Annotated in this window: 42 protein-coding genes; 3 read left to right on the forward strand and 39 right to left on the reverse strand. The window is 50.9% G+C overall.

The window, feature by feature from the left end; translation table 11 throughout:
• Positions 1-177 precede the first annotated feature (177 nt).
• The 3 genes from radC to QZQ29_RS01005 all read right to left on the reverse strand — a co-directional run bounded on the left by radC (position 178) and on the right by QZQ29_RS01005 (position 2248).
• On the reverse strand, positions 178-861 hold the full coding sequence (radC, locus tag QZQ29_RS00995; RefSeq protein ID WP_296958600.1) for a DNA repair protein RadC: 684 nt from the start codon (positions 859-861) through the stop codon (positions 178-180).
• A 59-nt stretch (positions 862-920) separates the two neighbouring features.
• On the reverse strand, positions 921-1184 hold the full coding sequence (locus tag QZQ29_RS01000; protein WP_296958602.1) for a DUF4321 domain-containing protein: 264 nt from the start codon (positions 1182-1184) through the stop codon (positions 921-923).
• Positions 1185-1672: 488 nt separating this feature from the next.
• Positions 1673-2248, reverse strand: coding sequence for a hypothetical protein (locus QZQ29_RS01005; RefSeq protein ID WP_296958605.1), 576 nt, complete (start codon positions 2246-2248; stop codon positions 1673-1675).
• Between the two features lie 439 nt (positions 2249-2687).
• Here QZQ29_RS01005 and QZQ29_RS01010 point away from each other — a divergent pair, with 439 nt between their 5' ends.
• From QZQ29_RS01010 to QZQ29_RS01020, 3 genes are read left to right on the forward strand one after another with little or no spacing between them, the layout of a single operon-like run.
• A complete protein-coding gene (locus tag QZQ29_RS01010) occupies positions 2688-3152 on the forward strand; it encodes a hypothetical protein (RefSeq protein WP_296958607.1) in 465 nt (154 codons plus the stop codon).
• On the forward strand, positions 3149-3301 hold the full coding sequence (locus QZQ29_RS01015) for a hypothetical protein (RefSeq protein ID WP_296958609.1): 153 nt from the start codon (positions 3149-3151) through the stop codon (positions 3299-3301). Before QZQ29_RS01010 ends, QZQ29_RS01015 begins: the two co-directional genes overlap by 4 nt.
• A 5-nt stretch (positions 3302-3306) precedes the next feature.
• The gene (locus tag QZQ29_RS01020) at positions 3307-4434 is read left to right on the forward strand and encodes a sodium ion-translocating decarboxylase subunit beta (RefSeq protein WP_296958611.1); all 1128 of its coding nucleotides are present in this window, start codon (positions 3307-3309) and stop codon (positions 4432-4434) included.
• Positions 4435-5404: 970 nt separating this feature from the next.
• On the opposite strand, the gene QZQ29_RS01025 is transcribed toward QZQ29_RS01020, so the two are convergent.
• From QZQ29_RS01025 to QZQ29_RS01200, 36 genes are all read right to left on the reverse strand, one after another.
• On the reverse strand, positions 5405-6502 hold the full coding sequence (locus QZQ29_RS01025) for a glycosyltransferase (RefSeq protein WP_296958614.1): 1098 nt from the start codon (positions 6500-6502) through the stop codon (positions 5405-5407).
• 190 nt (positions 6503-6692) lie between these two features.
• The gene (locus QZQ29_RS01030; protein WP_296958616.1) at positions 6693-7181 is read right to left on the reverse strand and encodes a ferritin; all 489 of its coding nucleotides are present in this window, start codon (positions 7179-7181) and stop codon (positions 6693-6695) included.
• 234 nt (positions 7182-7415) lie between these two features.
• Complete coding sequence (gene glyA / locus QZQ29_RS01035; RefSeq protein WP_296958618.1) at positions 7416-8654, reverse strand: serine hydroxymethyltransferase; 1239 nt, start codon at positions 8652-8654, stop codon at positions 7416-7418.
• Between the two features lie 201 nt (positions 8655-8855).
• Positions 8856-9419, reverse strand: a complete 564-nt coding sequence (locus QZQ29_RS01040) for a TIGR01440 family protein (RefSeq protein ID WP_296958621.1) — start codon at positions 9417-9419, stop codon at positions 8856-8858.
• The gene (gene rpiB / locus QZQ29_RS01045) at positions 9412-9864 is read right to left on the reverse strand and encodes a ribose 5-phosphate isomerase B (RefSeq protein WP_296958623.1); all 453 of its coding nucleotides are present in this window, start codon (positions 9862-9864) and stop codon (positions 9412-9414) included. The genes QZQ29_RS01040 and rpiB overlap by 8 nt, the downstream gene beginning before the upstream one ends.
• Before the next feature lie 421 nt (positions 9865-10285).
• Complete coding sequence (locus QZQ29_RS01050; protein WP_296958625.1) at positions 10286-11083, reverse strand: undecaprenyl-diphosphate phosphatase; 798 nt, start codon at positions 11081-11083, stop codon at positions 10286-10288.
• 18 nt (positions 11084-11101) lie between these two features.
• The gene (locus QZQ29_RS01055) at positions 11102-12211 is read right to left on the reverse strand and encodes a hypothetical protein (protein WP_296958627.1); all 1110 of its coding nucleotides are present in this window, start codon (positions 12209-12211) and stop codon (positions 11102-11104) included.
• Between the two features lie 983 nt (positions 12212-13194).
• Complete coding sequence (locus QZQ29_RS01060; protein WP_296958681.1) at positions 13195-14367, reverse strand: aminotransferase class I/II-fold pyridoxal phosphate-dependent enzyme; 1173 nt, start codon at positions 14365-14367, stop codon at positions 13195-13197.
• A 48-nt stretch (positions 14368-14415) separates the two neighbouring features.
• Positions 14416-14853, reverse strand: coding sequence for a flavodoxin domain-containing protein (locus QZQ29_RS01065; RefSeq protein WP_296958629.1), 438 nt, complete (start codon positions 14851-14853; stop codon positions 14416-14418).
• 647 nt (positions 14854-15500) lie between these two features.
• Positions 15501-15929, reverse strand: a complete 429-nt coding sequence (locus QZQ29_RS01070) for a flavodoxin (RefSeq protein ID WP_296958630.1) — start codon at positions 15927-15929, stop codon at positions 15501-15503.
• 91 nt (positions 15930-16020) lie between these two features.
• Positions 16021-16710: a hypothetical protein gene (locus tag QZQ29_RS01075; RefSeq protein ID WP_296958632.1), complete on the reverse strand. Its 690-nt coding sequence runs from the start codon at positions 16708-16710 to the stop codon at positions 16021-16023.
• 3 nt (positions 16711-16713) lie between these two features.
• A complete protein-coding gene (locus tag QZQ29_RS01080; RefSeq protein WP_296958634.1) occupies positions 16714-18396 on the reverse strand; it encodes a glutamine--tRNA ligase/YqeY domain fusion protein in 1683 nt (560 codons plus the stop codon).
• A 150-nt stretch (positions 18397-18546) separates the two neighbouring features.
• A complete protein-coding gene (locus QZQ29_RS01085) occupies positions 18547-19437 on the reverse strand; it encodes a fumarylacetoacetate hydrolase family protein (RefSeq protein WP_296958636.1) in 891 nt (296 codons plus the stop codon).
• Between the two features lie 821 nt (positions 19438-20258).
• A complete protein-coding gene (locus QZQ29_RS01090; protein WP_296958638.1) occupies positions 20259-21407 on the reverse strand; it encodes an MFS transporter in 1149 nt (382 codons plus the stop codon).
• 1053 nt (positions 21408-22460) lie between these two features.
• The gene (locus tag QZQ29_RS01095; RefSeq protein WP_296958640.1) at positions 22461-23198 is read right to left on the reverse strand and encodes a prolyl oligopeptidase family serine peptidase; all 738 of its coding nucleotides are present in this window, start codon (positions 23196-23198) and stop codon (positions 22461-22463) included.
• Entirely contained in the window at positions 23179-24093 is a 915-nt protein-coding gene (locus QZQ29_RS01100) for a lysophospholipid acyltransferase family protein (protein WP_296958642.1), read from the reverse strand. Before QZQ29_RS01100 ends, QZQ29_RS01095 begins: the two co-directional genes overlap by 20 nt.
• Before the next feature lie 109 nt (positions 24094-24202).
• Positions 24203-25225, reverse strand: a complete 1023-nt coding sequence (gene lpxD, locus QZQ29_RS01105) for a UDP-3-O-(3-hydroxymyristoyl)glucosamine N-acyltransferase (protein WP_296958644.1) — start codon at positions 25223-25225, stop codon at positions 24203-24205.
• An 8-nt stretch (positions 25226-25233) separates the two neighbouring features.
• On the reverse strand, positions 25234-25692 hold the full coding sequence (locus tag QZQ29_RS01110; protein ID WP_296958645.1) for an OmpH family outer membrane protein: 459 nt from the start codon (positions 25690-25692) through the stop codon (positions 25234-25236).
• A 14-nt stretch (positions 25693-25706) separates the two neighbouring features.
• Positions 25707-26657: a hypothetical protein gene (locus QZQ29_RS01115; RefSeq protein WP_296958646.1), complete on the reverse strand. Its 951-nt coding sequence runs from the start codon at positions 26655-26657 to the stop codon at positions 25707-25709.
• 12 nt (positions 26658-26669) lie between these two features.
• On the reverse strand, positions 26670-27185 hold the full coding sequence (locus QZQ29_RS01120; RefSeq protein WP_296958648.1) for an OmpH family outer membrane protein: 516 nt from the start codon (positions 27183-27185) through the stop codon (positions 26670-26672).
• Between the two features lie 15 nt (positions 27186-27200).
• Positions 27201-28499, reverse strand: coding sequence for a Tat pathway signal sequence (locus QZQ29_RS01125; RefSeq protein WP_296958651.1), 1299 nt, complete (start codon positions 28497-28499; stop codon positions 27201-27203).
• A 17-nt stretch (positions 28500-28516) separates the two neighbouring features.
• The gene (locus QZQ29_RS01130) at positions 28517-30532 is read right to left on the reverse strand and encodes a BamA/TamA family outer membrane protein (protein ID WP_296958653.1); all 2016 of its coding nucleotides are present in this window, start codon (positions 30530-30532) and stop codon (positions 28517-28519) included.
• A 94-nt stretch (positions 30533-30626) separates the two neighbouring features.
• Positions 30627-31193 (reverse strand): hypothetical protein, encoded by a 567-nt coding sequence (locus QZQ29_RS01135; RefSeq protein ID WP_296958655.1) that lies wholly within the window; start codon positions 31191-31193, stop codon positions 30627-30629.
• Positions 31194-31344: 151 nt separating this feature from the next.
• Positions 31345-31962: a sigma-70 family RNA polymerase sigma factor gene (locus tag QZQ29_RS01140; protein WP_296958656.1), complete on the reverse strand. Its 618-nt coding sequence runs from the start codon at positions 31960-31962 to the stop codon at positions 31345-31347.
• Between the two features lie 9 nt (positions 31963-31971).
• Positions 31972-36366 (reverse strand): translocation/assembly module TamB domain-containing protein, encoded by a 4395-nt coding sequence (locus tag QZQ29_RS01145; protein ID WP_296958657.1) that lies wholly within the window; start codon positions 36364-36366, stop codon positions 31972-31974.
• A gap of 524 nt (positions 36367-36890) precedes the next feature.
• Positions 36891-38450, reverse strand: a complete 1560-nt coding sequence (locus tag QZQ29_RS01150; RefSeq protein WP_296958659.1) for a TolC family protein — start codon at positions 38448-38450, stop codon at positions 36891-36893.
• Between the two features lie 29 nt (positions 38451-38479).
• Positions 38480-39637 carry an MlaD family protein gene (locus QZQ29_RS01155; RefSeq protein WP_296958661.1) on the reverse strand — a complete coding sequence of 386 codons (1158 nt, stop codon included), beginning with the start codon at positions 39635-39637 and terminating at the stop codon, positions 38480-38482.
• Complete coding sequence (locus QZQ29_RS01160) at positions 39634-40395, reverse strand: ABC transporter ATP-binding protein (protein WP_296958663.1); 762 nt, start codon at positions 40393-40395, stop codon at positions 39634-39636. The genes QZQ29_RS01155 and QZQ29_RS01160 overlap by 4 nt, the downstream gene beginning before the upstream one ends.
• Positions 40396-40403: 8 nt before the next feature.
• Positions 40404-41165: an ABC transporter permease gene (locus QZQ29_RS01165; RefSeq protein WP_296958665.1), complete on the reverse strand. Its 762-nt coding sequence runs from the start codon at positions 41163-41165 to the stop codon at positions 40404-40406.
• 30 nt (positions 41166-41195) lie between these two features.
• A complete protein-coding gene (locus tag QZQ29_RS01170; protein WP_296958667.1) occupies positions 41196-43187 on the reverse strand; it encodes a SpoIVB peptidase S55 domain-containing protein in 1992 nt (663 codons plus the stop codon).
• 17 nt (positions 43188-43204) lie between these two features.
• On the reverse strand, positions 43205-43495 hold the full coding sequence (locus QZQ29_RS01175) for a hypothetical protein (protein WP_296958668.1): 291 nt from the start codon (positions 43493-43495) through the stop codon (positions 43205-43207).
• 192 nt (positions 43496-43687) lie between these two features.
• Positions 43688-44785, reverse strand: coding sequence for a rod shape-determining protein (locus QZQ29_RS01180; protein WP_296958670.1), 1098 nt, complete (start codon positions 44783-44785; stop codon positions 43688-43690).
• A complete protein-coding gene (gene murA, locus QZQ29_RS01185; RefSeq protein WP_296958673.1) occupies positions 44763-46022 on the reverse strand; it encodes a UDP-N-acetylglucosamine 1-carboxyvinyltransferase in 1260 nt (419 codons plus the stop codon). The genes QZQ29_RS01180 and murA overlap by 23 nt, the downstream gene beginning before the upstream one ends.
• 358 nt (positions 46023-46380) lie before the next feature.
• Positions 46381-47043: a TrkA family potassium uptake protein gene (locus QZQ29_RS01190; RefSeq protein ID WP_296958675.1), complete on the reverse strand. Its 663-nt coding sequence runs from the start codon at positions 47041-47043 to the stop codon at positions 46381-46383.
• A 172-nt stretch (positions 47044-47215) separates the two neighbouring features.
• The gene (locus QZQ29_RS01195) at positions 47216-48568 is read right to left on the reverse strand and encodes a potassium transporter TrkG (RefSeq protein ID WP_296958677.1); all 1353 of its coding nucleotides are present in this window, start codon (positions 48566-48568) and stop codon (positions 47216-47218) included.
• Positions 48569-48689: 121 nt separating this feature from the next.
• Positions 48690-49229 (reverse strand): CBS domain-containing protein, encoded by a 540-nt coding sequence (locus QZQ29_RS01200; RefSeq protein ID WP_296958679.1) that lies wholly within the window; start codon positions 49227-49229, stop codon positions 48690-48692.
• Between the last annotated feature and the right edge of the window lie 163 nt (positions 49230-49392).

The raw sequence follows: 49392 nt of genomic DNA on the forward strand, positions 1-49392 counted from the left end.
AGGCTCCTTAAATAGCTCGCTATTCGCGTCGCCTCATTCCTTGCATTGCATAAAAATTCAAGAATAAAAGCAAACAACGATTTAATCAGCGCTTCCCTAACCCACTAGCCCACTAAGGAATCCCAGTCGGCTGGAAGGCACCGCTAGGCAGTCATCCCAGAATCTTTTCGGTGTTCCTCACAAGCATCCCCGCTCGTGGAGACTTACGAAGGTGCCGTCTCCTATGATTACATGGTCAAGCACTTCCATATCCAAAAGTCTGGCGGCAGCGGCAAAGGCTTTGGTAATGTCCAGGTCCTCTTCCGACGGTTCCGGATAGCCGGAGGGATGGTTATGGACCAGGATGAGGCCGTAGGCTTTATACCGTATGCCCCACTTCAATGCCTCCTTGATATCCACCGGCGCTGCGTTCAGATTTCCTTTCGTAATGATACGATACCCCAGGAGACGGTTTTTCACGTTGACATAGGCCGTAACAAAGTGCTCCTGGTTTTCATGGCGCAGTTTTTCCATGAAAAAAGCTGCCACCTTATCCGGCGCGCTGAAACTGACCAGCTTTCTCTTATCACAGATAAGTGAAAGCCGGCGTCCCAGTTCCACAGCAGCGCAGATGGTGACAGCCTTATCAGGCCCGATGCCCTTGATATCGGTGAGGTCCCGCCAGTTGAGGTCTTCATATCCGTTGATTCCTGTCTCCCGCTCCAGAAGGTCCACCACTTCCTTGGCGATTTCCATCACCGAATGGCCCTGCCTTCCGGTTCGCAGAAGAATGGCCACCAGGTCCGTGTTACTGGCAAGCCTTGGAGAAATCTGGAATCTTTCCCTTGGTTTGTCTTCGCTTCGCATTTCCCGTATCAACATAGTCTTCACCTCATTGCCGGACAATCATCGATATGTGTATGAAATTATAAAGTGAAATATTAAAATTTCTTATACAGCCACGCCGCAATTAAAATCCCGGCGATGCTGATGAGATTTGGCGCAAACCGGAGTCCGAAATGAAACTGGATAATTCCCAGATTCAGGAAAATATCCTTCAAATCGAAGATTTCAAAGGTTTTCGTCAGATAAGGCATGAGCCCTACGAAATTGACCCCTTCCATCACCTGCCCCAGAATGCCGCCAATCAGCGCTCCGGCTGCCAGGAATAGAAGAAGCGGGAGAAATCCCTTGGTAAAATGCATGGTAACAGCTCCTATATTGTAAAGGTTCTCAGGTTTGACAGCGCCTTCGGCCCGAAGGTTCTTAAGGTTCTTAGGTTTGACGCAGCCTACGGCTGCGAGGGTTGTGGTATCGCCGCTTTGCGGCGATGTGTATAAAGTCAGCGTTACGTGCTAGGGAAGCACTGATTAATTCGCAGAATCGAATTTCATATGTATTTTTATCCAATGCTTCGTCATAAGCCTCCTTAAATAGCTCGCTATTCGCGTTGACTTATTCCTCGCACTGAATAAAAATACAAGAATGAAATCCGATAACGATTTAATCAGCGCTTCCCTAGCCTTCCCGCCGGACATGTCATTCTGCCCCCGGGCGAAGAATCTCGGTACGCCGCAAGAATGACACATATGCCAATAACTGCCAGTCGGCGGGAAACGCTAAAGATATATACCGTAAATGAATCCCACCAGTTCACCAGCTCACTAGTCCACCAGCTGACCAGCCCACTATTTCAGAACTCACTGCCAAGAACGATTTTTCCGGATACCCTTTCAGCCAGGGCCTGTCCGGTGGTGTCAGCGCTCCTGCACTGATAAATAACCCGCCAAACCGTATCTTTCTGGGTGAAGATATATTCATCCACCGTAAGATCCGTGCTCTTTCCCCTGCCTGTTTCGGTGAAGGTAAAAGTGAGCTTCTTTCCATCCAGATTTCCAATCTTTACGTCCTTCACATCAGACTTCACATTGGAAAGGGCGGGATTCCCCTTCAGCATATTCTGGGCCTCGGAGACCAGGATTTTTTCATTCATATCGGCCGTCACTTTTTCGCCGGTCACAAGAATCTGCAGATGATTGTTATGCCCTTCTGCCTTCACCACAGAAGCCGCCCGGTCCCCCAGGTCCACCTGCTTCCCATTGGAAACAAGCTCGAAGGGCGTTGAAATGGTAATGGTCTGGTTATCACAGTGAATCCGGTTTCTGCCGAATACGAACTGATCATCCAGACTGCTGCCGCAGCCGGCAAAGAGAAGGGACGTCCCCAAAAGACCGGCGGTCAGTATAATTTTTGATTTTTTGAGATTCATGGTTCAACACTTTCCTCGTAATTTGAGTTATCGATTTTATTATACCATACCACGTAAGGGTTCAGAAGGTTCACCGGGTCCAAGGAGGGTATCGCCCTTCGGACTCATCGAAATGTTTCCCCTCAAAAAAATGTCTCAAATGAATCCAAAAACCAGAAATTAGAAGCCAGTCCCCATCTATCATTTCTTGAGAATTCATATATTACGCTTTATACATTACTGTTCCTCATTTTTTCAGTCTTCATCACGCTTTACTCCAGATTTCCTATGCCATTTCATAAATTAAAAATTATAATTAAATGTCTATATTATAGTGCATATGCTATCAATCATCATTATTTTTGTATTATTCATCTATCAATTCAGCGGCTATAATCATGTCAAATCAAGGCGCTCTCCGGGGCTGGTACCACCCCATTTTCCTTGAAAGGAATCTTTTATGGATACAACAGCTATCAACCTTTCCGATTATCTGTCCCTTGGCCAGAATGCCATGGCCACACGGGTCATCCAGCACGAGGATGCAGCAGATAATTACTCCAACGATTTCAAAAATCTTCTGGCCACACCCCGGCTGATTCACTGGGCCATTGATGCTTCCATCGAAGCCATCGACCCCTATCTGCCGGAGGAGTATGCCAGCATCGGTCTCTCCATCAATTTCGTCCATACTGCCCCCTCCAGTCTGGGCATGACAGTCACCGTCCATGCTTCCATCATTGCCATCACCGACAGGGACGTGACCCTTTCCATCAAGGCCTGGGACGAGCAGGGTGAAATCGGGCACGGCCTTTTGAAACGATCCATCGTTCTGAAGAAGACAGTTCTGGAAAAAGCAGAAGAAAGGACAAGACTTCTCCTCATCCGCCAGGCGAATGAGCAGGTCAGGAACATGAACATATGATGACATTACCGGATAATCTCACAGGCGCACTGATTCTTTCAGTGATTGATTTCTTCTTAAGTTTCATCTTTATTTCCTTTATCGGCGTGGTACTCCATTTCTTCCCCCTCCTGAACAGGCTGGGAACCATTCCGGAGCGAAAGGACTGATAACCATGGATTCCCTTATGAGCACCCTTTTGACGGAACTTTTCCACCAGACCGGCCTTTCTGCCCTGTCCTTTGGAAATCTTATCATGATTGCCGCAGGCCTGGTGCTGCTGTACCTGGGCATTGTGAAGAAATATGAGCCCTTCCTGCTGGTGGGCATCGGATTTTCCTGCATCGTGGCCAATGTGCCGGGCTCTACTTTGACTTCCAATGGTGGCCTTTTCTGGTACGCCTACCAGGGCGTGGAGAAGCTCATCCTTCCGCCCCTCATTTTCCTGGGCGTAGGTGCCATGACCGACTTCGGCCCCATGATTGCCAACCCCAGCCTGGTCATTCTGGGCGCCGCCGCCCACCTGGGCATCTTCGTGGCTTTAATTGGCGCCAATGCCTGGGGCTTCAATCTGGGAGAAGCAGCGTCCATCGGTATCATCGGCGGTGCCGACGGCCCCATGGCCATTTACACCACCATGAAACTGGCGCCTCACCTGCTGCCCCAGATTTCCGTGGCCGCCTACTCCTACATGGCCCTCATGCCCCTCATCCAGCCGCCTATTATGAAACTTCTCACGACAAAGGAAGAAAGAAATATTATGATGAAACAGCCCCGCTACGTTTCGAGGCTGGAAAAAATCGCCTTTCCCATTGTCATGGCTTTCATCGTAAACCTCTTCCTTCCCCCTGTGGCACCCCTCATTACCATGCTCATGCTGGGCAATCTCCTCCGCGAATGTTTGGCGGTGACGAAACTGGCGGAAACAGCCTCCAACGCCCTCCTAAACGTGGTCACCCTGGTGCTCACCGTAGCCATCGGTTCCACCATGGCCGCCGACACCTTCCTCACAGGAAGCACCCTCCTCATCATCCTCCTGGGCCTTGTGGCCTTCGCCTTCGGCACCGGTTCCGGCGTCATCTGCGCAAGAATCATGAACCGCCTCTCCGGTGGACGGATTAATCCCCTCATCGGCTCCGCCGGCATCGCCTCCGTCCCCATCGCCGCCAGGGTATCCCACCTGGTGGGACAGCAGGAAAACAGAAGGATTTTCCTCCTTATGCATGCCATGGGTCCCAACCTGGCCGGCGTCTTCGGCACCGCCATCTCCGGCGGCATCATGCTGGCCCTCCTGGCAAAGTAAATTTCACTCAAAAAAGACTCCCCTGCCATGGGAGTCTTTTTTATGATTTGGAAATAAAGTTTCAAATGACAGCGCCTTTGGCGCTGAGGGTTCTTAAGTCTGACGGGCCTGCGGACTGAAGGTTCTTAAGGTTCTTAAGGTTGGACGGGCCCCTGGCCCGAGGGTTGTGGTTGCCGCTGCGCGGCAGTTTATAGCCCCCTTCCTTTGGAGGGCAGAAGCCCTGCAGAGGGCTTCTGAGCCGGGCTAATATGTGAGCATAGCCTGCACATTAAGCGAACACCTTAAAGCCCGGCCAGCAGGTGTCGCCGTTAGGCGACGGAGGATAGCGTGGATTAGACGATAGAAGTCAGAAATCAGACGCCAGTCTGCGTTACGTGCTTTCCTTCCCGCCGGACATCGTCATTCTGAGCCGCAGGCGAAGAATCTCAGTACAAGTCGCTTATGAGACAAATGCTGTTAAATACAAGTCGGCGGGAAGGCTGCTCTATGCTTTTCCTTGGCTTCATATGCGATGAATAGCATTCTGCTGATTGGCTCACTGCGTTCGCCACCCCCTATCCCGCTTCGCGGGACTTCCTCCACAGGAAAGCGTGTCACACGATTCTCAGGTCGCTACGCTCCCCTACGAATCGTGTACCCTTGCCACCCTATTCAGGGGGCAGAATAAACCGCTCTACGCTTATCTTTGGTATCATGTAGCACACCGCTGAGTACCCATAGTGCCCCTGGCCCTGCCGGGGGAAAGGTGGTGGCGCCAGCCACCAAGGGGGGACGCTTTTCCCCGCCTGCAGACGCGGTTTGCCTGTTTTCCCTGGGCGAAGCCTGGTTGTAAAGGTCTTATACAAACTGGCGGCGCAGCCGCCCACCACAACCCTCGCGCCAAAGGCGCGTCAAACTTAAGCCCCTTTAGTACCTTCGGCCCAAAGGGCCGTCAACCCTCACGCCCGCAAGGGCGTGTCCCTACAGCTTGTCACAACAAGCTGTACAGCACATTCACCACGTCTCTTGCACTGTCGGGGTGCACGTCACCGCAGGCAGCGGCCATGGCGCTTCGGATGTTCGGATTTCTTAAAATCTGCCTAGCCGTTTCCGCCAGTTCTCCCCTCTTCACCCATTCGGCGCAGCCGCGGTTTTTCATGTGGAGGGCGTTGGCCCTTTCCTGACCGGGCAGGGTGTTGACCAGCACCATGGGGAGGTGCATTACCATGGCTTCGGTACAGGTAAGGGCTCCCGGCTTGGTGACCAGGATTTCACTTCTGGCCATGATTTCCGCCACTTTATTGGTATAGCTGTGGAGCTCCACGGGATGGTGGAGTTTGTCGGAGAGGGCGGCCACTTTTTCGTAAAGGTCGATATTTTTACCGGTAATAACGATGAATTTGGAGATTTCATCCACCGCATCCAGACGGAGGATATTGTCTACCACATTTCCCAGACCTAATCCGCCGCCCATGACAAGGACCGCTCCTTTTTCAAAGGGCTTTTTCATTTCCGCCTGGTCATAGAAGGAACGGCGCACCGGAATACCGGTGACGTGGATGATATCACCGGGCACGTCGTAGCTTTCCATCAATGTCTTCAGATCCGGCGTGGCCACGCAGAAGCCATCCAGGTGATGGTCCACCCAGAGCTGGTGAATGTCGAAATCGGTGATAACCCCCAGAAGGGGCATCTTAATTTTCCCTTCCGCCTTCAAAAGGTCCGCCGCCCCTGCCGGGAAGGGATGGGTGAAAATCACGGCATCCGGCTTCAGCGTATTCACAAGCTCCTTCATGCGGCGCTTAAAGGTGAGGGAAAGCATGAGCTGGGACATCTGTCCGAACCGGCTGTTCTGGGAGTCGCTGTACAGATGGTCATACATGGAGGGAAATACATCGATCATCTTCAGGTATGTATCTTTGATGATATGGTCCACCGACAGCTTATTATTGGAAACGAAATCAAGAACGCTGACAGAATCAGAGGGATGGGACGCCTGCATGGCCTCCGCAATCGCCCGGGCTGCCTGGCTGTGTCCCGTTCCTATGCTGGCTGTCAAAATAATAAACTTTCGTGGTTTGTCCGACATGGCAGTTCCCCTTTTCTCTACTCTTACCGATAAATTATATCATATGCCGGCAGGGGACGGGCGATTTTTATTTGAAAAGTTCGAAGGAAATAGGAAAGCGGAGCTTTTTTGGGGCCTCTCCATTTCAGAAGTTTATTTTTATAATGCAATAAAAAAGTACCTCCGGAGAGGTACTTTTATTAATCGGTAATTACCGGCCGCCCAGATGTGCGTCGAACATGAAGAGCAGTCCTTCGCAGTCCTTTGCCTTTTCAAAGCCTGTCACGTTGTCGCGGGCATTGACTTCTTCTTCAATCTGTTCAGTAATGAACCACTGGAGGAATACTTCTGTTTCAATGTCCCCTTCTTCCCTTGCCAGTTTGAAGAGGTTTCTAATGGATTCAGAAACTGCTTCTTCGTGGGAAAGAGAATCTTTCGCTGCGTCCAGGGGGTTGTCGTAATGTTTCTTGACACCTTCGATGGAGTCAAAGTCAACTACGCCGTCTCTGTCTTCCACGTAGGAAATGATTTTGAAAGCGTGTTCTCTTTCTTCTTCATACTGCTTGTCCAGCCATTTAGCATAGCCGTTCAGAGACAGGTTCTTCATGTCGTGGGACATGGCGCGATATAAATAACCGGAAGCGAGTTCCATATTAATCTGTTCATTCAGTGCCTTTAAGAGTTTTTTGGATAATTTCATAAGAGTTTCTCCTTTGCTTCGTCTACACATAGGGAGGCCCACTATCGAACCTCTTCGATATTTATATTATAGCATAGACATTTATCGAAGTAAAGGCGGTTAAACATATTTTTTTTGCCCTGTGAAATGGGATGCTAAGAATTCTAGGGAAGCACTGATTCATTCATAAAGTGCTTCCCCAGACGCAATACAAAAAAGCTCCCCTGAAAGGAGAGCTTTTTTGATACCGAAGGATTATAAATCTTCGTAGAGCGGATATTTTTTGCAGAGTGCTGCTACCCTGTCTGCGCAGGATGCTTTGATGGCTGCGTCTTCGGGGTTCTTTACCACGGTGGCAATGATGTCTGCCACTTCCTTGAAGTCCTCTTCCTTGAGGCCTCTGGTGGTGAGGGCCGGGGAGCCGAGCCGGATGCCGCTGGTAACGAAGGGAGAAAGGGTTTCGAAGGGGATGGTGTTCCTGTTGGCGGTAATGCCGATTTCATCCAATACGTTCTGGGCCACTTTACCGGTGATGCCGATGGCTTTCATATCGGCCAGAAGGACGTGGGTATCGGTGCCGCCGGAAACAACGCGGATGCCCTGTTTCTGCAGTTCATCGGAGAGAACTTTTTCATTTTTCTTAATCTGCTTTGCGTACTGTTTGAAGTCGTCGGAGAGGTCTTCGCCGAAGGCTACAGCTTTAGCTGCAATGACGTGCATCAGCGGGCCGCCCTGCATGCCGGGGAATACGGCCTTATCGATGGCTTTGGCATATTTTTCACGGCACATGATAATGCCGCCTCTCGGTCCGCGGAGGGTCTTGTGGGTGGTGGTGGTGACGATGTCTGCATAGGGCACAGGGCTTGGATATTCGCCGCCCGCTACAAGGCCGGCAAAGTGTGCCATATCCACCATGAAGAGGGCTCCCACTTCGTGGGCAATGGCTGCCATTCTTTCAAAGTCGATAATTCTGGAGTAGGCGCTGGTGCCGCCGATGATGAGTTTCGGCTGTACTTCTTTCGCGATTTTTTCCATGGCTTCATAGTCCAGGAGTTCGTCGTCTTTACGGACGCCGTAGGGAACTACGTTGAAGTAGTTGCCGGAAATATTTACCGGGCTGCCGTGGGACAGGTGGCCGCCGTCGGTGAGGTTCATGCCCATCATGGTGTCTCCCGGTTTGAGGAGGCCGTAGTATACAGCAAAGTTCGCCTGGGATCCGGAATGGGGCTGTACGTTGACATGTTCAGCGCCGAAAAGTTCCTTCGCCCTGTCAATGGCCAGCTGTTCTACCTTGTCTACGAATTCACATCCGCCGTAGTATCTCTTACCCGGATAGCCTTCAGCGTATTTATTGGTGAGCACGCTGCCCTGGGCTTCCATGACTGCGTAGCTTACGATATTTTCAGAAGCAATCATTTCCAGCTTGTTTCTCTGTCTGTTCAATTCTTCCTGGATGGCTTCATACACCGGTTTGTCGTCTTTTAAATGATTCATAGAATAAACTCCCTTCCTTGCAACCTGCCGTTTTCAAACGGCGAACTCCCAAATCTATAGATAGCTGAAATTTTTCAGGTATCAACGGTTTTATTGTACCATACCCATGGCACACCATGAAATAAAAAGGGGCTTAAAACAGGGATATGCTCCCCGTTTCAAACCTCTTCATTGAGTCTTCTGCTGTCTTATGAAATTATATCAGAAAGCGCCCTTGTTGTCATCTTTTTCATAACGGGCCCTTTCGCCGCCGATGAGGGGCGGTCTGGTGCGGGCGCCGGTAACAATGGCCTCCCCTACCCGGTTATGGGCAAGATGCACCGGCACGGCCACCCGTTTCAGGTGCATGCCGATCATGGTAAGACCGATGTCCAGTCCCCCGTCGGCTCTGATTTCTTCTACCGCCACCGGATCCTTAAAATGGTAGTAGGCGTTGGTGGCAAAGGCGCCGCCGCCATGGAGCCAGGGCACCACAGTGACAATTTCGTAGCCATACTTTTCCGCCGCCTCCCTTTCCATGATGAGGGCACGATTTAGATGCTCGCAGCACTGGAAAGCCAGAGAAAGCCCATTCTTCTCAGCAATCTCCATCAGCGTTTCCACCACCGCCGTGCCCACTTCATAGGAACTGTCTTTCCCAATGCGGCCGCCACGGATTTCACTGGAGGATCCTCCGATAACGATAAGACTTCCCTTTTTGAAATGGGAAACTTCCAGAAGCTCCTCAAAGGCCTCAGCCGCTTCTTTCTTCAATTCTTCATACATGGGACTCATCTTCTTCTATTTTGGCAATCTTGCCGATTCTTCTGGCATGACGGCCACCCTCAAAGGGGGTCTTCAGGAATTCATCAAGAATAAACTCCGCCAGCCCCGGCCCAATGACCCGGGCACCCATGGTGATGACATTCGCATCATTATGGGCCCTGGTGAAATGGGCAGAGAAAGTGTCGCCGCAGAGAGCCGCGCGGATCCCCTTCATCTTGTTTGCCGCAATGCACATGCCGATACCGGTACCGCAGATGAGGCAGGCATAGGTCACTTCCCCCTTCTGCACCAGTCGGCAGGCCTTCTCCGCAAAATCCGGATAATCGCAGGACTCCGTGGAATCGGTGCCGCAGTCAATATACTCAATCTTCTCTTCGTCCAGATGTTTCTTCAAAGACGCTTTCAGTTCAAATCCGCCATGATCACTGGCAATGGCAATCTTCATTGGACTCATCCTTTCCATAAACAATGGAAACTATCAACAGAATCAGTATACATCATGATAGAAGGGAATGTAAAGGAAAAAGGGCCCCTTGGCGGCCCATGTTCAGAGGTTTCAAAGAAAAAGGGGTGAGGCTTCTCCGCAGGTTGTGTAGAAGGGTTATGTTCGCTGCCGCTCAGGGGGCGACGGCCCGCATGGGCCGAGGGTTGTGGCAGCGGCTCCGCCGCTGTATTCAGCCTCCTTCCTAAGGAAGGAGGTGTCGCCGCAGGCGACGGAGGATAGGGGTGTCAATTTTGAAAATGACTCAGTAGGAAAAGTGGACGAGCCGATTGGTAAAACGAAAGGTTCCCCGGTTATAGCTCCAACCACACACCCCAAAATAAAAAAAGCACTCCCGAAGGAATGCTTTTTTTATTTCATACTGTTACCAGAAATACGCCAGTGCGAAGGCGGCCACGAAGAAGCGGTAAATGGCAAAGCCGGTCAATGTGGAGGTATTCAGGAATTTCAGGAACCAGAGGATGGAGGCGTAGGCCACTACGAAGGCAGTGACGAAACCTACTGCCAGGACGCCGAAGTCACCCATGGAGAGGCTGCCGATAACCTTCAGGAGGTCGTAGAAGCAGGCCAGAAACATGAGGGGCACAGCCATGATGAAGGTGAAGTCAGCGCCTGCTTTTCTGGAAATGCCAAGGAGAAGGCTGCCGGCAATGGTGCTGCCGCTCCGGGAGAAGCCCGGCCAGAGGGAGAGACACTGGAAGAGGCCGATGATGAAGGCCTGTTTCGTGGAAATTTTATCCACATCGGTAATGGCGAATTCCTTTCCCTTTCTCATCTTTTCCGCCACAATCATGAAGATGCCTCCAAGCACCAGACCGATGATGACGGTGGTGGGGCTGAAGAGGTGATGTTTGATGAAGCCATGGAATAAGAGGCCCATCAGGCAGGCAGGAAACATGGCAATGCAGATATTGAATACAGAGGGCCCTTTCCTGCGGAACCAGTGATGGGTATTCAGGATATAGGTAAATTTTTCATGGTACACCACCAGCACCGAAAGGATGGCACCAAGCTGGATAAATACGTCGAAAAGGTCTGCCAGGGTCCCTTCAAAGCCCAGCATATGGCCTATAATAATCATATGGCCTGTGGAGGAAACCGGAATGTATTCCGTAAGCCCTTCTACAATGCCCACAACCAAAGCACAGAAATATTCGTACACGTTAACACCTCAAACGGTTCATGACTTTGTGGGATTCATGGCACTGACAATGCCTTCCACCTTGTTTTTCGAAAAATTAATAATGAGTACATCACTTTTCCCTTTGGAAAAATAGATGTAAGACGTCTTGGGTTCACTGCCGGACACATTCATTTCCACCCGGTGCGGTTTCCCGTAGAGCAGATCCACCGTGGACACATCATCCCCCAGAGACAGGCCCCGGGACGTGACCATGCGGTTATCCGTGAGGAAAAGGGCGGAAATCAGGGAACTCTTCACTGTGAGACGGACGGCATAACCGGAGAAATAGAGAATTTCTTCCTTGGGATTAGCCATCTTCTTCTCCCATTCTTCAAAGGAATGGGCCTTGAAGGTGCTGGCCAGCTCATAGCCCGCCACTTTGAAATCCCTATCTCCCAGGTACTGCTTTCCCTCACCGTCGTTATAGGAGAAATTATCCTTTTTCACAGGAGATGTGAGCTGGCGGATACGGATAGAAGACACCTTATCCCCTTTCATGGAAAAATCCATTTCCTCATGAGAAATTCCATAGCGGAAATGAAACATTTTCCCATCTCCGTCCCAAAGCACCTCGAGAGGTCTGCCATAGCTCCTGAGCACATCCTCCCGGCTGCTCCCCACACCTATATCCCGGGGCGTCTTAAAAGACGTGCCGGTGACCAGAATCTCCGAAACCCCTTTCCCAGGAAATTTAAAATCCTCCGGCAGGTCGGAGCGATGGGAATAGGAAAGAAGAAATGGCGTCGTCCGCTTCACCGTCATATCTTTGAAGATATAGGAATCGGTGGTATTCTCGTGAATTACCTTCTCCGCAGGTCCCAGGGCAGATGGAAGATTGGAAATAGAATCTCCCAGAGACACCCCGCCTACGGAGAAATCAGCTGCAGAAAGGGGCTTTTCCGAAATCTCCGCAAGCTTCACCGGCTTTTCCTGCGCCCTATCCTTGGAAGAAGCAGCATCCTTCTTCACAGAATTCCCCTCTCCCCTTTCGGTCTGGGCAGAGGCAGCAGGAGCCGTATCGGTTCCCTGGGCATAAACAGAAGAGCCAAAGGCACTGCAGGCAGAAACACAAATGGCCAGCAGCGCCGCCTTTATCCTATATCTCATGGGCAGTCTCCTTTTTGAATACAGCATAAAAGTACCTGGACGTAGGGGTACTAGTTTATTATGATGGTCTAAGCCTGTTCTGTCAAGGGGATACGGCTGGGGCGCTGAGGGTCCAAAAGGTTCAAAAGTGAAGGTTCTTAAGATTGACCGGACTTCCAGGCCGGAGGGTTCTTAAGTTTGACAGCCCTTCGAGCTGAGGGTTGTGGTGGCCATTGGACACGCCTGCGGCGTGAAGGTTCAGAGGGTTCAAAGGGTGGTGGATTGCCCTGCGGGCAATGCTTATAAAATCAGCGTTACGGGATTGCCTTTTGTGTCTACAGTGCTGCATGGCGAAGAGCCAGAGCCCCCTTCCACAGGCAGAAGTCAGCAACACTTCTGAGCCGGGCTAATATGTGAGCATAGCCTGCACATTAAGCGAACACCTTAAAGCCTGGCCAGCGGGTGGCGCCGTTAGGCGACGGAGGAACAGCGTGGGTTTTGAAAAAGGGTTCAGAGGGTTCAAAAGGTTCACAGGGTTCAGAGGGTGTGGTATCGCCCTGCGGGCGATGGGTATAAAGTCAGCGTTACGTGCTTCCCTTCCCGCCTTCATCGTCATTCTAAACATGACGGCGAGTCAGCCACCTCTAGGGAAGCACTGATTAATTCGCAGAATCGAATTTCATAAGTATTTTTATCCAATGCTTTGTCATAAGTCTCCTTAAATAGCTTGCTATTCGCGTCGACTTATTCCTCGCATTGAATAAAAATACAAGAATGAAATCCGATAACGATTTAATCAGCGCTTCCCTAGTGTCTTTTTTTCCCCCTTTTGGTGCCTCTTTTCCCCCCGCCCGCAAGGGCGGTTGTAAAGGTTTTATCTATACTGGCGCCTTCAATTATTTAAAAGGCGCCACCGCCACCCTTTGAACCTTCTGAACCCGGGCTGCGAAGCAGCCCCTGTCCACACAAAAAAAGCCCCGCCATGAAGCGGGGCTCTTACTTACTCAATCTTTTCTATATTTATCCACGAAACGGCCAATCCGTTTCAGCGCTTCCGCCAGGTTTTCGCGGCTGGCGGCATAGGAGATGCGGATATGGTTCTTTCCCTGAGGGCCGAAGCAGGTGCCCGGGACTACGCCTACTTTTTCTTCCTTCAGCAGACGGTCGGCGAATTCTTCGTCGTCCATGCCGGTGATGCTGATGTCCGGGAAGATATAGAAGGCGCCTTTTGGCTTGAATACGGAAAGTCCGATTTTCTTCAATCCATCATACACCATTTCCCTGCGGGCGGCGTATTCATTGTACATGGCCTTCACGTCTTCGTCGCAGTACCGGAGGGCAGCAATGGCGCCATACTGGCTGGTGACGCTGGCGCAGAGGATTTCATACTGGTGGACCTTGTAAATCTGTTCCATGATTTCACGGGGCCCGCAGATATAGCCGATTCGAAGGCCCGTCATGGCATAGGATTTAGAGAAACCGTTCATGGTGAGGGTTCTTTCCTTCATGCCGGGGAGGGAGGCAAAGCAGTTGTGGGTGCCTTCGTAGGTGAGATCGCAGTAGATTTCATCGGAAATCACCACCAGGTCATGCTTTTCTGCAAAGGCAGCAATCTTTTCCAGAGATTCCCTGTCCATAACGGTGCCGGTGGGGTTATTCGGATAGCCGATGAGGATGGCCTTGGTCTTTGGGGTGACTTTCTTTTCCAGTTCCTCCACGGTGAGCTTGAATTCATCTTTTCCGTAGGTTGGAACCAGAACCGGATTGCCCCGGGCAATGGATACACAGGCAGGATAAGCCAGGTAAGCGGGGTCCGGGATAAGCACTTCATCTCCCGGATTCAGAAGAGTGGTCATGACGAGACCGATGGCTTCGGAAACGCCTACGGTGACCATGATTTCATCCACCGGATCATAGTCCACATGGTAGCGGTTATGGAAGAGTTTTCCGATTTCCTTGCGGAGTTCCGGAAGACCCCAGTTGGAAGTATAGGAAGTTTCCTTCCGTTTCAGACTTTCAATGCAGGCATCAATGACCTTGTCCGGCGCCGAATAGTCTGGTTCCCCTACGCCCAGGGAAATCACGTCCTTCATGGTGCTGGCCAGATCGAAGAATTTGCGGATACCCGAAAAAGGTACCGCTTTAATATTGGATGCCACTTTTTCATCCCAATTGATCATAGATAATCTCCTTCATAATGAAATATGTAAGCAGAGAAATAAGGTTTACTTGGTCTCCGCCACTTTCTTTCCCAGTTCCTCGCATTTTTTCAGCGACGGTTCATCGGGATACCCGTAGGCCAGAAGAGGCTGGGCCGGGAATGTAGCACCGGCAAAATGAAGCTCATTGTACCAGGAATTCAGCCAGGCCCCCCGACTCCATCCGCAGGAACCGAAAATGCCCATAATTTTTCCTTTGAGGTAGGGCTTCAGCTTATTGCAGAAAGGCTTCATCTGGGCCTCCTCGATCACTTCCACTCCCCAAGCACTGCAGCCCAGGATGATATGATGGTATGTATTTCCGATTTCCACAGGATCCACATCAGAAACCGGTGCCAGAAGCACCTCGGCGCCGGTGCTCTTCGCACCAACCGCCACGGCCTCCGCCATGGCTTCCGTATTTCCTGTAGCGGAATAATAAATGACAGCCACTTTTTCTGCCATATTGGCCTCCTTTCGTTAACAGCGCCTTTGGCGCCGGGGATTCTAAAGATTGACGGGGTAATGGAGCCGCTTCGCGGCTCGGGTTCAGAGGAGAAGGGGGCCGCCCCTGCGGGGCTGGAGGTTATGGCCGCCTTCGGCGGCAGGTTGTGTAGAAAAGGGCGGGAATAGGGTTCAAAAGGTTCAAAGGGTTCAGAAGGTTCAGAGGGTGGTGGATTGCCCTGCGGGCAATGCTTATAAAGTCAGCGTTACGGGATTGCCTTCCCGCCTCCAACTCGTCATTCTGAACGAAGTGAAGAATCTTGGTACTCGAAGCATATGAGACAATCGGTAATAAATAACAGTCGGCGGGAAGGCTATTCTATGATTTTCTTTGGCTTCGTACGTTACGAATAACATTCCAGTGATTAGCCACCTCTGGTGGCTTTCCCCACGCCCGCCAGGGCGGTTGTACGGTTTTCTATAAACTGGCGCCTTCAATTATTTAAAAGGCGCCCACCAAAACCCTCAGCGGCGAAGCCGCTGTCAAACTTAAGCCCCTTTAGAACCCTCGGCCCGAAGGGCCGTCAACCCTCACGCCCGAAGGCCGTGTCCATAACTACTAAAAAAAGAAGCGTCCTTAAAAAAGAACGCTCTTTTCCTCTCTGAAATTATGCTTTAGCTACAGTTTCGCCCAGTTTCTTGCATGCTTCCAGTGCATCATCGTCCGGATAGCTGTATGCTTTAACGGGATCAGCAGCCAGCTGGATGCCTGCTTCGTCGAAACGTTTTTTCCAGTTTTCAATCCAGTCGCCCTGGTTCCATGCGTAGGAACCGAAGATGGCTACCACTTTGCCCTTGAGCTGGGGAAGCAGTTCTTCGAAGAAAGGTTCGAATTCATATTCTTCCAGTTCTTCGTTGCCCATAGCGGGGCAGCCAAGGATGATATGGTCAAAGGCAGCCACGTCGGAAGCGGATGTGTCGCTTACGAAGGAAAGAGTGGTTTCTGCGCCTGCAGCCTTTGCACCTTCTTCTACAGCCTGAGCCATAGCTTCTGTGTTACCGGAACCGGACCAATATACAATTGCAACTTTTGCCATTTTGAATTTCCTCCTATCAATATCAATTGATAAAATGCCTTACTCTTCTATCTTACTGATTCAAAGGCTCCTTGTCAATTTATAAAAATAATTATTCCCATTCGGAAAGGGATGTCCCCTTTCGGGAAAGGTCGAGGAGATTCACCTTCTGCGGGAATTTCCTCTTCAGCACCATTTTCCTCACGGCGTCGGTAATATCTCCCCTGTCACCGTCGGTGTTAAAGATGCCCAGAGTAGTGAAGTAGCCGTCGCACTGGAGAATGATTGTGTAGGCTTCGTTGTAGACGATACCCTGCTCCTTGGTTTTCACCTTCACAAAACCTTCCCATCTGGGATGTTTACTGTCATTAATTTTCTTCAACGGTGTTTCCCCGTCAAAGACGGCGCCCTGGGATATAAGCTGTCCGTTGAGCCAGCCGGCGATGATGTCCATCTGGGCCTCGGGCTTATCGTCCTTGTGCTTGAATTCTCCGATATCCTGCAGGAAGGGGATGCCCGCTTCATGGGACATGGCCCAGCCGTAGGAGAAATCGGGGCCGTTCTTCCAGGTCATGGTGTAGTACTGGCTGTCGGACAGACCTTTCCGTATAAAGAATCGTTTGGTGCCTCCATCCTTCATGAAGGGAAGGGCAGTCTGGGCACCTTTGGCATAGGTAATGCCCTTGGGGACTTCCATGGTACCGATGCCGGAGAGGGTAAGCTTATCCGCCGCTGAAACGTTCATGGCTCCGGATAGAAGGAGGCCCGCCGCCAGAAGCGCCGTTAAACATGCTGTCCTCATGGCTTACGCCTTCGCCTGTTTCTTCTGCAGCTTGGCCCAGGTATCACGGAGTCCCACGATGCGGTTGCATACCAGATGGTCCTTGGTGGTATCCTGGTCAATGATGAAATAGCCCTTGCGGAGGAACTGGAAGCGGCTGCCCACGGGGTATTCCTTAATAGCCGGTTCCACCTTGCTCTTCATGACAGTAAGGGAGTTAGTATTGATTTTTTCCATGAAATCCCGGCCGTCTTCCTTGTCATCCGGGGGAATGAGATAGTCGTAGAGCCTTGTCTCCACGTCCACGGCGGTGTCGGCACATACCCAGTGGAGGGTGCCCTTCACCTTCCGGTCGGCACCGGGAGTGCCGCTTCTGGTATCAAAGTCCACGGTGCAGTGGATTTCTTTGATATTTCCATCTTCGTCCTTCACCAGGTCTTCACATTTCACAATGTAGGCGCCTTTGAGCCGAACTTCCTTACCCGGAGTCATGCGGAAGAATTTATGGGCCGGATGTTCCATGAAATCTTCTCTTTCGATGTAGAGATTCCGTCCGAAGGGAACCTGACGGCTGCCCATGGATTCATCTTCCGGATTGTTTTCCAGTGTCATATATTCGATTTTGTCTTCCGGATAGTTGGTAAGAACCACCTTCACCGGATCGATGACAGCCATAATGCGGGGTGCCTTGGCTTTCAAATCTTCCCGGATGCAGTATTCCAGAAGGGAAATACCCACCACGCTGTCCGCCTTGGCTACACCGATGAGGTCACAGAAATGGCGGAGGGATTCCGGAGTGTAGCCTCTTCTCCTGATGCCGCAGATGGTGGGCATACGGGGGTCATCCCAACCGGATACAAGGCCTGCTTCCACCATTTTACGGAGTTTTCTCTTACTGGTAATCATGGTGGTCACATTCAGGCGGGCAAATTCGATCTGCCGCGGTTTTTCTTTGCCATCAAAGGCCTGGAGGCACCAGTTATAAAGAGGTCTTCTTTCTTCAAATTCCAGGGTGCAGATGGAATGGGTAATGCCTTCCAGTGCATCGGAAAGGGGATGGGCAAAATCATAGAGCGGATAAATGCACCATTTATCGCCTGTCCTGTGGTGGGTGGCACGAAGAATACGGTAAATAACCGGATCCCTCATGACAAGGTTCGGGGAAGCCATGTCGATTTTAGCACGGAGGCATTTTTCTCCATCCTTATACTTTCCTTCCTTCATTTCCTGGAAGAGCTTCAGATTTTCTTCTACCGAACGGTTTCTCCAGGGACTTTCCTTCCCCGGATGTTCCAGATCGCCGCGGGTGTTGTGGATTTCCTCGCTGCTCTGGTCATCCACATAGGCCAAACCCATGCGGATCAGCTTGCAGGCAAATTCATAAAGTTCAGGGAAATAGTCGGAAGCGAAATGAACCGGTTCCTTCCACTTGAATCCCAGCCATTTCACATCATTCAGGATGGAATCCACAAATTCCTGATTTTCCTTGGTGGGGTTCGTATCATCGAAACGCACATTGGTGGCGCCATGATACTTTTCGCCCAGTCCGAAATTCAGGCAGATGCTCTTCACATGACCGATGTGAAGATAGCCGTTCGGTTCCGGAGGGAAACGGGTGAGCACCCTTCCATTGGCATAGACGTTGTTCTCTATGTCTTTATTTATTTCCGCTTCAATAAAATTAGCGGCTTCTCTTTTTTCTTCCATAGAAATCTCCTCCATTTCATTTTTATCATGGATATTTGTTTTATTATACAATATCTGCCGCTCCATTTCTATTTCGTAAGGTCAAAGCAGTAAAAAAAGGCTGTGAAAAAATAACTTCCATTTTTTCACAGCCCTTCTCGTTTACATCCTTTATTTCACCGTATTCTTCAATGTACCAATGGGATCGATGGTAATTTCCACCACGTCCCCTTTTTTCAGGAACTGAGGCGGATTCATGCCCATGCCTACCCCCTGGGGCGTGCCGGTGGCAATCACATCGCCCGGAAGGAGAGTCATGCCGTCGGAAAGTACCTCAATGAGCTTGGGGATGGAGAAAATCAAATCATTGGTGGAGCCTTCCTGCCGAAGGTGACCGTTCACCCTGGTATAAATGGTAAAGGGCACCGGCCAGTCCCCCACCATCACCGTAGGTCCCATGGGGCAGAAGGTATCAAGGCTCTTCCCCTTGAACCACTGCACATGCTTCTTCTGCAGATCCCGAGCCGTCACATCATTAATAATGGTATAGCCGTACACATACTTCATAGCATCTTCCGCTGCCACATTGGTGCAGCGCTTGCCGATAATCACGCCCAGCTCCCCTTCATAGTCCACTTCCTTCGTGGTAGCCGGATGACTGTCAATTTCTTCATCGGGCCCGATGACAGACGTGGTGGCCTTCGTAAAGAAAATGGGGATGGTGGGATTCTTGGCGTTCACATTCTGGTCAAACTCCTTCACGTGGGCCTGGTAATTTTTCCCTACGCAGAGGATATTGCGCCGAGGATAAAAAGGAACTTCCAGCCGCACATCATGCATGGAAATGGGCGCGATGGATTTATCCTTCTCATTCATTTCCAAAGCTTTCGCCAGATTCAAAAGCCCTTCCTCGCCGGACTCGATAAACTCCTCCATGGTTTCCCCCAGAGGAATGAAATAGGTCTCCTCCAGATCCTCGGCGGAATAAATGGAAACCCCGTCGGAAGCCAAGACGCCCCACTGGCGCTGGCCATTGTAATTATAAGAAACAAGTCTCTGCATGGTATACCTTCTTTCTATTGGTGATTATGGACATTATATCATGAACCGCCTATGACGCGGAAGGTTCAGATGGGAAGGGGTTCAAAGGGGAAGGTTCTTAAGATTGACCGGCCTTTCAGGCCGGAGGGTTCTTAGGTTTGACGGGCTCCTGGCCCGAGGGTTGTGGTGGCCGCTGCGCGGCAGTTTTTGAGAAAGGGGCGCGCCTGACGGCGCAGGTTAGGGCCGCCCGGGGCGGCGGGTTGTGTAGAAGGGGGCGACGGCCCTTTGGGCCGAGGAGGGTGGATTGCCCTGCGGGCAATGCTTATAAAATCAGCGTTACGGGATTTGGTATTGTGTCACCAGTGTTGCAGGACGAAGTGCGTTAGCCCCCTTCCTTAGGAAGGGGGTGGCGCCGAAGGCGCCGGAGGATAGGAGCGTCAGTTCTATTACCCAAAATAGGACCTATCCTCAGCCCTATCGGGCAACTCCATTCCGGTCGGGCAAACACAAGGAAGGCCCTTTTATGGGCAGGCTAAGGGCCAACTTTGCCCGACTTGGCAAATCCTATGCAGGATTGTCACCTGAGGAAGGAGCCTGCGTTACGGGACTGCCTTCCTGCTGCATAAGTTACTCTAAACATGACGGCGAGTTAGCCACCTCTGGTGTCTTTTCCCTCGCCCGTAAGGGCGATTGTAAAGGTTTTATTTATACTGGCGCCTTCAATTATTTAAAAGGCGCCCACCAAAACCCTCAGCGGCGAAGCCGCTGTCAAACTTAAGAACCCTCGGGGCAAAAGCCCCGTCAAACCTCAAAACCCTCACGGCCGCCAGGCCGTGTCCCCACTAAGTTGTCCCCTTCCTATGGGTCATGCACACTTTCACACCTAAAAGGAGCTGAATCAGTCCGGCTGCCAGATACACTTCCCAGATGCCGAAGGCCATGGAAATGACTGAGGAAAGCAGGGGGCCGCACATATTTCCAAACTGCTGGGCCGTATTGGACAGGCCGAAAATACGCCCGCGGAAATCAGAAGGCGTATGCTCCACCAATGCCGCATTAATGGATGGATTGGCGCCGATGACGAAACATCCCACCAGGAACTGGCATATGCCAAATCCCCAGATGGAATCAGGAATGGACTGGAGAATGGTGAAGACACCGGCAGAAAATAGAGTCAGCGCCATGGCATAGTAATAGCCCCTTTCCTGCCCGAATTTTCCCCAGAGGGTGGTAGTCAAAGCACCGGCAAAACCGCCGCTGGACATAATGAAGCCGGCGGTGAGCTCGATATTTCCTTCATGGTGCATGAGCTCTCCCACATAAAGAGAAGTCACCGGCTGTATCATCAGGAGAGTGGTCTGCAGGAAAAAGGTGAGAAGAAGAAGCTCCCGCAGGGACGGTGTACGGGCAGCATAAGAAAGGTCCTGGGAAATCGAGGTTTTCTCCATTTTCTTATGGATAACAGTTGACTTCTTTTCCTTCACGAAAAGAATCACCGCTGCCGCCACAATCCAGAGGAAAAGAGCGGAAAGGAAAAAGGTATTCCGCATACCAAAAGCATGGGACAGGGCGCCGCCCATGAGAGGCCCTAAAATGCCTCCCACCACCAGGGAGGTCTGTGCCATGCCCAGAGTGCCGCCCAGCTTGTCTGATTCGGCGCTGTCGGAAATAATGGCCATGGAAGCAGCTACAAACCCATTGGCAAAGCCCTGGAACGCACGGGCTGCCATCAGATGATACTGGTTCTGGCAGAGGCCGCAGAAAAGATAGGAAAAGCCCAGAAGCACCGCTGCCCGGACAGCCATTTTCTTCTTGCCGCCCAAATCAGCCAGTTTTCCCCAGATCGGCCCCATGATGCCGGCCACCAGGAAGCAGCTGGAAAAAACAAGGCCCGTCCAAAGGGATATTTCATTATCCGGTACCCCCATTTCCCCCAGATACAGAGGAAGAAATGGGATCACCATGGTGTAGCCGGAAGCAACCAGAAACATACTGGCCACCAGAGTGATGATGTTCTTATTGTAACTCAGAAACAGGCCTCCTTTCGTTGACACGCCCTGTGGCGCTGAGAATGTTGGTATTGCCATTGGAGCCGCTCTGCGGCTCGGGTTCAGAGGGGAAGGTTCTTAAGATTGACCGGCCTATGGCCGGAGGGTTCTTAGGTTTGACGACCCTACGGGTCGAGGGTTGTGGATAGCCGCCTTTGGCGGCTATGCTTATAAAATCAGCGTTACGGGATTTACATTTGTGTCACTGGTGCTGCAAGACGAAGTGCGTTAGAGGATAGGAGCGTCAGTTCTATTACCCCAAATAGGACCTATCCTCAGCCCTATCTAGTAGGCTCCATTCCGGTCAGGCAAACACAAGGAAGGCCCTTCTTAATTCTCGTTGCCCCTTGAGTGAGTGGAAATCCTGCAAAGGATTTCCAAGGGCAGACAAATTGGCCCTTAGCCTGCCCATAAAAGGGCCTTCCTTTCGGTGTCTGACCACATAGGGTGTACGAGGTTAAGAATGACAATGTTGCTCTATTTCTGCTCTACACAGGGCCAACTTTGCCCGACTTGGCAATCCTATGCAGGATTGCCACCTGAGGAAGGAGCCTGCGTTACGGGATTGCCTTCCCGCTGCATAAGTCACTCTAAACATGACTGCGAGTTAGCCACCTGCCGGTGGCTTCTCCCCCTTTGGTGCCTTACGGCACCACCTTTGCCACGGTGTGAAGCGTGTCACACGATTCTCAGTCGCCTAAGGTCTCCCTACGAATCCAGTGACACGCTTCCCTTTAGGAGAAGTCCCGCGAAGCGGGCAAGGGGGAACGCATTTCCCTCGCCCGAAGGGCGGTTGTTTGGTTTTACTAGTCCACTAGCTCACTAGCCCGCTAAAGTTGTTTTATCTATACTGGCGCCTTCAATTATTTAAAAGGCGCCCACTAAACCCCTCAGCGGCGAAGCCGCTGTCAAACTTAAGCCCCTTTAGAACCCTCGGCTCGAAGGGCCGTCAACCCTCACGGCCGCAGGCCGTGTTCCCAGCCCCTTCCAGATCAATCACCGGTCAGCCATTCCTTCCATCCATTTCATCCCGTCGTCCATCATATTGGTGGTCACGAAATGGCCGAGTCCTGGATAGGTCACTCTTTCTGCTTTTCCTCCTGCCCTCAGCAGTTCGTCACAGAAGTGGGCCTGGGCCCTGGGGTCTATGGAGTTATCGCTGTCACCGTTGGTCATGAAGATGGGAACATTCTTGAGAGTATCCAAGTGATTAATAGGCGATTTCTTTTCGATTTCATCATAGAGAGGCCAGTCTTTTTCCACGTACATGCCAAAGCGTGCCTGAATAAAGAGATGGGTCATGAGCCAGTCGCCGGAGCCATTGAAGCAGATGATACCTTTCAGGTCTTGTCCATGGATGCTTCCTATGCCCAGAACAGAAAGACCGCCCATGGAGTGGCCCAGGATGAAGGGCTTTTCGCTGAATCTTTCTTTGATATAGGATGAAAGGAAAGGAAATTCTTCCATATTCCGGAAAATGGTTTTCCAGAAAATATCATAATCTTCCTTTTGGTAGTAATCCGTAAGGGCTCCCCTTTCGCCATGATAGAGAGCTTCGGGAATGAAAACGGTATAGCCATTCACCGCCAGGATGGAGGCTTTGGTGATCTGGTATTCGGAGCGGCTGCTCCAGCCGTGGTAAAGAATGGCAGGCTTTCCGGTTTCTACCGGCGGATGCACTACGGTAACAGGAATGCCATGGATTTCCATCTTTTCAGTTTTCAGCTGGTTCATGGTGCCCTCCTTTCAGTTCCGGATGGAAATAGTCGGTCCATTTCCACCGGTTGTGGAGCCAGAACCATTCTTCCGGGTATTTTCGTATCCATCCTTCCAGCCGCACATTCACCTTGTCCGTAATGTTTTTGATGGCTTCTTTTTTCTTCAGCCCTTCGTCAGCGCAAATAGGCTCTCCGATAATAATTTCATAGTGCCAGGGCTTTGTTTCGTGAATGAAGGCGGTCATCACGGGAAGGCCGGTGAGGAGAGAAAAATGGGCAGGGCCTGTGGCGGTCAGTGTTTCCTGTCCAAGAAATGGGGACAGGATGCCTGTGTCGCCGGGGTCCTGGTCGCAGAGAAGACCTACGAAGTAGCCCTGTTTCAGACGGCGGAGCATGTCTCTTACACCTGTTTTGTATTCCACCTTCTGGCCGGGCATGGAGCGGTACTCGCAGAGGAAACGATCAAAATCCTTGTTTTTCTGCTGCATGGCCACAGAAAGGAGAGGATAGCCGTAAAGAGCAAGGGCCGCCCCTTCCACTTCCCAGTTGCCGCAGTGGGTGGCAGCCAGGATACAGCCTTTCCCCTCCTCCTTCAGGGCGTCCAGTTTTTCCTTTCCCCTGATGGTGACATAGTCACTGATATTGTCTTTATTAAGAAGGGGAAAACGGAACATGGAAATCCCCAGGGGGCCGAAGCGCAGCGATGAACTTTTGGCAATCCGCTCCGCTTCCTTCCTGTCTTTCGTAATGCCGGCGCGGAGGATATTGTTCACTGCCAGTTTCTTTCTTTTAGGCGGAACGAAGGTCCAGAAAAAGGAGCCCAGACCCCTTCCCATGGCTTCAGCGCCGGAGGGGGACAGATGGCAGGCCGCCCAGCCCAGCATTTTCAGTAATCTGTATGTTGCACCCATAACCAAACCTCTAAATGAAAAAAGAAAGAGGGCCGGGTCTTCTTGTCATAAAGACCCTGTCCCCCCTCCTGTAAATGAGTTGAATAACCACTTCATGTGAATAAACCGGTTATTTCTTTTCCGCTTCTTTCAGTTTCTTTTCCAGAAGACGGACTTTCTTCATCAGTTCCGGCAGATGGGAAATCATGACTTCTACCCTGCCCCACTGGGCGTGGGTGCGGGCAGGATATCCCATGTACACGCCCGGTTCCTTGATGTTTCCGATAACCCCTGTTTTGCCGCCAAGAATCACGTTGTCTGCAATCTTTACATGGCCGTTGATACCGGTCTGTCCTGCGAGAATGCAGTGGTTTCCGATGGTGGTGGATCCGGCTACGCCGGTCTGGGCGATAATGAAGCAGTCTTCCCCTACCTGCACATTATGTCCCAGGTGTACCAGGTTATCGATTTTCGTTCCCCGGCCTACCACGGTATCGTTCAAGGCACCGTTATCCACGGCAGTGCCGGCGCCCAGCTCGCAGTCATCGCCGATGACTGCCTTCCCCAGCTGGCGGATATGGTGATGATGACCCTTTTCATCTGTGGAGAAGCCAAAGCCCTGTCCCCCCACCACTGCATGGGCGCGGAGAACCACCCGGTCTCCGATCATTGTATTTTCATGAATGACGCATCCCGGATTAATTTCGCAGTCCTCACCTACCACCGCATTCTTTCCCACGTAGGTATAGGGGAAAATCACGGTGCGGTCCCCGATCCGGGCGCCTTCATCGATAACAGCGTAGGGCATGATGCATACGTCTTTACCGATAACCGCCTTATCACTTACCACGGCGGTAGGATGGATACCGGGGGTATAGCGGCTTTCAGGATGGAAGAGGTCCACCAGATCGCCGAAGGAACGCCTGCAGTCAGGCACCACGATGAGGTTTTTCGTGTAATGGGCGGGCAGTTCATCCACCAGGATGACTCCTGCCTTCATTTCTTCAATATGCTCTGCATAAATGCCGCGGGCAAAGGTAATATGGGAGGGACCTGCGCTTTCAGCGCTTCTTACATCATCGATTTCGACGGTGCTGTCCCCATAGAGCCTGCCGCCTACGATTTCTGCCAATTCACCTGCTGTTTTTTTCATATGTATCCTCACTTGGACTGGGAAGAAGCGGCTTTGGAAGCGCCTCCGTCAATTTTTGCCAGTACTTCGTCTGTAATGTCCACAGCACCGGCGGGTACGGACATTTTATTCATAACAATGCCGATGTTCTTTTCCTTGGCAATAATGCCTGCCTGGGACTGGATCATGGATTCGATCTGCTTCTGTTTGCTCTGGATGAAAATCATGCGCTCCTGCTGGGCGGACTGCACTTTTTTCTGCATGTCCTCGTCGGAAAGGCCCTTCTTGGAGTCCTCTGCCAGACGATTGCTGATTTCCTTGTCCTTATCGGTGATTTCCTGCTGGATTGCTTTAATCTTGGGGGACTGGTCTTCCAGTTTCTGGTAGTCCACCACTGCCACTTTATGCTCACTGCCGCAGCCGGTAATGACGGCGGCAAAGGCAATCATTCCTATGCAGGCCAGTTTTTTCAACGAAGCCTTATTCATTCTGTTCCTCCTGCTTATTTCTGTATATTCACAATGCGGCCTGCCAGGTCGCCAGTTACATCATCTGCGCTGATATTGGCCTTGTACTTGGAGAATATCATGTCCAGATTCTTCTCAGAAGCCAGCCTTGCCGCTTCCTGTTCAATATCCGCCATGATTTCCTTCTTCACAGCCGCCATCTGCTTCTGCTTATTATCAATGCGGGCCTGCCATTCATTATCCCATTCCGTGTGGTTTTCGGCAAAGCTTTCTTCTGTCTGGGAAATATCAGCCTTTCCTTCACTTTCAAGACGGTTCCTGATTTCGTCGGCGGTGGAAGCAGAATAGGCTTCCAGCTCGGACTGGGCCTTTGATTTAGCTTCCGCCATCTCTTTGACCTCATCTTCGCTCCACCCTGCGGTGTCCGCCTTTTCACGGGCCGTGCGAAGGTCCATGAGCTTGTGAAGTTCTTCCTTCACCTGCTCCTTTTCATCGCCGGTGACGCCAAGGACGGTGAGCTTCATCTGGAGATTGGCCATTTCCGCCCGTTCTTCAGGCGTCAGGGTTTCCAGGTTCATTGAACCTTTGGCGGCATGCTTTTTCTCGATGTCCCCATAGAGCTTCTTCAGCCCTTCATTGAGTTCATCCTCCCTGGCCTTCACCTTCGTTTTCAGCTCGTTTTCCGCTGCTGCCCGCCGGGCCGTATCAGCCAGGGCCGCATTGATTTTCTGCTGTTTGGAAGAAACCTCGATGAGTCTGTTCCGCTCTGTCTGGTACTGCTGCAGCATATGGTTATATTCAGTTTCCAGTTTGAAATACTCGCTGTATTTCGGGTGTGCCTTCACCAGTGTTTCCAGATCTGCCACGCCATAGTGCACTGCCGGCGGAGGGGGAGTTTCTTCCTTTTTCGTCCCGCAGCCGGAAAGCACCAGGGATAGGGCAGCCATAACGGAAACAGCAGCAGAGAGAAACCTGCGGTGCATCATCTCCGGCCTCCGTTATTTGCTCTGGGAGGCGGCGGAAGACTGGGACGCGGAGATGGATTTATTCAGTGCATCGGTCACTTCCTTGGTAATATCAGTGCCGCCATAAATGACAGCGGATTTATCTACCACCAGGGAAAGGCCCTTCTTGGAGGCTACAGACTTCACAGCGCCGGTTACCTGGTCTTCCATGTCCTTTTCAATGGCAGTCCGTTTCTGGTTGAACTGCTGCTGCATGTCGTTGAACAGTTTTTCCTTGTCTGCATCGGACATACCGGCGGATTTAGCGTCGAAGTCCTTCTGCATTTCATCGGCGGTTTCCTTCATTTTCTGCTGGTAGTTCAAAGCCAGCTGGCCATTGGAGGAAATCACTTCTCTCTGGTCCACCACGCCGATGTCAGAGGTAGGAGCAGCGTTAGCCGTATCCCCCATGGATACTACAGCCATTACTGCCACAGACGCAATAAATACACCTGCCAGGGCAAAGGAAAAAATCTTCACATTCTTCTTGTTTCCAAGAGTTGTCATCATAATAAATCCACTCCTTTATAAATTGGCAATGAGTCTCAGCCATTTGCCATCTTCATCATTATACACGTATTCCAGGGTAATGTAATTATGAATTTTGTAGGAAAATCCAAATTCATTTTCCCTCTTCTTGAAATCCCTGTCGTAACGCAGGGAAAATTTATTTCCAATAGGCACATTGCCAAAGATATGGTTGGCGTTGTCCACGAAATCATACTTATAGCCCAGGTCCATGAAGGAGCCAAACTGATGGGAAAAGCCGCCATACACATTCCAGTCCATGGGGCCGGGATAGAAACGGGCTTCCCCAAACACAGTGCTGTGCCTCCCTATATAATGGCCCAGCATGCCTTCCACTGCCGTATTCTTGTCTCCGTCTCTGCCGGCATCCAGCCACACCTCCGTGCGGATGACCCAATGGTCTGTCAGAGCGTTCACACGAAGCTCCGCCGTTTCACCGGAAATCAGGGTAGTATCAGTGGCGATACCGTACTTCTCTATGAAGGAATCCTTTTTCAGGATATCATTCATGTCAGAGGAAATTTTGCCGGAATGCCGGGTCACAAAGTCCACCGGAAGGCCGCGGAGGGCAGAAAGGGCTGTTTCCGTTTCTTCCGCCGCCCGAAGCATAAGAAGCCGGGGAATGGTGGTCTTTTCAAAGGTCAGTCTGCTGGAGCGGACGATTTTTCCCTGGGGAATGAGGTAAATTTTCACCTTCGTATTTTCCCCGGACTCCACTTCAAAGTTGGCCTGGAATTCCGGAAGAATCTGGGAAAGGAGGTCCCTTCCTGCAGACTGGGAAACACTTTCCGCCCAGCCCACTGAATCCACCGGAAGGCCGATGAGCAGGTTATCCATGAGCGCCGGCACATCCGCCGTATCTGCTGCCACGTAGCGGGCCGCCTCCGGCGTAAGGCCGCCGTAGTCGATTTCCGTATCCACATGACGGATAATCTGTCCCACCGGCTGGAGGGTCACATGAAGGGCCGTATCCCTGCCGTAGCTGACGGTAAGGTCCGACACCACATAACCGATGACCACCCGGTTGATAATATCCGCCAGCACCTTATTGTAGGCGCTGCTGTTCAGGGAAAAAAGGCTCTCTTCTTTTCCCACAAGCACCCTGTTTCCGATGGAGGAAATACTGGATATGACCCGTTTTTCCACCGCCGGCGGCAGGTCCCCTCCCACCGCAGACAGGGAAACATCCACCTTTTCAATAGGCGCTGCCTCTGCCGAAAAGGGAAGGAGAAAAGAAGAAACGAGCAGAAGAAATCCTGCCCGCATCATCTGTTTTTTCAGTAAGGAAGAAAACATAGTCCTCCTCCTCAAAATCAGAACTGGGTACCGAAGCTGAAGTGGAATTTATTCTGGTCGCCGTGACCGTAGTCAAGGCGGATTGGTCCGATTGGTGTCTGGAGGCGGAGGCCTACGCCCACTGCCCAGTTGAGGGAGTCATCGTCATCGTACCAGGGAATCTTGCCGGAGTCCAGGCTCCAGGTGCTGCCCACATCGGTGAAGAGTACGCCCTGTACCTTCTTCGCAATGGGGAAGCGGTATTCCAGGGTGCCGGCGTACATTTTCTTACCTTTGAACTGGTCGTCTTCATAGCCGCGGAGGGTGTTGGAGCCACCCAGGCTGAAGAGGTTGCCGTAGGAAACGTCGCCGTCAATGTAACCAGCCATGAGGCGGAGAGCCAGGATATGGCTGCTGCCAAGGTTCTTGTAGAAACGGCCTTCGGCAGTGAACTTGTAGAAGTCATAGTCCCCGCCCAGGCCATGGCCGCCCCACTGGGCTGCAAAGGAAAGCCTGTGACCCTTGCTGGCATTGAAGTAGTTGTCGCGGTTATCGAATACATGGGTGAAGGTAAAGCTGTTGGTGGTACCGAAGTTATCCCAAATAGCTTTTTTCCAGGCAGCCTTCATTTCATCCCTAGACGTATAGCCATAAGAGCCAAAATCATTAAATTTATCTTCCGCATGACCCTGCCAGTCAAATCCGTCATGGTCATCGTAGGATTCCTTGGAGGATTCGAAGTTGAAGTAGTTGGTCCGATATTCATCGGTTACATGGCCCCAGGTGAGGTTCCAGCCTTTTCTTCTCTTATCGTATTCGGCGATTTCATGGCCCTTGGCATCGTAGTCATCGTATTCGTAAATACGGTTGAAAATGGATGCGCCCAGGGAGTCGCCGTTATCGTTAATCCATGGATGGGTGTAGGAAATGGTGTAGTTCTTGCCGTCCCCTGCGCCGCCGAATTCCCAGTGGAAGTTCACCTTGTCGCCGGTGCCGCGGAAGTTGGTATCACCCAGTTCCACGATACCTACGGTGCCGTCGGAATCGGAGTAGCCGGCACCTACAGTGACGATACCGGTTTTCTGTTCAATCACATCGATTTCGATAATTACATTATGTTCATTTTCCTTGCCCGGAAGAAGCTTCATGTTTACATCTTCGAAGTAGCCCAGGTTGTACAGTCTTTCCATGCTTCGGCTGGCCTGGAACTTGTTGAAGGGTTTGCCCTTCTTCAGCTTCAATTCGCGGGTAATAACCTTATCCCTTGTCTTATCATTGCCTACCAGAACGATGTCTTCCACCACACCTTCGGAAATATCCACATGGAGGGTGCCGTCGGAGGAAACATTCACGGAAGGAATGGAAACGAGCATGTAGCCCTGTTTCAGGTACAGGTCTTCAATCTGCTTCAGTTTCTGGTTCACCAGGACGAAATTCAGCACGCTGTCCTGGGGGATATCCATAATGGATTTCAGGTAGTCGCTGGTGAATACGGTGTTTCCTGTGAAAGCTACGTCATGGACGATAGGATTGGCTGCCAGCTGATAGGTAATGCCTACCCCTTCCGGAACCGGTGTGAAGGCAGGAGTAATCTGGGAGAATACGCCGGTGGAGCCCAGGGAAGCCACATCATTTCTGACCCCTTCTTCTGTGACCTGGGTGCCGGGCTTGCTCTGTACCAGAGGAGAAAGTTTTGTTTTGACCTCTTCCGGGATACCGGAGAAATCAACGGATGTAATGGTTTTCCCCACCTGCGCCTCAATGGCTTCATCGTCTGCCTTGGACAAGTAGAGGGATGCATCCCCTACGGCCACGGTCTGCTGAGACTGCTGGACTGCTACGGAAGATTCGGTTTTATTATCTGCCGTTTCATCAGTAATCTGTCCTGCGCCGCCTGCCTGCTGACCGGTTTTCACGTTAATCATGGCGCTCTGGGTCATCCCGCCCTGGCTGCTGACTGCCATATCCGGTGCATCTGCAAAGGCAGTCCATCCGGAAAGGGACAGCAGAACAGCGGAAAGAAGCACGACTTTTCTGCTTTTAGATGTAATCATAAATTCCTCCTCAGTATTTGTAGAGTAGTAAGAGTTTTCTTAATTTATATCAGAGGCCGAGCATCGTTTTCTTCTTTATGAAATCGATGCTGTTTCAGGCCTGGCCCCTAAGGGCCCGACCCGCTTCTCCAACAACACTTTGAATTTCCTTATCCGAAAGGGCCGGTCTTGGCGCTGCCTGCGGAGCAGGCGTACTTCTCACAGCCGGTGCTTCCACTGGAGAAACAGGAGCGGCCTCTTCTACCGGAGCGCTGTAGGAAGGCACCGGTGCAGCTTTCACCGTTTCCGGGGAAATAGAAGCGGACAGGCTCTTATCCTCGCCTGCAGGAACGGTGATTTCCGTTTCCTCCTTTGCCTGAGCCGGTGATTCATTAATCACAATCTGCACCGGGCTTCCCGGTTCTTCCGCTTTAGGCTCCATAAGGCTCCAGAAAGCATTCACACCAAGGAAAATGGCAAAGGCGGCACCCATGGCAGCTCCCCGCATCATCCAGCGGCGGACTTTGGAATTTTTATGAGTTTCATTCAGGCGCTGCATCTCAGCCTGCGCCATGATGAGATTGATTTCTCCGGTAATTTCTTTATGGCTGCTGTAGGAATGTTCCGCTTTTTCAAGCCATTTCCTTACAGCCTGCACCCGTTTCAGTTTATCTCCTGACATAATACCTCCCTGTCAGGGAAACCGGGAATACGATTTCCCCTTTAATCCATAATCAACAAAGGAGAAGTATAAAAGAACATCAGTAAATAATCATAAATCTGACTGTATCGCCTTTTCTCTTAATCAATCGCTCATTTTCACCTATATTACACTATTTTCTGTCATGAATCAATTTGGAAAGCATACCCCGTAGACGGCGGATGCCTCTTTTTTCCAAACGATACACATAGGCGGTGCTCACATCCATGGCATCGGCGGTTTCCGCCGCAGTCTGCTCATCCAAATATACCCGGCGTATGACGTCCTGTTCCTTCAGGGGAAGCCTTGACACCGCATGGCTAACGGCCATATTGAGCACGCTTTTATCGGCGGATTCAAAGGCCGTATCGGGAATGGCTTCTGTGAGGAAGACCTTTTCCTCTTCCCCGTCTTCCAGAAGCACTTCCGCCCCATTTTTACGGAGGAAATTCAGCATACGTCCCCGTACCCGGTGAAGGGCATAGAGGGAAAAAGCAACGCCCAGGGATGGATCATACCGCTCCACCGCCTCCATGAGGCCTACGGTGCCTTCCTGGATGAGGTCCAGCGTCACCGCTTCCTGCAGGCCGTATTTCATGGCCTCCCGGAAAACCAGGGGCTGGTAATGTTCGATGAGCGACTGCCTGGCCTCCAGAAGGTCCTTTTCCTTATACTGTTTCCACAGTTCTTCTTCCTCCTCCCGCGAAAGCTTAGTCAGCGTGGCGAGGAAGGATTTGTATTCTTCCAGCATCTATATCTCCTAGAATTTGAAACTCCAGTCTGTTCCTACATAACTGTCATGGTTACTATTATACCACGAAGAAAGGCCTACCCGCGAGTTCAAATCATAATGGGCACCGATACTCTTTTCATCGTTATTCATGCCCATGGTAGCGGTAAGCATGAAATCATTGAAAATGTATTTGCCGATTTTGATGTAGTAATAGCTGTCGTTATTATCATCCATATTGTCATAGTAGTCCGTAAGGCTGGAGGTAATGGAAATCTGGTCCAGTCCGATCTTGTCCTGCAGGAAATCCTGAATTCCGTTGCCGAAAAGCATGGTCAGTCCCGCATTGAAAAGGGCCCCTTCCATAGCACCATTGTTATCCTTGGCATCCGGGCTCTGATGGAGGGTAAGCAGCATGAGAATCTGCGTATCGTTCAGCGCCGGTTCGCTGTGGAAGGTGGTCTTCATATTACCGGGCGGGCCGTCCAGCTCTGCAGTAACAGCATAATGGCCTACTTTGGTGAAAGCCTTGGCATGAACATCGGGGAGAAGATTTCCCGGTTCGCCGCTCCAGCTAGCATTAGCTTCATTCATCTTGAATTCGGTGGTGTTGATTTTCACAGTGCCCTTCTCCGCATTCACACGGCCGGTAACAAAAGGCGCAGAAACGGGGCCTCTGATGGCCAGATTTCCTTTCACCATCATGTCATAGAGAGCGCTGTTGTACAGGCGCACATTATTTCCAATGGTCACATCAATCTTAGCCAGCATGTCCAGAGAGGTGCCGCCGGAATCGCCCAGGAGGGTAAAGGGAATATCCACCACCGCATTTTCCGCCTTCAGGGTGCCGGAAATACCGGGTTTCTCAAACCTTTCGATTTCGCCGAAGGTAAAGTCCCCGTCCAGTGCTCCTTTATAATAGGTGGAATTAATGGAAGGGGTATGGATATGAAGTTCCCCTTTATAATTTCCAATCTTCATATGGTCCCAGGAAACGTCGCCGTTCACCGTAAGGCTGCCGCCGCCGAAAGCAGCGCTTCCTTCCAGATGGGATTCATTACCGGAGAAGGACAGGTTCATATTAATAGGAGAAATGGCTTCATTCATGGTCATCAGGGACAGAGAGCCATCCTTTACATTAATGCCGCCCAGAAGGAGTGGATTGTCATAGCTCCCCGCCACGGTTACATGGCCGTGGATAGGTCCGCTGGCTGCCGTAACGGGCTTGAAGAAAATGGCCAGCATGTTCATATCTGCCTCATCCAGGTTAATGTCCAGATTAAGAGGCACCGCCTTGTCCGTGGTACTTCCGGTGAATACATTGCCCGGAAGGGTGCCCTTCATGCTGGCTCTGTACTGGCCTCTGGAAATCAGGCCGTTCTGCACGGTAACCACATTGTTGGCCGCATTGGCCATGAGGGACATGCTGTCAAAGGTAATGTCCCCGTACCGGGGATTTGTAAGGCCTACGGAAATATCGGCCACCGGCTCCTTCTTATTCCCCGAAAGGATAATGGCAGCCGTCAGATTTCCTCCTATGGAAACATCTTTTTTGCCCAGGACCTGTGGAATCCAGGAAATATCCATATCTTTAGCTGCTGCCTGGATATCCAGGTCCCCTGCACTGTTCATGGAGCCCTGGGCTGCCAGGACGCCGGAGCCGATGGGAATACGACATTCGCGGATGGACAGGGCGCCGTTCATGTAGGAGAAGTCCACTTTCCCCTCTCCCAGCACTGCGCTGCCCAGATGGCCGCCCAGCACATGGGCATTGAAATTTACATTCGGTGAATCGGTGGTACCGCTGATGCGCATGCTGCCTTCCACCTGTCCGTCTACGCCGTCCACGTCCTTATTGAAGAATCTCATTATATCTTTGATGTTCCAGCTGTCAAATTTCAAAAATCCGTCCAGTACACCGGAATTGGTATTATAACTGCCCTTCCAGGTAAAAATTCCCTGCTTCTGACGGAAACTGCCTTCATCCAGGGAAATCAGACCGTCTTTATAGTGGATGCCGGCAGACACGTTCCTGATGGTATTGCCGGCAATGGTAATCTGCCTGGTGGAAGCCATACCATCAAACACGGGACTGTCCGTGGTGCCTCTCACATGGCCCAGGAGGGAAAGGGTACCTTCGATGCCCTTTCCAGGAAGAATTCTTTCAATGCTGACATCGGTAAGAGATGTTTCCAGTTCCAAATCCTTCCCCCTGATTTTGCCATTCACCAGGGCGGTGCCGTCATAAATGTAGCCAAGGCAGTTTTCCAAAGTTACATCCTGCCCGTCATAGCTGTACTTACCGGAAATACTCTGGAAAAGCTCACCCATGACGGAGCCGCTCCATGCGTGAAAATCACCGGATACCACCGGATGATCCACCGTTCCTGTAAGAGAAAGGTCATTGGAAATCCAGCCGGTCACCGGATAATCAAGGTCTGCCAGGGAAAGGAGCCTTTCAATCCTGGTTTCTTTCGTCTTCACAGAAAAATTCATATCATGAGGTGCACTGATACCGATGGTTCCGCTGATGCTGTGGTGCCCGGATGGGCCATCCCAGACAAGGGAAGAAATAGCTGCCCTGTCCCCTGCAAGGACCGCATGGCCATCCACACTGTCAAAGGCAGCATTTTTCACATAACCATTTCCAGCCCTGAAGTCAAAAGTTCCTTCCGGCTTATCCGGAGTACCGGTTACATGGGCTTTGGCCCATACCCGGCCGCCCAGGTCCACTCCTGCATAGGAGGAAAAAGGTGCCAGATTCATGTCGGAAATTTCCACATCAAAATTCATGCCGTTATCGCTGTAATAGCCATTTCCTGTGAAGAAACCTTCTTCCCCTGCTCCAGACAGGTAGGGAACGGTAATCACGCCGTCCCTGTTTTCTGCTGAGAAGGAAAGGCTGTCGAAAGACATGCCGTCATAGGAAATTCCGCTTCCCAGAGCTGTAACCTGCCAGCTGCTGCCATCATAACTGCCAAAGCCGGACAGATTTCCGGCAGCCATATTGTCATAGGAAAGATTCGAGCCTTCCATGGAGGCCGATGCTTTCCTCAGGGAAAGAGAGCCGTTCAGGTAATTTCCTTCCGCCAGTCCATAGCCGCTTACGGTGCCGGTAACAGGAGAATTGACAGGAAGCCCGTCAAGATTGATATTATTTGCCAGAAGGCTTACGGAAAAGTCGCCGCCCAGCCTATCATAGGAGGCCCGTCCTTCCAGATGGCCTCCGTCCCTGTCCGCTTCTAAATGGGAAACGGTCAATTTATCATCTTGGTACGCAAAAACAGCTTTAGCCCGTTTTACATCATATCCTTCATAGGAAAGCCCCTCTCCGGTAAGGGCACCGGAAACAGAGGGATTGTCCATGGTACCTGCAAAATCCAGATTCCCATCCAGAATGCCGGAAACATTGTAATCGGGAAGAAGCGCCCCCACGTCCACCTGATGGAGAAATACACTGCCCTGGAATACAGGGCTTTCCGCATTGGTATCCACGGAAACATCACCGGTCAGCTTCTGTCCATTCACCAGAGTCGACACACGGGACAGGGAAACTACACCGTTTTCTATATTAAAAAAGGCTGCTCCATCAGCTAGAACATAATTATCATAGCTAAGAGCAGCATGGTTAAAAGAACCGGTCACCCGGTAGGCAACGGCGCCGTCACTTTTCCAGATTTTCGCGTCCGTTACCCTACCAGTACCGTTATCCAGTGTTAATTGATTCTGAAGCTGGGGGAAAGCATCCAGCAGCGGCTGCAGCGATTTTAATGGAATGGGATCTGTGCTTACATTGATTTCCATATGACCGCTGTCCTTGTAATCAAGAGAGCTCTTGAAAGCGCTGTCAAGGAAAGTGCCCTTGAGACCGCCGGTAATCCGAGAGTTTTCATCCCATGCAAAGGAACCATTCAAAGCAGAAAGGGTCATCTCCCCTGCCTTGGCGGTGTTCACTTTCGCCGTGCCGTTTGAAATGATAACCTTCCCTGTAAACACGCCGCTGTCGGAAGATTCAGACGGTTTCAGAATGGTGCTTACATTCCAAGTACCGTCAGCCTTCTGGGCCAAAGAGAGCTCCGGATCCTCCACGGTTACATCCTTTACCACGGAGGCCACGCCGGCATTGTTGATAAGATAGTTGTAGAGGGAAGACATAGTCCATCCTACGGTCAACGTAGGCGCAGAAAGCACATCTGCCCCGTTCTCATCCTTCAGTTCCAGTTTGGTAAAGGAAAGATTAAGTTCAGGGTCCAGGTCCATGGCCTGCCAGGAAAGGGTGCCATTCACCCTTCCTCCCAGCTGCTCTTTCAGCACCGGCTCCAGGTTTTGTACAATTATCGGTCGGATCAGGAGGTAAATGGCGCATAGCAGCACGAAAATAAATGCAGCTATCCCATTCAGCCACCATTTGATTTTACTGTTCAAAGGTATCTCCCCAATGTATGACTCTCTAGGTTCTTTGGTTTCTAGTTTCTAGTTTCTTGTATCTGGTTTCTTTGTTCTTATGTGTCACTATCAGCGTGTACCGGGATTCTTCGCTTCGCTCAGAATGACGAGTGGACTAGTGTGCTAGTGAGCTAGTTGGCTAGTGAACTGGTAGACCATCCACAGACACTATGGACGTGTACCGTGGAGCACCCCTTCGCCACTTCGTGGCCCTCTTCTCCACGGGAAAGCATGTCACTGGATTCTCAGGTCGCTTCACTCCCCTACGAATCCAGTTCCTTTGCCACCCTAAAGGGGACGCAGGCAATCATCTCGTAATGATATTCCCCTAGGGAAGCACTGATTAATTCGCAGAATCAAATTTCATATGTATTTTTATCCAATGCCGCGTCATAAGTCTCCTTAAATAGCTCACTATTCGCGTCGACTGATTCCTTGCATTGAATAAAAATACAAGAATGAAATCCGATAACGATTTAATCAGCGCTTCCCTAGCACCTGTCTTATTTCCCGCTGTTTTCAATGGCCTTGTTCAGAGGCGATGCGAATTCGGGATGAATCACTGCCGGAATGCCCATGGCGTGTTCCAGGGTAGCCAGGCCGATGTTGTAATTGTAAAGGGCGGTGATGTAGTTGGTTCTGGCTGTATTGAGCTGCAGCTCCGCATCCAGTACATCCAGGTTGATGCCTACGCCGCTGCTGTAACGGACAGCCGCAATTTTGTAGGCTTCTTCTGCCTGGGCCACAGCGGCTTCGGTGGCACGAATCTGTTCTCTATAGGAAAGAATGTTGAGGTAGTCCTGCCGTACTTCCAGTTCCACCGTCTCACGGGCCTGGAGCAGCTGTTCCTGGGCAATCTTTACATTTTCCTTAGCCTGTTTTACCTGAGCCTGTGTAGCACCGCCATCCCAGGGAGTCCAGCTTAATCCCCCCTGAACTTTCCAGTCATCTTTATCAAATCCGGATAAACCTGCAGTGTCCCAAGCATAACTGCCTCCGACAGATAATGTTGGCAAATAACCTGCCTTGGCTACCCTAAGCTGTTCTTTAGCAATTTTTACTGCATAATCCTGCTGTATTAATTCCCAGCGGTATTTCTGAGCCATCAGAATGGCCTGGTCCATGGTAATATCAAAGGCCGGTTCCGGGAAATCCTTATCCAGCGGGTTCAGCTTGGTATTCATGGGAATACGCATGATATTGTTCAGGTTGGCTTCTGCAATATCCCTTGCATTGTCAGCGGCAATTTTGCTCTGCTTCGCATTGGCCAGGGAGGTGCTGGAAGTCAGTACATCCAATTTGGCCACAATGCCTGCATCAAACTGCTGCTGTACATTTTTCAGATGGCTGGCGTAATCGTCCACAGACTGTGCCTGCACATCGGCCAGCTTAATATTTTCCAGATAGGTATAATAAGCCTTCACCGCAGCAAGCTTTGTATCCGCTTCTGTCTTATAATAATCTAAATCTTTTACATTTCTCTGGTATCTTGCAACATCAATTGCCCCTTCTACCTTACCAAATGTCCAAATAGGCCAAGTTACCTGAAGATTTTGCGCATAAGTATGAGTATTAGAGCCAATAACACCACTTGGAACAGAAATCTTGCTATCGGTTCCAGGAATAGTCATAGACTTGGTCCCAACAACCGGAACTGCCTTATAATCTGTCCGGTTCCAATTGTATGATACACTGGGATTCTTCTTAGCAGCAACTTCGCTCACTGCCGCTGCAGCAACCTTACGATTCAAATCCGCAATGGTAATATCTCGGTTATTCTGGATAGCCGTGGAAACGGCACCCCGAAGGTCGATATCCAGGGTAGAAGCTTCCGGACCGGCTGCGTCGGTCAGGGCGTCTCCCAGATTCTTCTGCATGAGCATATTATTGAAATTCACACTTTTATCGGTACTTACCTGCTTCATCTGGGCGGCAAGAGCTTTTTCTGTGATGGAAGGGTCTGTGGTAACGCGAGTTTCAGACCCCTTTGCCTGGGCACCAACCCCAAACGAAAGTGCCATTACAATGGAAGCTGCCAAAATACGGTAGGTATATTTATTCATAAATTTCATCCCTTCTAGACAGATGTCTATTAATAGTTGTAGCCAAGGCCGATATATTCACCGCCGCCCCTGTTATTATGGGGGAATATGGATTGTCCGGTGAGGAAGAAATGGTCATCCAGCGCATAACTTCCACGAACCCGCATGGTCAGATCATTGGGATCGTAGAGGTCTGCCGAGAATTTCCACCGGTTCTTTTCGTAGTCCACACCGGCACCCAGTTTGTTTCTGATAATGCCTGCATGATAGCCGTATATCCCTCTCGTCCTACCAAATACGGCATCATATACAGGATCATTGGTCAGCGACTCAATCCCCAGGAGTCCATAGGTGCCTTTACCTATGCGGAGAAACAGATTCGGCGAAAAATCATCCTTTTTAGTATTATATAACAATTCGCCGGAAACAGATACATCAAAATTGGTCTGCCCATTCATTATACCATTAATTTTTCCGGAAATCTCTTTTGCGTTGCCTGAAATTTCTTTTGCATTTTCAGAAGCCACCACCAGATTGTCCATAATCTGACGGGCATCATTCACTGTCTTGCCGTCGCCGTTGAGCTGGTAAAGCATGGAATTAATCTGCGAGGTAATCCCCTGTATTTCATTGGCCGTCTGAATGCCCTGGGCTGTCAGGATGGCCAGGTTTTCGGAAACGGCATCAAAGTTGTTGAGGCTGTTCTTCACATTTCTCTGGGTCGCCGGGTCCCCTACCACCGTATTGATACCGTCAAGCATGGTCTGGGCGGAATTGATGAGCTTGTCCATTTTATCCATGGCCTGGTCGATACCGGGAGCCGCTTTCCCCTGCACTGTCATGCCGTCGGAAAGATAGCCCCTCTCCTGATGGCCGCCGGAAGCCTTGATAAACCTGCCGCCCATGACAGAGGAGGTCTGGATGGAGAAATCCGCATCCCTCGGTACCTGGGCATCCTTGTAGAAACGGAGGCGGAGCACCGCTTCCCCGTTTTCCACGGAAATCTTATCCACCATGCCCACTTCCACGCCGGCATAATGGATGGGGTTCCCCGGTTCAATGCCTTCTGCTTCTTTGAAATAGCCGGTTACATGGAATCCGCTTTTACCGAAAATCACCGTATTTCCCAGCTGAATGATAATGGCTGCAAACAAAAGGATACCCAGCAGGGAAAAGGCTCCCACCTTTGCTTCTGTAGACCATTTCAAGGAGCATCACCTTCTTTCAGAAAATCGGGGTCCGACGGCAGTCCTTCCATAAACTGCCGAACCCTTGGATCAGGAGACTGTTTAAGTTCCTCCGGCCTGCCGATGGCAAGGAAAGAACCTTTATAAAGGAAAGCCATCCTGTCGGCAATCATTTCCGCTGATTTCAAATCATGGGTCACCACCACACTGGTGGCATGGAGCACTTTCTGCGTATGCTTGATAAGGAGGCTGATATCGGTAGACCGGATGGGGTCAAGGCCTGCTGTAGGTTCATCGTAAAGAATAATTTTCGGCTCCAGAGCAATGGCCCTGGCCAGACTCACTCTTTTCTTCATGCCGCCGGACAGACTGGAGGGCATGAGGTCTTCTATGCCGTCCAGCCCTACCAGATGGAGTTTCTCCTTCACAATCCTGTCGATTTCTTCTTCTCCCATTTTCGTATGCATGCGGAGGCCGAAGGCCACATTTTCCTTCACCGTCATGGAATCAAAAAGGGCAGAATACTGGAAGACAAACCCCATATGTCTTCTTTCCTGATTCAGTTCCGCTTCGCTCAGGCGGGCCATGTCTTTCCCGTCCACCATCACTTCCCCCGATGTGGGCGTAAGCAGCCCGATAATCAGCTTCAGCAGTGTGGATTTCCCTGAACCCGAAGCGCCGAGGATGACCATGGTCTCCCCGTCTTTTACAGTCAGGCTCACATCCTTCAGGATCTGCCGGCTGCCAAAGGTCTGGTACACATGTCTGATAGAAATCATAAAGCCTCTCAGAAAAGAATGGACGAAAGAATATAATTGGCCGCAAAAAGCATGATAATGGAATAAACCACGGACTGGGTGGTGGCCTTGCCTACCCCTTCCGCCCCGGCAGTACAGGTCATGCCCCTGTCACAGCCCACCAGGGCCACGATCATGCCGAAAATAACGGATTTGAAAACGCCGATATATAAGTCGGAGGGCACGCAGTACACGTGGATGGAATGCATGAACACATAGGACGAAACACCATGGGACAGGGAGGCCACCATCATGCCGCCGCCCACGCCGATGGCTACGCCGAATACGTCAAGAATGGGCAGCATGCACATGCAGGCAATAAGCCTTGGTACCACCAGGTAGCCTATGGGGCTTACCGCCATGCAGCGAAGGGCGTCAATCTGCTCTGTCACCCGCATGGTACCGATTTCCGCCGTAATGGCGGCACCTACCCGGCCTGCCAGCACCACACCGCAGAGCACCGGCCCAAGTTCACGGCCGATGCCGATGGCCACAATGGCGCCGACAGTAAAATCAGCGCCGTACTTGGTCAGCTCTCCGGCAATCTGCACGGAAAGCACCATGCCTGTGAATAGCAGGGTCAGGGCCACAATGGGAAAAGAAAGGACCCCTAAGGACAGGCACTGGCGGCAGGTTTCTTTGCCGCGGATGGCAGAGATTTCGCGAACCGCTGCCACAAGGAGCAGGATAACAGCCCCAAGCTGGTGAAAAATAGACAGGGTCTGCCGTCCCAATGATTCCAGAAATCCCATGTTCTCCTCCTTTCCCCCGGCATGCTTTAATTATAAACGGGTAATGGTATCACTCATCAGGAAATAGGATGTACCCGATTTCTTATCGGTATCGGGCTTCTTATCCTTTTCTCCGACATTCGTTTTGGATTCTTCCTTCTTTCCGTCCTTATCTTTTCCGGAAATGGAATCTTTTCCTTCGTTCTTCATGTCCGCAATCATCTTCTGGTTGGATTTCGCCAGTTTACGAAGGGCTCTGTCCCGGTCTTCCGGAGACATGACCTGGAAGGTGAACTGCCCGTCACCGTAAACCACGTAGTCCGTGTCCACACTGCTCTTGGGGCTGTCCTCTTCCTTCTCTCCCTCCTGTCCGTCCTTATTCTTTCCCTTCAGATAGTCCGGATTCTTAGAAGGTCTCTTATCCTGGATTTCCGCCTTGGTGCCGCTTTCCTCATCTTTGGAAATCATGCTCACATTGGGGTCCAGAATTTCTACAACCACCTGGTTGTTTTTATCTTCCTTTTCCAGCTTGTCAAATAAATCATTGAAATCCTTATAGGTGCGGATACGCTCCAGGATTTCATCGGTGAGGTTATACTTCTGCTGCTGGATGAGATAGGGAAGGGGCACCACGCCGCCACCCCTGACTTCCAGAATCATTGTCCCCAGGGGCTGGTCCTTGGGAACAATGAAAGCCAGGTCCTTGTAGAACACCTCTCCCCGATAGGGAGCAAGTCTTGCCCTTACGTAAATCGTATCCCCCGGTGCCACCACCGTAGGCGAAGCGGAAGCGTCAAGGAGCTGGGCGGTTTTCCTCTCCTTTGTCACCTTCAAGTCCACCGAAATGTCACGAAGCTTGTAGGGTTCAAACCGGTTCTGCTCCAGAATGCGGATGACATTATACATTTCATCCACGCTCCGTTCGGAAATATCCTTAGAAGACCAGTACATATTGGACCTTGTAAAGGGTTTCTTTTTCAAATCCTCCGGAAAGAGGGTGTAGGAAAGGGACACGGTGCCCTCCCCGTTCCTGTCCAGGGTGTTGCTGATATTGTTATACACGGAGGTCACAGAAAGCATGGGCAGCATCCGTTCATTCTGCACCATGCGCACATTCAGACTTCCTGTCCGCCCCGTATCCTCGTCCAGCACGGAGGAATGGAGACGCACCGATTCCGGTACTTTTCCCGAAAGGCCGCTGATACCGGAACCCCGGTCCTCGTTCACCGTCCCGATTTCCGCGCCTACACTGCCCAGTTTAAAGGGAATATTGTGGCTGGGAACTACGGTAAAGATATAGGAATTATGCATGAAATAGGAGGAGCTCCCCTTATCCAGGAAGGGATGGCCGAAAGCCACCATATGGTCTCCATCCACATAGGTCACGGTGCCTACGGCGCCCAGCTTCAAATCGCCGGTGACCAGGGTAGCCGACACGGCGCCGCCTGCTTCCAGGGGCCGGGGTATTTCATCAGCGCCCACGGCTGCGGCGGAATAGGGAACCATATTGAAATCCTTCATCTTATCGGTGAGAAAATCCATGCCGGACGGGGTATATCCGGAAGCCATGAGAGGCGTTGCCAGCGGAATAAGGTTTGCATCATGTCCCCTGTCATCGCCGGTCTTATTAGAATCCACCATCCACAGCCGGAGCATATCGGAAATCGGAGTGACCATACCGATACGTCCGTCGGACTGGGGAAAACCGTAGGCAATGGCCCCAAGAAGTTTACCGTCAATATACACCGGGCTTCCGCTCATGCCCTGGGCAATACCGCCGGTTTCATCAATGAGGGGGCCCGATACTTTTACCAGGACCAGGTCGCCGCCGGCGCTCCCTTTATTCTTCATAATGCCCAGTACATCCACATCGAAGGTATCGATTTTCGTGCCGTGCACCACGGTTTTCGCATAACCATGCATGCCTTCCTTCACATCGGACAGAGGAAGGAATTCCTCCGCCGCTGCCGGCAGGACACATCCCAGTGCCAGGCAGAGCGAAAGAGCCAGTCTTTTTATTTTCTTGCTTGAAATTGCATGCATTAGAAGCTCCTTATCCATTACTTTGTCTCAATGACAGCCACCGTATCCTGTTTTGTAATCTGCTGTCCCTTTACAACCAGTACCTTCGTCACCACGCCGTCTGCATCGGCCCGGGCCGCCGGCACAGGCCCTACCAGAGAATCCACTGTAGCCAGCACCTGTCCCTCCTTCACCGGTGAATTCACATCCACCACCGAAGTCACTGTGCCGGAAAGGACGGCACTCTGGGAAACTTCTGCTGCCTCAGCAGGCACTGCCATCATAAGAGCAGCCGCTGCTGTAAGTCCTGCTTTTTTCCAAGTTTTCATAGGTATCCCTCGTTTCAGTCTATGTAATTGGGTATTATCAGTTTTATTTTACCACGGACTATGAATTTTTTCTTTAAATATATTAATTTTTACACACTCCACCGCTGAAGGGTACAAAAAAAGTACAGCCGGTTTCCCCAAGCCGTACTTTTTATGATTCATTCTATGGACGTTATGAAAAGAAATCGTCAATCAATGTAAGTCCTGCAGGGAATCTCTGAAATCGTTGATGTAGTTCAGAGCAGAGCCTGCACCTACAGCATTCACGTAGGACGGACGATCCGCCACCCGGGCCGGCACGCCTATGATTCTGGAAATCAAATCATCCATGCCACGAAGCTGGGAGCCGCCGCCTATCATCATGATGCCATTTTCACGGATAGATGCCAGAAGGGCCGGTGGTGTGCGCTGCAATACATCCCGGATGTGAGTGAAGATTTTATAAAGGATCGGATTGATGGCGCCCGCAATATCTTCACTGGTCACTGCAATTTTTACCGGAAGCCCAGATACGATAGAAAGGCCGCAGGTCTCAGCTATCCTTGGCTGCCGGTCCAGATCCCAGGATGCACCCAGAGCGATTTTCAGACTTTCCGCTTCCTTCCGTCCTATGCGGATATGGTACTTATCCCGCACCGTATTGAGGACCGCCACATCCATGCTGCTCCCCGATTCTCTTGAAAAATGGCTGACCACGATGCCCTGTTTGGAAAGCACAGATATTTTGGTGGAGCCGCCACCCATGTCCACAATCATGGTACCTTCCTGCTGGTGTGTTTCCAGTCCCATTCCCATCACTGCTGCCAAAGGCTGGTCAATGAGCACGGTCTTTCTGGCACCTACGGCCACCGCCGCTTCCAGGAGAGCTCTTCTCTGTACACTGTTGATTCCCTTAGGCACGCACATAATCAGCCGCGGATGGAAGAACATGCCCTTCAGGTAGGACTTATTCACAATGGAATTTAAAAGAAAGGCAGTGCCATTGTAATCCACAATGGCACTTTCCCTCATGGGACGGGAAATTTGGATTTCCGGCGGTGTTTTCCCTTCCATTTCCTCCGCCTTGGTCCCGTAGGACAGATACTCCCCGGTCATCCGATTTCTGGCAATGACAGAAGCTTCCGGAAAGACAAGGCCCTTATGTTTCATGAAAAGAACAATATTGGAAGTACCTATGTCTACGCCGATATCTTCAGAACCAAAGGAACCGATCCAGTCCAGAAGGGAATTCTGCGTGGCGGGCATGGAAATTTTAGGGGATGATTTTTTAATCCCTGTCGACTCTGACAATGTCTGCTCCTAACCCCTGCAGTTTTTCTACAAGATGATCATACCCGCGGTCAATATGGTGAAGTTCCCCTACTTCCGTTTCTCCATGGGCTGCCAGTCCTGCAAGAGTGAGGGCGGCGCCGGCACGGAGGTCCGTGGCTCTTACAAAAGCGCCGGTGAGGAACGGAACGCCCTGCACAATGGCGCACCGTCCTTCCACCTGGATAGAAGCGCCCATACGCTGCAGTTCTCCTACATGCATGAAACGGTTTTCAAAAACAGTTTCCGTAATCTTGCTGATGCCGTTGCCAATGGTCATAAGGGCCATGAACTGGGCCTGCAGGTCCGTAGGAAATCCGGGATAAGGAAGGGTTTTGATATCGGTGGAACGGATATGGCCGTCACTGATGACCCGTACGCTGTCGATATCCTTAATCACCTTCACTCCTGCTTCATTCAGCTTGGCCAGAAGCGGTTTCAAATGTTCCGTCAGCACATTGTCAATCACCACGTCGCCACCTACCATGGCTGCGCCAATCATGAAAGTACCTGCTTCAATGCGGTCAGGAATAACGGTATGGGAAACGCCCTCAAGCTCCTTTACCCCTTCTACACGGATAATATTGGTACCTGCACCTTTAATGTTGGCGCCCATGGAATTAAGGAAGGTCACCAGGTCTACAATTTCCGGTTCCTCCGCCGCATTTTCAATAATGGTGCGGCCCTCTGCCGTGGCGGCAGCCATGAGAATATTTTCTGTAGCCCCTACGCTGGGGAAATCCAGATAAATGGTGGTGCCTTTGAGTCCATGGGGGGCATAGCCTTCCACGAAACCATTGCCCACATTGATTTCAGCGCCCAGGGCTTCAAAAGCCTTCAGATGAAGGTCGATGGGCCGGCTGCCAATCATGCAGCCGCCGGGGAGGGCAATTTTCGCATGGCCCATTTTAGCCAGGAGCGGTCCCATAATGAGGAAGGAAGCCCTCATTTTGCTCATGAGTTCATAGGATGCTTCCGTCTTATCCAGCATGGAAGCATCAAAAGTCAATACATTGTCTTCCCTTGTCACCTTTACCCCCAGTGACTCCAGCACACTGCAGATGGTGCTCACGTCGTCAAGATTCGGCGCATCAATAATAGACGCCGGTGTGTTGGGGAGAAGCGTTGCCACAATGATAGGAAGAACCGCATTTTTTGCGCTGGAAACACGGACATGTCCATGAAGAGGGCGTCCGCCATGAATCACTAACTTTTCCAAAAGGAATCACTCCTGTTACTTAAAAATCAAAGAAACCGTTCATCTGATAATCATTCTATGTCTGGAAATGTTTCCTTTTGAAAGAAAGAAGGAAACAAAGATTTACGAAATCAAATCACCATGTATCATAGCAAAAAATATATATGATTTCAAGAGAAAGGCGGCTGTGAGTAAGTGTCTAATCAGCCAAATCAGACCATAGGACCCGTTCATACCCCGGGTTCAGAGGGTTCAGAGGATTTAGAGGGTCCGGAAGGGAAGGTTGACAGCCGCTGCGCGGCTGATGGTTCTTAAGAACCTTTGCCCCTTCTGCACCTTCTGAACCCTCACGCCCGAAAGGGCGTATCCATCAAGCCGCCTACTGCTCGAGACTGGCGGTGACCCGTTTCACGCTTTCCGAATCCCCCAGAATGATGAGCATGTCATCGGAGGCCAGCTGCATATCCGGATGAGGATTGACATACATTTCCCCTTTCCGCTTGATGGCCACGACGGTAATGTTGTATTTCTTACGGATATCAATATCCAGAATACTCTTGCCTATCCATTCCTCCGGCACATGGATGGAGAGGATGGTAATATTGTTTTCCATTTCGATGTAGTCCACAATGCCGGGAGAAATCAGGTTATGTGCCACGCGGACGCCCATTTCTTTTTCCGAATAAATGACCTTGTCCGCCCCGATTTTCTGGAGCATTTTCCCATGCAAAGGATCCAGGGCCTTCACCACGATTTTTTTGACCCCCATTTCCTTCAAAAGAAGGGTGGTCATGAGGCTGGCGGAAAGGTCTCCTACGGAAACCACGGCAATATCCGCATTGCCTGCGCCGATGGCGGTGAGGTTCTTTTCATCGGAGCAGTCGGCGCACACCACGTATCCCAAGGTGTCCGCCAGGTCCTGCACCACATCTTCATCAATATCCATGGCCATCACATCATAGCCCATCTTTTCCAATGTAACAGCCACACTTTTTCCAAAACGGCCAAGGCCGGCTACAAAAAACTGCAATTTCTGACCCATATGCTACCTCCAGGGAAGCGCTGATTAATTCGTTATTTGCTTTTATTCTTGAATTTTTATGCAATGCAAGGAATGAGACGACGCGAATAGCGAGCTATTTAAGGAGTCTCATGACGCAGCAGTGCATAAAAATTCTTATAAAAGCAAGCTCTATGAATTAATCAGTGCTTCCCTAACCTATAACAACATTTTCCTTCGGATATTTCACAGAACTATTATGATGGCTGGCAAAAGTAATGGCAAGCGTCATCACACCTATACGACCGATATACATAGCAATCATAAGAACGATTTTGCACGCCGTATTCCACTCCCCCGTGAGCCCCATGCTGAAGCCCACGGTGCTGAAGGCGGACACCGATTCAAAGAGGGCGTCCTCAAAGCTGAAATCCTTCGGTTCCAGGGCAAACACGGAAAAGGCGGTAATGAAAGTGAGCACTATGGCCAGGGTAAACACGTTGGACGCCTTCATCAAACACTTGGAATCCACCTGCTTATGAAACAGCACCACCTCCCGCTTTCCCCGTATCCACGCATAAAGGGACAGCATGAGAAGCCCCATGGTGGTGGTGCGGATGCCGCCGCCGGTGGAAACAGGCGCCGCCCCTATAAACATGAACATCATGACGAAAAGGACGGTGGAGCTCATCATGGAATGAATATCGAAAACTACAAACCCCGCCAGCCTTGAAGACACGGACATGAAAAGGGCGCTCTGCCATTTCTCCAGGGTTCCCATATGGCCCATGGTTTCCGGATTATTTCCTTCCATCAGAAAATAGACCACCACCCCCAGAGGGATAAGGATGGCCTCCATGGTAAAGATAAACTTGCTGTTGAACGAAAGCTTGGACCACCGGTGATTTCTTAATATATCATCCAGTGCAATAAATCCTACGCCCCCAAGGAACATGGTAATAACTACCACGGTGCTCACAAAGCCGTCAGCTGCCATGCCTGCAAAGCCCACATCATTTCCCATGATATCCATGCCGCAGTTGGTAAAGGCGGACACCGCATGCCAGTAGCCCAGGTAAATGCCGATGGGACCGTATTTGAAATAAAGATACACCGCCAGCAGGGTACCGGAAGTGAACTCCACCGCCAGGGTGGTGCCGATAATCTTCCTTACCAGCATCACCATGCCCGAAGGAGTCTGCAGATTGAAGGAGTCCCGGATAAGGAGGCGCTCCTGCAGACGAATTTTACGGCCGGTATAGATACTCACCATGGCCATCATGGTCATGATTCCCAGTCCCCCTACCTGCATGAGGAAGAGAATCACCAGCTGGCCAATAAAAGTGAAATCGTAGCGAAGGTCAAACATGCTCATGCCGGTAACACTCACCGTGCTCACCGACATGAAAAGGGCATCCACAAAGGAAATCTCCCTGGTCCCGGTCTGGCAGAAAGGCAGCATAAGAAGGAATGCGCCAAGAAGCATGAAAAGCGCAAACCCGCCGCATATGAGAATCCCCCTATGCATCTTATTTAAAAACCGGACAACCAGCTTCAGCATACCCATGACCTCCCTCTCCTTTTCAGGAAGGGAAATCTTCCTGATAACCGGAGTGCTTCTCTTATTATACTATGCAGCGCGCAAATAAAAAACTGCACCCACTGGGTGCAGTTCAATCAGTCAATGATTATTCCTTTACCTGTTCCCTGTTCTTCAAAAGTTCTTCCGCTTCGGTAGCCGCAATGGCTCCCAAGATATCATGTCTGGTAATAATGCCCACCAGACGAGCCGGAGGCTGGATATCCGTATTTTCCGTCTTTTTCTTCTCCACCACCGGCACGGTCTTCAAATGCTCATCCACCATCAGATTCGTCAGTGTTTCCATATCCGTTTCCGGCGTGACGCAGCGCACATCCTTGGTCATGATTTCCGCTGCCGTCGTAGCAAGCAGCTTCCTGAAAGACCTTTCATACCGGCCGAAGCCGCAGTAGTACAGATTTCCGCCCAGCACATCCACATACTGCGGAATCTTGGGCGTCACTTTCTTGTAAAGGAGATCCCCCTCTGAAACAATACCCAAAAGCTCATTGTCTTCCCCTACCACAGGAATGGCACTCACCGGATGGGTAATAAACAGCCCCACCAGCCGGTGCACCGTCACATCAGGAGAAACAGTAAACACATACTTGGTCATGAAATCTTTGACTTTCAGTGATTTGGACGGCATAGCAACCCCTCCTTTTGAAAGCTCTGAAATCTATTATTTCCTACCTATATTTTAACGAATTTAGAGAAAACGTGCAAATGGGAAGATTAAGGAAGCACTGATTAATTCATAGAGTCTGCTTTTATAAGAATTTTTATGCACTGCTTCGTCATGGGACTCCTTA

This window comes from uncultured Dialister sp. (assembly GCF_900538805.1).
Classification (GTDB): Bacteria; Bacillota; Negativicutes; order Veillonellales; family Dialisteraceae; genus Dialister.

Bases quoted from the DNA above. Each gene is read 5' to 3' on its own strand.
- QZQ29_RS01065 (WP_296958629.1), bottom strand. From the start codon at position 14,853: ATGGCAGAAAAAGTGGCTGTCATTTATTATTCCGCTACAGGAAATACG.
- lpxD (WP_296958644.1), bottom strand. From the start codon at position 25,225: ATGAAAAAAACAGCAGGTGAATTGGCAGAAATCGTAGGCGGCAGGCTC.
- QZQ29_RS01130 (WP_296958653.1), bottom strand. From the start codon at position 30,532: ATGATTACATCTAAAAGCAGAAAAGTCGTGCTTCTTTCCGCTGTTCTG.
- QZQ29_RS01080 (WP_296958634.1), bottom strand. From the start codon at position 18,396: ATGGAAGAAAAAAGAGAAGCCGCTAATTTTATTGAAGCGGAAATAAAT.
- QZQ29_RS01085 (WP_296958636.1), bottom strand. From the start codon at position 19,437: ATGCAGAGACTTGTTTCTTATAATTACAATGGCCAGCGCCAGTGGGGC.
- QZQ29_RS01120 (WP_296958648.1), bottom strand. From the start codon at position 27,185: ATGATGACAACTCTTGGAAACAAGAAGAATGTGAAGATTTTTTCCTTT.
- QZQ29_RS01200 (WP_296958679.1), bottom strand. From the start codon at position 49,229: ATGCCGTCCAAATCACTGAAAGTCAAAGATTTCATGACCAAGTATGTG.
- QZQ29_RS01070 (WP_296958630.1), bottom strand. From the start codon at position 15,929: ATGGCAAAAGTTGCAATTGTATATTGGTCCGGTTCCGGTAACACAGAA.
- QZQ29_RS01095 (WP_296958640.1), bottom strand. From the start codon at position 23,198: ATGAACCAGCTGAAAACTGAAAAGATGGAAATCCATGGCATTCCTGTT.
- QZQ29_RS01040 (WP_296958621.1), bottom strand. From the start codon at position 9,419: ATGTATGAAGAATTGAAGAAAGAAGCGGCTGAGGCCTTTGAGGAGCTT.
- radC (WP_296958600.1), bottom strand. From the start codon at position 861: ATGTTGATACGGGAAATGCGAAGCGAAGACAAACCAAGGGAAAGATTC.
- QZQ29_RS01125 (WP_296958651.1), bottom strand. From the start codon at position 28,499: ATGTTTTCTTCCTTACTGAAAAAACAGATGATGCGGGCAGGATTTCTT.
- QZQ29_RS01025 (WP_296958614.1), bottom strand. From the start codon at position 6,502: ATGTCGGACAAACCACGAAAGTTTATTATTTTGACAGCCAGCATAGGA.
- QZQ29_RS01000 (WP_296958602.1), bottom strand. From the start codon at position 1,184: ATGCATTTTACCAAGGGATTTCTCCCGCTTCTTCTATTCCTGGCAGCC.
- QZQ29_RS01150 (WP_296958659.1), bottom strand. From the start codon at position 38,450: ATGAATAAATATACCTACCGTATTTTGGCAGCTTCCATTGTAATGGCA.
- QZQ29_RS01135 (WP_296958655.1), bottom strand. From the start codon at position 31,193: ATGTCAGGAGATAAACTGAAACGGGTGCAGGCTGTAAGGAAATGGCTT.
- QZQ29_RS01170 (WP_296958667.1), bottom strand. From the start codon at position 43,187: ATGCATGCAATTTCAAGCAAGAAAATAAAAAGACTGGCTCTTTCGCTC.
- rpiB (WP_296958623.1), bottom strand. From the start codon at position 9,864: ATGAAGATTGCCATTGCCAGTGATCATGGCGGATTTGAACTGAAAGCG.
- glyA (WP_296958618.1), bottom strand. From the start codon at position 8,654: ATGAATCATTTAAAAGACGACAAACCGGTGTATGAAGCCATCCAGGAA.
- QZQ29_RS01160 (WP_296958663.1), bottom strand. From the start codon at position 40,395: ATGATTTCTATCAGACATGTGTACCAGACCTTTGGCAGCCGGCAGATC.
- QZQ29_RS01015 (WP_296958609.1), top strand. From the start codon at position 3,149: ATGATGACATTACCGGATAATCTCACAGGCGCACTGATTCTTTCAGTG.
- QZQ29_RS01140 (WP_296958656.1), bottom strand. From the start codon at position 31,962: ATGCTGGAAGAATACAAATCCTTCCTCGCCACGCTGACTAAGCTTTCG.
- QZQ29_RS01090 (WP_296958638.1), bottom strand. From the start codon at position 21,407: ATGTTTCTGGTTGCTTCCGGCTACACCATGGTGATCCCATTTCTTCCT.
- QZQ29_RS01195 (WP_296958677.1), bottom strand. From the start codon at position 48,568: ATGGGTATGCTGAAGCTGGTTGTCCGGTTTTTAAATAAGATGCATAGG.
- QZQ29_RS01005 (WP_296958605.1), bottom strand. From the start codon at position 2,248: ATGAATCTCAAAAAATCAAAAATTATACTGACCGCCGGTCTTTTGGGG.
- QZQ29_RS01175 (WP_296958668.1), bottom strand. From the start codon at position 43,495: ATGAAAACTTGGAAAAAAGCAGGACTTACAGCAGCGGCTGCTCTTATG.
- QZQ29_RS01010 (WP_296958607.1), top strand. From the start codon at position 2,688: ATGGATACAACAGCTATCAACCTTTCCGATTATCTGTCCCTTGGCCAG.
- QZQ29_RS01110 (WP_296958645.1), bottom strand. From the start codon at position 25,692: ATGAATAAGGCTTCGTTGAAAAAACTGGCCTGCATAGGAATGATTGCC.
- QZQ29_RS01030 (WP_296958616.1), bottom strand. From the start codon at position 7,181: ATGAAATTATCCAAAAAACTCTTAAAGGCACTGAATGAACAGATTAAT.
- QZQ29_RS01055 (WP_296958627.1), bottom strand. From the start codon at position 12,211: ATGAGATATAGGATAAAGGCGGCGCTGCTGGCCATTTGTGTTTCTGCC.
- QZQ29_RS01020 (WP_296958611.1), top strand. From the start codon at position 3,307: ATGGATTCCCTTATGAGCACCCTTTTGACGGAACTTTTCCACCAGACC.
- QZQ29_RS01075 (WP_296958632.1), bottom strand. From the start codon at position 16,710: ATGAGGACAGCATGTTTAACGGCGCTTCTGGCGGCGGGCCTCCTTCTA.
- QZQ29_RS01100 (WP_296958642.1), bottom strand. From the start codon at position 24,093: ATGGGTGCAACATACAGATTACTGAAAATGCTGGGCTGGGCGGCCTGC.
- QZQ29_RS01115 (WP_296958646.1), bottom strand. From the start codon at position 26,657: ATGATGCACCGCAGGTTTCTCTCTGCTGCTGTTTCCGTTATGGCTGCC.
- QZQ29_RS01190 (WP_296958675.1), bottom strand. From the start codon at position 47,043: ATGGGTCAGAAATTGCAGTTTTTTGTAGCCGGCCTTGGCCGTTTTGGA.
- QZQ29_RS01165 (WP_296958665.1), bottom strand. From the start codon at position 41,165: ATGGGATTTCTGGAATCATTGGGACGGCAGACCCTGTCTATTTTTCAC.